45 protein-coding genes, 2 tRNA genes and 1 pseudogene are annotated in these 45,863 nt (G+C 63.3%); 16 read left to right on the plus strand and 32 right to left on the minus strand.

The window, feature by feature from the left end:
* The 13 genes from AUL38_RS13770 to AUL38_RS13830 all read right to left on the minus strand — a co-directional run.
* A partial coding sequence (locus AUL38_RS13770; RefSeq protein WP_059062956.1) for an electron transfer flavoprotein subunit beta/FixA family protein occupies positions 1–724 on the minus strand: 724 nt, incomplete at its 3' end.
* 184 nt (positions 725–908) lie between these two features.
* Positions 909–2,090, minus strand: coding sequence for a bifunctional 2-methylcitrate synthase/citrate synthase (locus AUL38_RS13775; protein ID WP_059062957.1), 1,182 nt, complete (start codon positions 2,088–2,090; stop codon positions 909–911).
* Positions 2,091–2,129: 39 nt separating this feature from the next.
* Positions 2,130–3,041: a methylisocitrate lyase gene (gene prpB, locus AUL38_RS13780; protein WP_059062958.1), complete on the minus strand. Its 912-nt coding sequence runs from the start codon at positions 3,039–3,041 to the stop codon at positions 2,130–2,132.
* Positions 3,041–4,564 carry an MmgE/PrpD family protein gene (locus AUL38_RS13785; protein WP_059062959.1) on the minus strand — a complete coding sequence of 508 codons (1,524 nt, stop codon included), beginning with the start codon at positions 4,562–4,564 and terminating at the stop codon, positions 3,041–3,043. Before AUL38_RS13785 ends, prpB begins: the two co-directional genes overlap by 1 nt.
* On the minus strand, positions 4,561–5,247 hold the full coding sequence (locus tag AUL38_RS13790; protein WP_059062960.1) for a GntR family transcriptional regulator: 687 nt from the start codon (positions 5,245–5,247) through the stop codon (positions 4,561–4,563). Before AUL38_RS13790 ends, AUL38_RS13785 begins: the two co-directional genes overlap by 4 nt.
* A 156-nt stretch (positions 5,248–5,403) precedes the next feature.
* Positions 5,404–6,324 (minus strand): ABC transporter substrate-binding protein, encoded by a 921-nt coding sequence (locus AUL38_RS13795; RefSeq protein WP_083506906.1) that lies wholly within the window; start codon positions 6,322–6,324, stop codon positions 5,404–5,406.
* 13 nt (positions 6,325–6,337) lie between these two features.
* A complete protein-coding gene (locus tag AUL38_RS13800) occupies positions 6,338–7,027 on the minus strand; it encodes an ABC transporter permease (RefSeq protein WP_235590735.1) in 690 nt (229 codons plus the stop codon).
* Positions 7,006–7,644: an ABC transporter permease gene (locus AUL38_RS13805; RefSeq protein WP_059062961.1), complete on the minus strand. Its 639-nt coding sequence runs from the start codon at positions 7,642–7,644 to the stop codon at positions 7,006–7,008. The genes AUL38_RS13800 and AUL38_RS13805 overlap by 22 nt, the downstream gene beginning before the upstream one ends.
* Positions 7,641–8,459: an ABC transporter ATP-binding protein gene (locus AUL38_RS13810; protein ID WP_059062962.1), complete on the minus strand. Its 819-nt coding sequence runs from the start codon at positions 8,457–8,459 to the stop codon at positions 7,641–7,643. Before AUL38_RS13810 ends, AUL38_RS13805 begins: the two co-directional genes overlap by 4 nt.
* 214 nt (positions 8,460–8,673) lie before the next feature.
* A complete protein-coding gene (locus tag AUL38_RS13815) occupies positions 8,674–9,435 on the minus strand; it encodes an SDR family NAD(P)-dependent oxidoreductase (protein ID WP_059062963.1) in 762 nt (253 codons plus the stop codon).
* Positions 9,436–9,578: 143 nt separating this feature from the next.
* Positions 9,579–10,919, minus strand: coding sequence for a dihydrolipoamide acetyltransferase family protein (locus tag AUL38_RS13820; protein WP_059062964.1), 1,341 nt, complete (start codon positions 10,917–10,919; stop codon positions 9,579–9,581).
* A gap of 76 nt (positions 10,920–10,995) precedes the next feature.
* Entirely contained in the window at positions 10,996–11,994 is a 999-nt protein-coding gene (locus AUL38_RS13825; RefSeq protein WP_059062965.1) for an alpha-ketoacid dehydrogenase subunit beta, read from the minus strand.
* Entirely contained in the window at positions 11,991–13,178 is a 1,188-nt protein-coding gene (locus AUL38_RS13830; protein ID WP_059062966.1) for a thiamine pyrophosphate-dependent enzyme, read from the minus strand. The genes AUL38_RS13825 and AUL38_RS13830 overlap by 4 nt, the downstream gene beginning before the upstream one ends.
* 149 nt (positions 13,179–13,327) lie before the next feature.
* Between AUL38_RS13830 and AUL38_RS13835 the strand changes: the two genes are divergently transcribed.
* From AUL38_RS13835 to AUL38_RS13845, 3 genes are all read left to right on the plus strand, one after another.
* On the plus strand, positions 13,328–13,735 hold the full coding sequence (locus tag AUL38_RS13835; protein ID WP_059062967.1) for a phage holin family protein: 408 nt from the start codon (positions 13,328–13,330) through the stop codon (positions 13,733–13,735).
* A 124-nt stretch (positions 13,736–13,859) separates the two neighbouring features.
* Positions 13,860–15,239 (plus strand): adenylosuccinate lyase, encoded by a 1,380-nt coding sequence (gene purB, locus AUL38_RS13840; RefSeq protein WP_059062968.1) that lies wholly within the window; start codon positions 13,860–13,862, stop codon positions 15,237–15,239.
* Between the two features lie 45 nt (positions 15,240–15,284).
* Entirely contained in the window at positions 15,285–16,130 is an 846-nt protein-coding gene (locus AUL38_RS13845; RefSeq protein WP_059062969.1) for a siderophore-interacting protein, read from the plus strand.
* Between the two features lie 69 nt (positions 16,131–16,199).
* On the opposite strand, the gene AUL38_RS13850 is transcribed toward AUL38_RS13845, so the two are convergent.
* From AUL38_RS13850 to rpsF, 7 genes are all read right to left on the minus strand, one after another.
* On the minus strand, positions 16,200–16,451 hold the full coding sequence (locus AUL38_RS13850) for a hypothetical protein (RefSeq protein WP_153006612.1): 252 nt from the start codon (positions 16,449–16,451) through the stop codon (positions 16,200–16,202).
* Positions 16,452–16,476: 25 nt separating this feature from the next.
* Positions 16,477–17,094, minus strand: a complete 618-nt coding sequence (locus AUL38_RS13855) for a hypothetical protein (protein WP_059062971.1) — start codon at positions 17,092–17,094, stop codon at positions 16,477–16,479.
* A gap of 70 nt (positions 17,095–17,164) precedes the next feature.
* The gene (gene dnaB / locus AUL38_RS13860; protein WP_059062972.1) at positions 17,165–18,541 is read right to left on the minus strand and encodes a replicative DNA helicase; all 1,377 of its coding nucleotides are present in this window, start codon (positions 18,539–18,541) and stop codon (positions 17,165–17,167) included.
* A 588-nt stretch (positions 18,542–19,129) separates the two neighbouring features.
* Positions 19,130–19,579, minus strand: a complete 450-nt coding sequence (gene rplI / locus AUL38_RS13865) for a 50S ribosomal protein L9 (RefSeq protein ID WP_059062973.1) — start codon at positions 19,577–19,579, stop codon at positions 19,130–19,132.
* A 12-nt stretch (positions 19,580–19,591) separates the two neighbouring features.
* Positions 19,592–19,852, minus strand: a complete 261-nt coding sequence (rpsR, locus tag AUL38_RS13870; RefSeq protein WP_042545452.1) for a 30S ribosomal protein S18 — start codon at positions 19,850–19,852, stop codon at positions 19,592–19,594.
* 53 nt (positions 19,853–19,905) lie between these two features.
* On the minus strand, positions 19,906–20,454 hold the full coding sequence (gene ssb, locus AUL38_RS13875; RefSeq protein ID WP_059062974.1) for a single-stranded DNA-binding protein: 549 nt from the start codon (positions 20,452–20,454) through the stop codon (positions 19,906–19,908).
* Between the two features lie 3 nt (positions 20,455–20,457).
* Positions 20,458–20,820, minus strand: a complete 363-nt coding sequence (rpsF, locus tag AUL38_RS13880; RefSeq protein WP_059062975.1) for a 30S ribosomal protein S6 — start codon at positions 20,818–20,820, stop codon at positions 20,458–20,460.
* 143 nt (positions 20,821–20,963) lie between these two features.
* On the opposite strand from rpsF, the gene AUL38_RS13885 reads away from it, so the two are divergent.
* Entirely contained in the window at positions 20,964–22,172 is a 1,209-nt protein-coding gene (locus tag AUL38_RS13885) for a glycosyltransferase (RefSeq protein WP_083506907.1), read from the plus strand.
* Between the two features lie 18 nt (positions 22,173–22,190).
* On the opposite strand, the gene AUL38_RS13890 is transcribed toward AUL38_RS13885, so the two are convergent.
* The 3 genes from AUL38_RS13890 to AUL38_RS13900 form a co-directional block, all read right to left on the minus strand.
* Positions 22,191–23,258, minus strand: coding sequence for an inositol-3-phosphate synthase (locus AUL38_RS13890; RefSeq protein ID WP_059062977.1), 1,068 nt, complete (start codon positions 23,256–23,258; stop codon positions 22,191–22,193).
* An 83-nt stretch (positions 23,259–23,341) separates the two neighbouring features.
* Positions 23,342–24,130, minus strand: coding sequence for a PIG-L family deacetylase (locus AUL38_RS13895; RefSeq protein WP_235590736.1), 789 nt, complete (start codon positions 24,128–24,130; stop codon positions 23,342–23,344).
* Between the two features lie 7 nt (positions 24,131–24,137).
* The gene (locus AUL38_RS13900) at positions 24,138–25,592 is read right to left on the minus strand and encodes a CCA tRNA nucleotidyltransferase (RefSeq protein WP_059062997.1); all 1,455 of its coding nucleotides are present in this window, start codon (positions 25,590–25,592) and stop codon (positions 24,138–24,140) included.
* Between the two features lie 43 nt (positions 25,593–25,635).
* Here AUL38_RS13900 and AUL38_RS13905 point away from each other — a divergent pair, with 43 nt between their 5' ends.
* Genes AUL38_RS13905 through trxA form a run of 3 tightly spaced genes read left to right on the plus strand, consistent with a single transcriptional unit; the run spans position 25,636 to position 29,197 of the window.
* Complete coding sequence (locus AUL38_RS13905) at positions 25,636–27,834, plus strand: DUF6049 family protein (RefSeq protein ID WP_153006613.1); 2,199 nt, start codon at positions 25,636–25,638, stop codon at positions 27,832–27,834.
* A 59-nt stretch (positions 27,835–27,893) separates the two neighbouring features.
* Positions 27,894–28,844: a thioredoxin-disulfide reductase gene (gene trxB / locus AUL38_RS13910; RefSeq protein ID WP_059062980.1), complete on the plus strand. Its 951-nt coding sequence runs from the start codon at positions 27,894–27,896 to the stop codon at positions 28,842–28,844.
* A 29-nt stretch (positions 28,845–28,873) separates the two neighbouring features.
* Entirely contained in the window at positions 28,874–29,197 is a 324-nt protein-coding gene (gene trxA / locus AUL38_RS13915) for a thioredoxin (RefSeq protein WP_059062981.1), read from the plus strand.
* A gap of 6 nt (positions 29,198–29,203) precedes the next feature.
* Here trxA and AUL38_RS13920 read toward each other — a convergent pair whose 3' ends face one another.
* The 9 genes from AUL38_RS13920 to rpmH all read right to left on the minus strand — a co-directional run bounded on the left by AUL38_RS13920 (position 29,204) and on the right by rpmH (position 35,404).
* A complete protein-coding gene (locus tag AUL38_RS13920; RefSeq protein WP_161937446.1) occupies positions 29,204–30,352 on the minus strand; it encodes an MFS transporter in 1,149 nt (382 codons plus the stop codon).
* Between the two features lie 232 nt (positions 30,353–30,584).
* Positions 30,585–31,568 (minus strand): ParB/RepB/Spo0J family partition protein, encoded by a 984-nt coding sequence (locus AUL38_RS13925; protein WP_059062983.1) that lies wholly within the window; start codon positions 31,566–31,568, stop codon positions 30,585–30,587.
* A 2-nt stretch (positions 31,569–31,570) separates the two neighbouring features.
* Positions 31,571–32,467 carry a ParA family protein gene (locus AUL38_RS13930; RefSeq protein ID WP_059062984.1) on the minus strand — a complete coding sequence of 299 codons (897 nt, stop codon included), beginning with the start codon at positions 32,465–32,467 and terminating at the stop codon, positions 31,571–31,573.
* Positions 32,460–33,128 carry a 16S rRNA (guanine(527)-N(7))-methyltransferase RsmG gene (gene rsmG, locus AUL38_RS13935; protein ID WP_059062985.1) on the minus strand — a complete coding sequence of 223 codons (669 nt, stop codon included), beginning with the start codon at positions 33,126–33,128 and terminating at the stop codon, positions 32,460–32,462. Before rsmG ends, AUL38_RS13930 begins: the two co-directional genes overlap by 8 nt.
* Before the next feature lie 11 nt (positions 33,129–33,139).
* Positions 33,140–33,637 carry a R3H domain-containing nucleic acid-binding protein gene (locus AUL38_RS13940; protein WP_153006614.1) on the minus strand — a complete coding sequence of 166 codons (498 nt, stop codon included), beginning with the start codon at positions 33,635–33,637 and terminating at the stop codon, positions 33,140–33,142.
* 8 nt (positions 33,638–33,645) lie between these two features.
* The gene (gene yidC, locus AUL38_RS13945; protein ID WP_059062987.1) at positions 33,646–34,584 is read right to left on the minus strand and encodes a membrane protein insertase YidC; all 939 of its coding nucleotides are present in this window, start codon (positions 34,582–34,584) and stop codon (positions 33,646–33,648) included.
* A gap of 4 nt (positions 34,585–34,588) precedes the next feature.
* Positions 34,589–34,897 carry a membrane protein insertion efficiency factor YidD gene (gene yidD, locus AUL38_RS13950; RefSeq protein ID WP_059062988.1) on the minus strand — a complete coding sequence of 103 codons (309 nt, stop codon included), beginning with the start codon at positions 34,895–34,897 and terminating at the stop codon, positions 34,589–34,591.
* Complete coding sequence (gene rnpA / locus AUL38_RS13955) at positions 34,894–35,247, minus strand: ribonuclease P protein component (RefSeq protein WP_083506908.1); 354 nt, start codon at positions 35,245–35,247, stop codon at positions 34,894–34,896. Before rnpA ends, yidD begins: the two co-directional genes overlap by 4 nt.
* Positions 35,248–35,266: 19 nt before the next feature.
* Complete coding sequence (gene rpmH / locus AUL38_RS16945) at positions 35,267–35,404, minus strand: 50S ribosomal protein L34 (protein WP_042545514.1); 138 nt, start codon at positions 35,402–35,404, stop codon at positions 35,267–35,269.
* 280 nt (positions 35,405–35,684) lie between these two features.
* Between rpmH and dnaA the strand changes: the two genes are divergently transcribed.
* The 9 genes and pseudogenes from dnaA (at position 35,685) to AUL38_RS14000 (ending at position 45,637) form a co-directional block, all read left to right on the plus strand.
* Positions 35,685–37,103, plus strand: coding sequence for a chromosomal replication initiator protein DnaA (dnaA, locus tag AUL38_RS13960; RefSeq protein WP_059062989.1), 1,419 nt, complete (start codon positions 35,685–35,687; stop codon positions 37,101–37,103).
* A gap of 346 nt (positions 37,104–37,449) precedes the next feature.
* Positions 37,450–38,592 (plus strand): DNA polymerase III subunit beta, encoded by a 1,143-nt coding sequence (gene dnaN / locus AUL38_RS13965; protein ID WP_059062990.1) that lies wholly within the window; start codon positions 37,450–37,452, stop codon positions 38,590–38,592.
* Positions 38,593–38,595: 3 nt separating this feature from the next.
* The gene (gene recF / locus AUL38_RS13970) at positions 38,596–39,771 is read left to right on the plus strand and encodes a DNA replication/repair protein RecF (RefSeq protein ID WP_059062991.1); all 1,176 of its coding nucleotides are present in this window, start codon (positions 38,596–38,598) and stop codon (positions 39,769–39,771) included.
* Positions 39,695–40,249: a DUF721 domain-containing protein gene (locus AUL38_RS17915; RefSeq protein WP_083506909.1), complete on the plus strand. Its 555-nt coding sequence runs from the start codon at positions 39,695–39,697 to the stop codon at positions 40,247–40,249. Before recF ends, AUL38_RS17915 begins: the two co-directional genes overlap by 77 nt.
* Positions 40,250–40,421: 172 nt before the next feature.
* Entirely contained in the window at positions 40,422–42,413 is a 1,992-nt protein-coding gene (gene gyrB, locus AUL38_RS13980) for a DNA topoisomerase (ATP-hydrolyzing) subunit B (protein ID WP_059062993.1), read from the plus strand.
* Positions 42,414–42,510: 97 nt separating this feature from the next.
* Positions 42,511–44,978, plus strand: a pseudogene (gene gyrA / locus AUL38_RS13985) (DNA gyrase subunit A).
* Positions 44,971–45,378, plus strand: a complete 408-nt coding sequence (locus AUL38_RS13990) for a DUF3566 domain-containing protein (RefSeq protein WP_059062994.1) — start codon at positions 44,971–44,973, stop codon at positions 45,376–45,378. Before gyrA ends, AUL38_RS13990 begins: the two are co-directional and overlap by 8 nt.
* A gap of 64 nt (positions 45,379–45,442) precedes the next feature.
* Positions 45,443–45,516 (plus strand) — tRNA-Ile (locus AUL38_RS13995).
* A 48-nt stretch (positions 45,517–45,564) separates the two neighbouring features.
* Positions 45,565–45,637: transfer RNA gene (locus tag AUL38_RS14000), tRNA-Ala, on the plus strand.
* Positions 45,638–45,863 lie beyond the last annotated feature (226 nt).

The raw sequence follows: 45,863 nt of genomic DNA on the forward strand, positions 1-45,863 counted from the left end.
CCTCGTCGACGATCTTCACGCCTGCGGAGCGCGCTGGCTTCTCCGCGACGGTGAGCATGATCGAGCGGGCCGATGCCGGATCCTCGGGGTCGACCCCGAGATCTGCGAGCGATACGACCTCGAGCGGCTTCTTCTTCGCGGCCATGATGCCCTTGAAGTTCGCGAAGCGCGCTTCGGGGAGCGCCTCCGTGATGGAGATCACGGCGGGGAGATCCGCGGAGACTCTCTGCACGCCGCCCTCGACGGGGCGAACGCCGGAGACGCCAGTAGCGGTGATCTCGACCTCACTCAGGCCGGTGAGACCCGGGACGCGCAGGTGTTCGGCGAGCATCGCGGGAACCGCGCCACCCGAGCCGTCTGTTGAGGCGTTCCCGGCGATGACAAGGTCGAATCCCGCACGCGTGAGCGCCTTCGCGAGCACCTCTGCGGTGAGCCCGAGGTCAGCTCCCAGCAGCCCCTCGTCGACGACGTGGATGGCGGAGTGCGCCCCCATGCCGAGTGCCTTGCGGATCGTGCCGCCGGCGCTCTCGGGAGCGACGGTGAGCACGACGACGTCGGTGCCCTCGTTCGCGTCGGCAAAGGAAAGAGCGGCTTCGAGCGCGCGCTCACCGATCTCATCAACGACAGTGTCGGAGGCAGCGCGATCCGCGAGCCCTGTCTCGAGATTCAGTTTTCGATCCCCGTACGTGTCGGGAACCTCCTTGACTAGCACGACAATCTTCATCGATTCTCCTTCACTCGGCCTGGCGGCCTGGAATCATCACGGGCCGCAGCACCGCTCAGCGCCCGGTGGGGCGCACTTTTTTCCTCGTAAACGCATCATACGTGAGGGAATGCCTCAAAGTGGAAATTGTTGCGCCACCCACCGGAAACTGCGACCCAACGGTGACCTGGGCTGTTGCTTTCGACTACGCCTGTTCCTCGGCGCGCTCAGCGGCGGCGAGGGTTTCAGCGTCGGGAACATAGCCGTCGATGTGCCGCTCGTCCACGCCGTTGTAGGCGGAGAGCGGGCGGATCAACGCGTTCGACGCGGTCTGCTCCATGACATGCGCGGTCCAGCCGGTCACGCGCGAGGCGATAAACAGCGGCGTGAACGTGAGCGTGTCAAAGCCGATGAGGTTGTACGCGGGCCCCGACGGGTAGTCGAGGTTCGGGTAGATCCCCTTCCGCGACACGAACTCGCCCTCGAGCGCGTCGTACAGCGCCGCGACGTCCGGCCGATCGTAGTGCTCGACGAGGGTGTCAAGCGCTGCCTTCATCGTCGGCACCCGGGAATCGCCGCGCTTGTACACGCGGTGCCCAAAGCCCATGATCTTGCGCTTCTCGGCGAGCGCGGCGTCGAGCCAGGGCACGACCTTGTCTGCGTCACCGATCTCGTCGAAGATGTGCATGACGGCCTCGTTCGCGCCGCCGTGCAGCGGGCCCTTCAGCGCACCAATAGCGCCAACGATCGCCGAGTACAGGTCGGACAGCGTCGAGGTGATGACGCGTGCCGTAAACGTCGACGCGTTGAACGAGTGCTCGGCGTACAGCGTCATCGAGCGGTTGAAGGCCTCGACAACGACCTCATCGGACTCCTCGCCGAACGTCATCCACAGGAAGTTCGCGGCGTAGTCGAGGTCGTCGCGCGGCTCGACGAGCGCCTCGCCGCGGCGGCGGCGCTGCCCGTAGGCAACGATCGCCGGGAGCGCCGCATACAGCCGAACGCTCCGCGCCAGGTTCTCTTCGGGGCTGCCGGCGGCGTCGAGCACCGATCCGCCACCCGAAACATCCGAAGCGCCGATGACGCTGACCGCCGTGCGCACCTCGTCCATCGGGTGCGCCTCAAGCGGCAGCAGGTCGATCGCTGCCTTCACGTTGTCCGCGAGCGCACGGTGGCGCCGCTCCTCCGACCGCAGCTCAGCGAGCTGCTCCTCGGTCGGCAGTTCGCCGTTCCACAGGAGGTACGCGACAACTTCAAACGGCTGGGTGGCCGCAAGTTCCTGCACGGGATAGCCGCGATACAGCAGGCTATTGCTCTCTGGGTTGACCTTCGAGATCGCCGTGAAGTCGGCGACGACCCCTGCGAGGCCCTTCTGAATTTCTGTCACGATAAGCTCCTTCGCTTGTGCTGCGGGCGGAGAGCGCGGTTAGCGCTCTACCTCGAAATTGAACACGCTCGTATCGAAGTGGTTGTACCCCTCGTAGTCAATCAGCTCGTAGAGGTCAGCGCGATGCTGCATCTCATCGAGCTTCGACGTGAGCGAGCCCTCGGCGCTGATGGTGTCGAGCGCGCGGCCCGTCGCCCCCATCGAAATGCGGAGCATCGACACCGGCCAGATGACGATGTTCATGCCGACATCGGCGAGCTGCTGGGTGGTGAACAGCTCACTCTTGCCGAACTCCGTCATGTTCGCGAGCAGCGGCACGTCGACCGCGCTGCGAATCGCCTCAAACTCCTCGAGCGTGCGCATCGCCTCGGGGAAGATCGCGTCGGCGCCCGCGTCAACGAGCGCCTTCGCGCGATCCTTTGCGAGGTCGAGGCCGTGCGGGCCGTCGGCCGTCGCGCGGATGTCGGTGCGCGCCATGATGAGGAAGTTGTCATCGCGCCGTGCGTCAGCCGCCGCGCGGATCCGCTTGGTCGCGGTGGACTCATCCACCACGGCCTTGCCGTCGAGGTGGCCGCAGCGCTTCGGGTTGATCTGATCCTCGATGTGCGCGCCGGCGAGGCCAGCGTTCTCGAGTTCCTGGATCGTGCGCGCCACGTTCATCGGCTCGCCGAAACCGGTGTCGGCGTCGATGATCGCCGGCAGATCGGTCATGCGCGCGATCTGCTCACCGCGGCCCGCGACCTCGCTGAGCGTGGTGAGGCCGATGTCGGGCAGGCCGAGATCTGCCGAGAGCACGGCGCCGGAGATGTAGACACCCTCGAAGCCCTTCTGCTCGATCATGCGGGCGGAGAGCGGGTTGAACGCGCCGGGGAAGCGCAGCAGCTCCCCCGTCGCGAGCCGCTCGCGGAACAGCCGGCGCTTGTCGGCCGGTGTGACCTTCGAGTACAGCATTAGAAGAGTCCCTTCGGAGCAGACGCGAGGTCGATCACGCCGGCCTTCGCAACGATGTTCAGCTCGCGCACCTCGTCGGCCGAGAGCTCGGGCAGGCGCTGCACGAGGTCGAGGAAACGCTCGATCTCGGCGGCCTCGAGCACGGGCTCGGCGAGCAGGCGGAACTTCGCGATGTAGTTGTCGCGCGCGAACGGCCGGGCGCCGAGCGGGTGCGCGTCTGCGACGGCGATCTCGTCGACGATCTTGGTGCCGTCGGCGAGCTCGATCTCAACGCGGCCGCCGAAGGCCTTCTCGTCGGGATCCTCGGAGTGGTAGCGGCGCGTCCACTCGGCGTCCTCGGCCGTGGTGATCTTGTTCCACAGCTCGACGGTGTCCGCGCGGTTTGCGCGCTCCGGGGTGTACGAATCGACGTGGTGCCAGCCGCCATCCTGCAGCGCGACCGCAAAGATGTACGGGATCGAGTGGTCGAGTGTTTCACGTGAAGCATTCGGGTCGTACTTCTGCGGGTCGTTCGCGCCGGAGCCGATGACGTAGTGCGTGTGGTGGCTCGTGTGCAGCACGACGCTCTTCACGTTCGCGACATCGAGCAGCTCGGGGTGCTCGCCGTGGAGCTTGCGTGCGAGGTCGATCCAGGCCTGCGCCTGGTACTCGGCCGAGTGCTCCTTCGTGTAGCTGTCGAGGATCGCGCGCTTCGACTCGCCCTTCGCGGGCAGCGGCACGGCGTACTTGGCATCGGGACCGTCGAGCATCCAGGCGATGACACCGTCTTCGCCTTCGTAGATCGGGCTCGGCGAGGTCTGACCGCGCATCGCGCGATCCACTGCTTCGACGGCCATCTTGCCGGCGAACGCGGGAGCGTGCGCCTTCCAGGTCGAGATTTCGCCCTTGCGCGACTGTCGGGTCGCGGTGGTGGTGTGCAGGCCCTGGCTCACTGCCTGGTAGATGATCTCGGTGTCGAGGCCGAGCAGCGTGCCGATGCCGGCAGCTGCCGACGGGCCGATGTGCGCGACGTGATCGATCTTGTGCTTGTGCAGGCAGATCGCGCGGACGAGGTCCATCTGGATCTCGTAGCCGGTCGCGATTGCGCGAACGAGGGCGCGGCCGTCCTTGCCGACGTGCTGCGCGACCGCGAGGATCGGCGGGATGTTATCGCCGGGGTGCGAGTACTCGGCGGCGAGGAAGGTGTCGTGGTAGTCGAGCTCGCGCACGGCAACGCCGTTCGTCCAGGCTGCCCACTCGGGGCTCGTGCGCTCAGCGTCGAGGCCGAAGATCGAGGCACCCTTGCCACCGGTCGAGACCGGGTGGGTGAGGGCCTGCGCACGTGAGGCGATGATCGGGCCGCGGGTGAGCGACGCCGCGGCAACCGACGCGTTGTCGATGATGCGGTTGATGATCATGTCGAGCACGTCGGCGTCGACCTCGACGGGGTCAGTTGCGACCTCCGCGATCTTCCATGCGAGCTGGTCTTCGCGCGCGAGCGTCTCTTCGCTCTTGTAGACACGAACATTGTGAATGATGGTCATGGTGTTCCTTCCGACAGTGGATCTTGTGTGAGTGGTTCAGAGCCCGCGGGCGCTGCGGCGAGCGACGTCAGGATTGCGGCGAGCGCGTTGTGCAGGTGTACGTGGGTGGCGTGCGCGGCGAGCTCGCCGTCGCCGGCCGCGATCGCTTCGGCAATGAGCCGATGCTCCGCGACCGAGGCGCGGAGCCTGGCGCGGTTGTCACGGGCGAGCCGCCTCGCGCGGGCGAGGTGCGTGCGGATCGTCCGCAGCGCGTTCGTGAAGTACGGGTTGGCGACTGCCTCATCGAGCGCCGCGTCGAACCGGGCGATGAGCTCGTAATAGGCATCAGCCTCGACTTCGCCGTTCTCGGGGTGCGCGGCGGCGAACGCTGCGGCGAGCTCCGAGAACACCGCTGGGTTGCTCTTGGCAGCCGCGAGCCGCGCCGAGTTCTCCTCGAGCGCTCGGCGCACCTCGAACAACGAGCGGACATCGTCCGCGCTGAATGCAGAGACGACGGTAACGCGGGGCGAGAGCTGGTGTGCGAGGCCGGCTGCGGTGAGCCTCCCGATGGCCTCACGGGCCGGGGTGCGGCTCACGCCGAGCCTGGCTGCCTGCTCGACCTCACCGAGCACGGTGCCGGGAGCGAGCACGCCGCGCTGGATCTCGTCGAGCAGCCGTGCGTATGCTCTGTCGCTTGCGCGCATGATCCACCTCCCGGTTCAGGCCCTACCTCGTCACCTACCTCTTAGCGTATACACTAACTCGCCAAATTGCCAGCGTTCACGCACCATTCACCAAATAGTGCATACATTCTGCGTGCATGTGTGGCGGTATTCACTCCCCTGCCACGCCGGCCCGATCTAGAGCCCCTGCGTCTGCAACCACTCGGCCGCAATCTTCGCGGCGGGCGCCTCATCAGTCACTGACCTCGCCCCCAGTTCGACAAGCGCTTCGGGGGTGAGCGCCCGAGACACAGCGTTGATGACCTCGGCGGCGTCGGCGTCGACGCGGTCAGACACGACCGGCACGACCTGCGAGGCGAGGAACAACCCCGCTGGGTCTTCGAGCGCGACGAGGTCGCCCTCGGCAAACACAGGATCGGCGGAATAGAGGTCCACGAGCTGCACCTGCCCATCACGGAGCGCCTTGACTGTCAGCGGGCCTCCCGAATCCTCGATCGGGGTGAAGCTCACATTGACTCCGTAGGTCTCCTGCAGACCCTTCGGGCCGTAGGGGCGCTCTGCCAGCTCGGAATTCCCGCCCAGCACCAGCCCATCAAGCGACGCAAGATCACCAATCGACGTGAGGTTATGCTCCGCTGCGAACTCCCGTGTCACAACGTACGAGTCTTGGTCGCTCGCCGCTGACTGGTCGAGTACCCGCAGCCCCTCGGGGAGGGCCGCCTCGAGCGCCGTAAAGACGTCCTCGCTCGCGGTGACCGAGGTCTTCGGATCGAGGTACTGCAGCAGGTTGCCGGTGTATTCGGGGAAAACGTCGATTGCGCCGGCTTCGATCTCGGGCATGTACACCTCACGCTGTCCGATCCGCAGTTGCCGGTCGACCGTGAAGCCCTCAGCCTCGAGTGCCTGCGCGTAGAGTTCGGCGATGATCTCGTTCGAGTAGTAATCCTGTGAGCCGACGACGAGCGTATCGGCGGCTGCTCCCCCGCTGTCCGCCGCGAGTGGGTCGCTCGACCCGCAAGCCGTCAGCAGCAGAGTTCCAGCGAGGGTGAGCGCGGCGAGCGCACCGATCCGCCTCGAGGCGCGTGGTGATGTGTGCATGTTCGTCTCCTGTTCAGGTAGTTTCTGCGTGTGTGAGGCGCCTCGCGATGGCGCGTTGCAGCGCGGCGAGGACGACCTCGAGGATGACAGCGAGCAGTATCACGAGCAGCGCCGCGGCGAGCATCTGCCCGTAGTCACGCGTCTTCAGCCCGGTAAAGAGGTAGCGGCCGAGACCGATGTCCGCGGTGTACGCAGCGAGGGTCGCGGTCGCGACGACCTGCAGCACCGCGGCCCGCACGCCGCCGACAACCACGGGCAGCGCGAGGGGCAGCTCAACCTGCCAGACGACCTGCGCGGGGCGCATTCCGATCGCCCGCGCCGCCGCGGCTGTCTGCGCGGGCACGGACTGCACCCCAGAATAGGCGCCAGCGAGCAGCGACGGGATCGCAAGCACAGTGAGCGCGACGAGCGGCGCACCGACGCCGATCCCGAGCCAGAGCGCACACACCGTCAGCAGGCCGAGGGTGGGCAACGCGCGTGCAGCGCCCGTGATGGCACCGATCACGCCGACGCCTCGACGGGTGTGTCCCATCACAACGCCAGCGGGGACAGCAAGGATCGCCGCGAGCGCGACGGCCGCCGCGGTCACCCAGAGGTGCTCAGCGATCCGCGTCGGGATACCGCCTGGCCCAGCCCAGTTGGCGCCGTCGGAAAGCCACGCGAGCGCGTCGACGAATAGGTTCACGAGCGCACCCTTCGCCACGGGGTGAGCGCACGACCGAGGAACAGCAGTGCCCCGTCGACGATGAGCGCGAGCGCGATCGTCGCGAGGATCCCGGTCAGGACCTCGCCAAAAATACCGCGCTGGAACCCGTCGGTGAGCAACGTGCCGAGGCTCGAGACGCCGATGAGGGCGCCGACAGTGACGAGGCTGATTGTCGACACCGCGACCACGCGGACGCCCGCGAGGATCACGGGGAGCGCAAGCGGCAGATCGACCCGCCAGAACACCGCCATCGGCGAGTGCCCAATCGCGATCGCAGAGTCTCGCACCGTGCGATCAACGGAGGCGAAGCCATCTGCTGCGCTCCGAACGAGCAGCGCGATGCCGTAGAGCGTGAGCATGATGATCATGTTTGCTGGCGAGCGCAGCGGCACCCCGACGAGCGCCGGAACGATGATGAGCATGGGGAGCGCCGGGACCGCGTACAGGAGCGTCGCGGCACTCGTGAGCGCACCACCCAGCCGGCCGTAGCGGAACGACAACCGCCCGATCGGGATCGCGACCAGCACCGACAGCGCGATCGCGGGCAGGCTCAGGCGCAGGTGCGCCCAGGCGAGCTCGCCCACCTGGGTCCAGTTCTGGGCGAGCCAGTTCACTCCTCGATCACTCCGAGCGGCCGACCGGCCCGGTCGAATACGATGCGTTGGCCGTCAACGTTCCTGGTCGTGAGCGTGCGAGCCTCATCGCCGAGGTCGAGCCCGATAAAGTGGCGCACGAAATCGTCTGCCGGGCTTGCGAGGATATCCGCCGGTGCGCCGCACTGCGCGATCTCGCCGCCCTCCCGGAGCACGACGACCTCATCGCCGAGCCTGAACGCCTCGTCGATGTCGTGCGTGACGAAAAGGATCGTCTTGCCGAGCTCCCGCTGCAGCCGGAGCAGTTCGGTCTGCAGCTCGCGCCGCACAATCGGGTCGACAGCCCCGAACGGCTCGTCCATGAGCAGGATGTTCGGGTTCGGCGCGAGCGCCCGCGCAACACCAACGCGCTGCTGCTGGCCGCCTGAGAGCTGTGCCGGGTAGCGGTTGCCGAGCGCGGGATCGAGCCCGACGCGCTCGAGCATCTCTGCGGCGAGCGCACGCGCTTTCGGCTTCGGGGTGCCGCCGAGGACTGCGACGGTCGCGACGTTGTCGAGAACGGTGCGATGCGGGAGCAAACCGCCCTGCTGCAGTACGTACCCAATCGAGCGCCGGAGCGCCACGGGATCGACATCGGCGACGTTATCCTCGTCAATGAACACGCTGCCGCTCGTCGGGTCGACCATTCGGTTGACCATGCGCAGCAGCGTCGTCTTGCCGCTCCCCGAGGAGCCGACAAGCGCCACCGTCCTGTGCGATGGGATTGTGAGCGAGAACTCCCCCACCGCTCGAGTCCCGTCGTCGTAGGTCTTTGTAACGGCATCGAATCGGATCATCTGTCGTCACCCCGCTCGCTGGCGAGCTCGGCTTCCCCGGGCCCTAACTGCGCCCTAACCTAGCACCCGCATCAGACAGCGAGGTTGGTGCGGGCGGTTCGATAACCGTGTAGTGCGCGCGGAGACCGTGCTGTGCAAAGCGCCTGGGCGCGGCCCGACCTCTACTCGTTCGAGACGACGCTCGTCTCCCGCTAAGCCTGAAGCGGTTGGGCGGTTACTTCGGACCCATCCGCAGCGCGCCGTCCATGCGGATCGTCTCGCCGTTGAGGTAGTCGTGCTCGGCGATCATCGCGACGAGCTGTGCGAACTCGTCGGGGCGCGCAAGACGGGCCGGGAACGGCACCGAGGCTGAGAGTGAGGCGTTCACCTCGGGGCCGAGGGCCTCGAGGAGCGGGGTCGCCACGATGCCGGGGGCGATCGTGTTCACACGGATCCCGCTGCGTGCGAGGTCACGTGCTGCGGTGATGCCCATGCCAACGACGGCGCCCTTCGAAGCGGCGTATGCGATCTGGCCGATCTGGCCCTCGTACGCAGCGACCGACGCAGTGTTCACGATGAGGCCGCGCTGGCCCGACTCGTCAACCGGCTCCTGCGCTGCCATGATCTCGGCGGCGAGCCGCATCACGTTGAAGGTGCCGGTGACGTTGATGTTCAGCGTGCGCTGGAAGGTTTCGAGGTCGTGCACGCCCTTCGATGACAGGATGCGCTTCGCCGGCGCAATGCCTGCGCAGTTCACCACGAGTCGAATCGGCGGCTCCCCCGCAGTGAGCTGCAGCGCGGCAGCTACGTCATCCTCGCTCGTCACGTCGGCGGCGACATAGCGGATCCCAGCAGCTGGTGCACCAGCCTTTTCGATCGACATCGCCAGGTCGAGGCCGACGACGTTCGCGCCGCGGCCGGCGAGGAGTGCAGCCGTTGCCGCTCCCAGGCCGGATGCTGCGCCGGTGATGACTGCGGTGGTTCCTTCAAGCTGCATAGTGGTTCCTCGTCTCTCGGCCGCCTTGGCCGTCACGGTCGGCTCGCTCCACGAATCGTTGGGGAGCGGCTCAGATGGTCACGCTGTACTGCCGATCCTACGGGCATTCGGGTGGGAACGTCCGCCGGAATTCCGGGGTGGCGTTAGTCGAGCAGCAGCGCGGGCTCTTCGAGCACCGACGCGACATCTGCGACAAAGCGGGAGATCACGTCGCCGTCGACGACGCGGTGGTCGAAGGATCCACCGACGGTCGTCACCATGCGCGGACGCACCTGGCCATCGACGACCCACGGCTTCTCCTTGATGGTGCCCATCGCCATGATCGCGACCTCGCCGGGATTCAGGATCGGGGTGCCGAAGTCCATCCCGAAGACGCCGATGTTCGTCAGCGTGATCGTGCCGTGCTGCATCTCCGCGGGCGTCGTACGCCCTTCACGCGCGGTCATCGTGAGCTGCTCAATCGCCTGCGCGAGTTCGCGGAGGCTGAGCTCCTGGGCGTCCTTGATGTTCGGAACGACGAGGCCGCGGGGCGTTGCCGCTGCGATGCCGAGGTTCACAAAGTGGTGTCGAATGATCTCGGTTTCGGTGAACGTCGAGTTAATCTCGGGGTTGCGGCGGATCGCCCAGAGCATCGCCTTCGCGAAGATGAGCAACGGCGACACCTTGATGCCAGCGAAGTCGGTCGAGGTTTTCAGCCGCTTCACGAACTCCATCGTGCGGGTCGCGTCAACGTCGGTGAAGACGCCAACGTGCGGCGCTTCAAAGGCGCTCGTGACCATCGCCTTCGCGATCTGCTTGCGCATCCCCTTCAGCGGGATGCGCTCCTCGCGCACCGCGGGCGCCTCAGGCGTTGTGATGTTTCGGAACAGGCTCGCCTGCGAGCCGTGGCGCACGACGTCGTCGCGGAGCACCTCGCCGGCGATACCGGTACCCGTGACCTGCGTAAGGTCCACGCCGAGATCCTTCGCGAGCTTCCGGATCGGGGGCTTCGCGATGACCGGCGAAGCCGCAGCGACGGGAATCGGCGGGCCGGACAGGAGCGGCTCGCCACCGCTGCGGCGTCGTGAGCGGACCGTGCCAGCTGCGCCGTAGCCGACGAGCACCGCGCCGCCAGCTTCGTCTGCCTCGGCGGCTACTGCCGGAGCCTCAGCGGACGCAACTGAAGCTGCTGGCGCCTCGGCGGGGGCTGTCGCGGCTGCGGTGGCGGGGTCTTCCGCGGGAGCGTGATCCTGATCCTGCTCCCCCGCAGCGCGCACCCGCATAATCGGCGAACCGACAGGCACGGTGTCGCCGACCTCGGCCAACAACTCCGTCACGACGCCAGCGAATGGCGAGGGGAGCTCAACGAGCGACTTCGCGGTCTCGATCTCACAGATCACCTGATTGAGGGTGACCTCGTCGCCAGGCGCGACCTGCCAGCTGACGATCTCGGCCTCGGTCAGCCCCTCGCCGACATCGGGAAGGGGAAACGTCATGTCGCTCATCGAAGGCTCCTTTGGGTTGCTTCGTTCAAGTGTAGGTTTTCGCGGCGCGCTCGGCGGCCGGTGAGGCGGTTCGGCCTCAGTAGTGCATGGTTCGGTCGACCGCTTCGAGAATGCGGTCAGCGTCTGGCAAGAACATGCCCTCCAGGCGAGCGGGCGGGAACGGCACGTCGTAGGCCGAGACGCGGAGCACCGGCGCCTGCAGCGAATAGAACGCATGCTCGGCGGCGTGTGCTGCGAGCTCGCTGCCGAGACTGACGTTGCCTGATGCCTCCTGCGCGATGACGAGTCGGCCCGTCTTGCGAACGGACTCGAGCATGGGGCCGTAATCGACGGGTGAGACGCTCCGGAGATCGACGACCTCGACGCTGGTGCCCTCCTGCTGCGCAACCTCGGCGGCCTGCAGCGCGGTGGTCACCATGGCCCCGAATGCGACAATGGTGCAATCGGTTCCGGTGCGTGCGACGCGACTGCCGTGCAGCGAAGTCGCGGGTGCCGCCGGATCAACCTCGCCCTTCATCCAGTACTTGGCCTTCGGCTCAAAAAACAGCACGGGATCCTGTGACTGGATCGCCTGCTGGATCATCCAATACGCGTCGTTCGGTGTTGACGGCGCGACCACCCTGAGACCCGGAGTGTGCGCAAAGTACGCCTCCGGGCTCTCCTGATGGTGCTCGATTGCTCCGACGTTGCCGCCGTATGGCACGCGGATCACGACCGGCATCGGCATCTTGCCGTCGTGCCGGTTCGTGATCTTCGCGAGCTGCGTGACGATCTGGTTGAAGGCGGGAAAGATGAAGCCGTCGAACTGGATCTCGACGACGGGCCGATAGCCGCGCATCGCGAGCCCGATCGCACTGCCGACGATGCCGGCCTCGGCCAGTGGGGTGTCGAGGACGCGCGCGGTACCGAAATCTGCCTGGAGTTTGTCCGTGACGCGGAAGACGCCGCCGAGCGGGCCAATATCCTCCCCCATGAGCAGGACCTTGTCGTCGGCGGCCATCGCGGTGCGGAGCCCCTCATTGATCGCGCGGGCCATGGGCAGTACGGTGCGCTCGCTGAGCGTAGTGACGGTCATCCCTGCATCTCCTGATTCGTCTCGAATGAGGACTCGTAGCGTTCGAGCCACACCCGCTGCTCCTCGATGCGGGGGTGCGCCTCCGAGTAGACGTTCGCGAACATCGCGTCGGCGTCGGGTGGTGGCAGCTGCAAGATTTCGTCGCGCACCAGCTTGGCTTTGCGATCCGCCTCGGCGGCGACCTCGGCAAAGAAGGCATCGTCGACGCCCTGCTCGCGCAGGTACGCGGCCATCCGCTCGACAGGGTCTCGTTCGCGCCAAGCCTCGAGCTCCGCGTTCTCGCGGTAGCGTGTGGGATCGTCGCTCGTGGTGTGCGCGCCGATTCGGTACGTGAGCGCCTCAATGTACCCGGGGCCCTGGCCGTCCCGGGCGAGCCGCAGGAAGCGGCGGCCGACCGCGAACGCAGCGAGCGGATCGTTACCGTCGATCTGCACGGCCCTGATGCCGAAGCCCAGCGCGCGCCGATACAACGGCGTGCGGCTCTGCCGCTCGACGGGAACCGAGATCGCCCAGCCGTTGTTCTGCACCACGAATACCGCCGGCGTCTGGTAGCTCGCGGCAAAAATCATCGACTCGTTTGCGTCGCCCTGACTCGAGGTGCCATCGCCGTAAAAGGCCATCGTTGCCTCGCCGGTCGCGATGCCGGCCTCCCCCGCGTCGAGTGTCCCTGCGGCGGCACGCGCCTTCGCATCGAGCAGCTGCCCGAGCGCGTATCCGCTGGCGTGCTGCGTCTGTGCGGCGAGCACGAGCGTGTACAGATGGAAGTTGCCATTCTTCGGGTCGGTAACGTCCCAGCCGCCGTGACTGAAGCCGCGGAACAGCTTCAGCATGTCGATAAAATCAACGCCACGAACCTTCGCGACCGTGTGCTCGCGGTAGGCGGGGAACACGTGATCCTGGGGCTCAGCAGCGTGCGCGAGGCCGACCTGGCAGCCCTCCTGGCCGATGCTCGGCACCCACAGCGCCAACTGGCCCTGCCGTTGCAAATGGGTAGCCTCGGTGTCGAACGCGCGGGTCTCCACCATGTCGCGATACCACTGCTTGTACTCTTCGATACCAACGCCATCAAGCTCCGCTGCATAGTCTGCTGCGGAGCTTGATGGGGAGTACCGACCTTCGGCGTTGAGGAAGCGAATCGGCTCTGGATCCACCATGTCAACGGCGAGCTGCTGGGTCTGGCTCATAGTGGTCAAGTGTATCGACGGGGTTCATACGAACCCGGATATATAGCCCTGTCTGAGGCGCTGCTCAGCCGCGCCCGCGCGCGCCGCTCGCCCCGCAGGTTCCCCTGATCCGCTCGCGCAAATTGCGCCCTCCTGCAAGAATTGACGGCATGCGACTCATCATGCGTGTCCTCGTCTCCACCTTCGCGCTCTGGCTGACGACCCTCATCGTCGGCGGCTCAGGGCCGCGCGGCTTCTGGATCGAGCCCATCAACGATGACCCGTACTCGCCGCTCATCACGATGCTCATCGTCGCGCTCGTCTTCGGGCTCGTCAATGGGACGCTGGGCAGGATCGTCAGGATCGTATCGATTCCCCTCTACATCCTCACGCTCGGCCTCTTCGGGCTCATCGTGAACGGAATCCTCATCTCCGTTATCGCCTGGCTCTCAGGAGCCGCAGGATTCGGGCTATACGTCGATGGCTTCTGGTGGGGCGTGCTCGGCGCCATCGTGATGTCCGTGCTTGCGAGCATCATGAACGGCCTGCTCGGCACGAACAAGAAGCGCCGGCGGTAACGCACCCCTCACAACAGGGTCGCAGCGGGCTGGCTGACCCCGTGGGAGAATGGGATAGGACTGCGCTCGCACCCCTGTGCGGCGCCCATCAACTTGTTGCACGCCCCGACACAACGGAGATCACATGACGAGCCTGCCCCCGCAGCCCATCAGCCCCCTCGACGGCCGCTACCGGAAGGCCGTCGAAGGCCTGGGCGACACGCTCTCGGAGGCAGGCCTGAACAAGGCGCGCGTGCACGTCGAGGTTGAGTGGCTCGCCTACCTCACCTCGCACTCGCTGCTCGGTGGAACGCCGATGGACGATGCGCAGCTGGCGTCACTCCGCGAGTGGGCTGCAAACTTCGGCCAGGCCGAGATCGACGAGCTCGCCGAGACCGAGAAGACCACGCAGCACGATGTGAAGGCTGTCGAGTACCTCGTGCGCGCGCGACTCGAGGCGCAGGGGCTCGGTCAGTTCGCGGAGCTGACGCACGTCTGCTGCACGAGCGAGGACATCAACAACCTGTCGTACGCGCTCACCGTGAAGCAGGCCATCACCGATGTTTGGCGCCCGAAGTTCGTCGCCGTCATCGATGAGCTGGAGCGCCAGGCTGGTGTCTACCGCGACCTCGCCATGATGAGCCGCACCCACGGCCAGCCCGCGACGCCCACGACGCTCGGCAAGGAGCTCGGGGTGTTCGTCTACCGTCTGCGCCGCCAGCTGCGACAGATCGACGCCGTCGAATACCTCGGCAAGTTCTCTGGCGCGACCGGCACCTTCGCCGCTCACCTCGCCGCCGATCCCGCAGCCGATTGGGAGACCATCTCGCGCGAGTTCGTCGAGGGCCTCGGACTCGACTGGAACCCGGTCACGACACAGATCGAGTCGCACGACTGGCAGGCGGAGCTGTACACGCGCGTCGCACACGCGAACCGGATCCTGCACAACCTCGCGACCGACATCTGGAGCTACATCTCCATCGGCTACTTCCGGCAGACCCCCGTCGCGGGCGCCACCGGTTCTTCGACGATGCCGCACAAGGTGAACCCAATCCGATTCGAGAACGCCGAGGCGAACCTCGAAATCTCGAACGCTCTGCTCGATTCGCTTGCCGCAACGCTCGTCACGAGCCGGTGGCAGCGCGACCTCACCGACTCCTCCGCACAGCGCAACATCGGCGTCGCCCTCGGCCACTCGGTGCTCGCGCTCGACAACACGCTCAAGGGCCTCGGGCAGATTGACGCAGCTCCCGAGGTACTCGCCGCCGATCTCGACAGCAACTGGGAGGTGCTCGGCGAGGCGATCCAGACGGTGATTCGCGCGGAGGTCACCGCCGGCCGCTCGACGATCAGCGATCCGTATGCCGCGCTCAAGGAACTCACGCGCGGTCGCCGCATCGGCCAGGCAGAGCTCGTCGAGTTCGTGCAGGGGCTCGAGATCGGTGACGAGGCGAAGCAGCGCCTGCTGCAGCTCACGCCCGCGACCTATATCGGCAACGCGCCGGAGCTGCTTAAGTACCTGTGAGCGAGCGGGTTGCCGGGCTCCGGTAGCTGCGCCAGGCTTGAGTGTATGACTCAGGCACCACGTTTTCAGCGCGAACGCACCAGACACCGCTTCACCGCACGCACAGTGACGGTGATCGCTGTCTCGCGGCCAGTCGAAACGTTCGCCCGCGTGACCGTCGCCGGGCCGGATCTGCACGATTTCGTGTCGACCGGGCCCGGCGACCACGCCAAGATTTTCTTCCCGCACCCGTTCACCGGCGTACTCGTCGCGCCAACGCCTGCCGCGGACGGTGCGGATGGCATCGACCGCCCCGACGGGCAGACCTTCGCCCGCGACTTCACTCCCCTGAATGTGCGGGAGGAAGACGGCGGGCGCGTCTTCGACCTCGACTTCTTCCTGCACGAGGATCCGGGCCCGGCATCGGCCTGGGCGGAGAAGGCCGCTGTCGGTGACACGCTCGTTGTCGTCGGCCCGCGCGGCTCACAAAGCATCCCCGCGGGGGTCACGTCGCTGCTCTGCCTCGTTGACCCGACCGCGTTCCCGGCGACGGCCCGCTTCATCACCGGGCTGCCTGAGACAACAGAGGTCGAGGTTGTCGCCGACGTCGATTACGAGGCGCTCGACTGGGTCGAGGAGTATTTCCGCGACGCCACCGGGCGCGAGGTGCTCGTGCGCGAGCCACTCGGCGGCCTCGACCAGGCGCTGCTCGACAGCGAGGTCGGAGACTCCACGTTTGTCTTCGCCGCGGGCGACGCAAATCGGCTCATCCCGCTGCGCCGCGTGATTCGCGATGAGCTTGGGCTCCCCCGAGATCAGTACCAGATCAGTGGGTACTGGCGTCGCGGCGAGGCGAACTTCGACCATCACGGGCCGATCGATCCAAGCGACCCGGAGTCGGTCGAGGACTAGGCCACGACGAAGCTCGGGCCGGCCCATGAGGCCGACCCGAGCTTCGCATTCAGCTGCTTGTGTGCAGCGTTAGAGTGATTCGTCGGCGTCCGTGTTCTTCTTCCCACTGACGTTGATCACTCCGATGAAGGCCAGGGAAACGACGAACGCAATCGCAGCGAAGATGAGCGTGAGCATTATCGAGCGCGAGCTCATAAGTACAATGAGCGCTGCGAAGATGGCGAGCACACCAGAGAAGCCGAAGATCTCTGCGGGCTTCATCCCGAGACCCTTCGAAGTCTTGGAATGGATCTGAGCTGAGCTGTCTGTCGGGTTCGTCATCGGTCGCTTTCTACGGTTCGGCAAGCTAAATACGTCGGGGCTGTGGGCCCGCTGAGGCGTTCGCTGCCGTTCCCAGAGTGGCGTCTTCCGCCTCAGTGGTTCGGCGAGTATCGAATGCGGCGATTCCAAGGAACACGCCAGCAATAACGGCGTAGGCCCCAAAGAAGCCGATGACCGCGACGAGATCGGCGCGGGCGAGCAAGACGGCGAGGGCGAGCAGCACTCCGGTGGCGCCAACGAGCGGCGCATCCTGACGACTTCCCGGTGTGATCACCATGCCCATAAATTCAAGCAGCGCAGAACCGAGTGCCCATGCGGCGATAGTCACCGCAAATGCAATTTCTGTGCCGAGCACCGCGAGTGCGACAGCCGCGATGATCGACACGGCTCCAAGGGCGAGGGCGATAGCCGATCCGCCGCGGCCGCGCCGGTGCCAGCTCTCAAGGATGTGGACGCCTCCCAGGGCGACAAGCGCTCCGACGACGACCGCGAGGTCGAAACCGAACTGCTCGTGGAACGTCGCCGTGAAGGTAATCAGTAATCCGACGGCGACGAGCACAATACTGCGCACTCCCTGCACCCAGCGAGGGGGAAGGAGAGCGGGGTCGACTGATCGCCGAGCGCTCCCTGCGGTCTGTGACATCAATGAACCCCTTCTCTGCCTCCAGGATTCTAGCTGGTCTCGCTGCGAAACACCGGGGCGAGCTTCGTCATCACATTCCCTGCGGCATGTCTTGGAAGCGGGAGTAGTGACCCTGGAACGCCACTGTGACCGTGCCCGTTGGTCCGTTACGCTGCTTCGCGAGGATGAAGTCTGCTTCTCCCGCACGCGGGTGGTCACGATCGCTTGCCGCTTCGCGGTGCAGCAGGATGACCATATCTGCGTCCTGCTCGAGCGAGCCTGACTCACGGAGGTCGCTAATCGCGGGCATTTTGTCGGAGCGCTGCTCGGATGCACGGTTCAGCTGGGACAGCGCAATCACGGGAACATCAAGCTCTTTCGAGAGGAGCTTGAGCGCTCGCGAGAACTCGCTGACCTCCTGCTGTCGGCTCTCCACACGCTTACCGCTCGAGAGGAGCTGGAGGTAGTCGATCACGACCATCTTCAGACCGTGCTGCTGCTTGAGCCGGCGGCACTTCGCGCGGATCTCGACGAGCGTGAGGTTCGGGCTGTCGTCGATGTAGAGCGGTGAATCTGCGATGCGGGCTTGCGTCGCGGCGAGCTTCTGGAAGTCGCGGCTGTCGAGGGCTCCCTTTCGGAGCGTCTGCATCGGGATCGACGCCTCGGCGGCCAGGAGTCGCATCGCGATCTCGGCGCGCCCCATCTCCAACGAGAAAAAGACTGTCGGCGCGAGGGCGTGAACCGAGGCGTGACGTGCCACATCCATCGCGAGCGTTGACTTACCCATTGCCGGTCGTGCCGCAATGATGATCATTTGGCCGCCAGCGAAGCCATTGGTCATCGCGTCGAGTTCGCTAAAGCCCGTCGGGACGCCGAGCATGCCCTCAGGCATCGAGTTGGCGCGGTGAATCTCTTCAATGGCGGCGTCCACCGCTAGGTTCAGCGGGACGTAGTCTTCGCTCTGCGCTTCGCCGGTGACCCCGTAGATCTCCGACTGCGCAGTGTTGACAAGGTCAAGCGCCTCGCCCTCGCCTGCGTAGCCCATTTGCACGATCCGGGTGCCGGCCTCAACGAGGCGTCGCAAGAGTGCCTTCTCGCCAACGATATCGGCGTAGAAGCCCGCATTCGCCGCCGTCGGGACGATGCTTGTGAGGGTGTGCAGGTACTCAGCGCCACCGGCACGCTGCAGGTCGCCAGACTTCGAGAGTGCATCCGTGACCGTGATGACATCGGTTGGCTCGCCCTGCGAGTAGAGCGAGAGCACCGCTTCATAGATGACCTCGTGCTTGGGAACGTAGAAGTCGTGCCCTTTGAGCACTCCGGTCACATCGGCAACGGCATCCTTCGAGAGCAGCATGCCGCCGAGCGCGCTCTGCTCCGCGAGCAGATCGTACGGAGGGGTGCGTTCGTAGTCTGGGCCCCGTCGTTCTTCGTCGGGAGACGCGATGCCTAGGTGCGCGATGGACACGGTGTGTACTCCTTCAGTGGGGCCTGGCGGCGTTACCTTCTGATGACATACCAGACCTCAGACATTCACCGTAGGTGCACCCACTCCCGTCCCCAAATATCAACTCCCCACACCTGTGGATAACTTTGTGGATATCTACCACAGACACGCCAAACCTTGTCCACATGAGTGGGGATAACTTGTGGATAGATTTGCGCGAACACCACATACATGCCGTCCGATCAGGCTTTTTTAGTTTCCACAGATACAAAGTTATTCAACCTTAAAGTACACGTTGAAGGTTGCCTGTGCCCCGGGCGTGTGGACAAATCGTCGCTACTGTTGCCGGCGCTGACCCCCGTCACGAGCGCGCGGTCGACCATGCCGTTCACCCGTTGTTCAGGGCCCCAGGAACACCCGCCTGCCGCCCGAAGCAAGGCGAGCGGTGGGGGAAGTCGCCGCCCTGGAGATCACCGCTCACCGGGGCGCACAGGGCCTCGCGTCCGCTCGACAGGAGCGGCCGATAGTCGAGCGCCAGATAACGCAAACGAGGCGGGTAGGTTCCAATTGGAACCTACCCGCCTCGTAAGAGAGCGGTTATCGCGGAGCTTAGCGCTGCGTGATGACCTGCAGCGTTACCTGAGCGTCGACACCCTCGTGAAGGTGGATCGTCGCCTGGTACTCACCGGTCGTCTTGATCGACGGGAGCGAGATCTTGCGCTTGTCGACCTCGCCGAGGCCTGCCTCCGAGACGGCTGCAGCAACTGCGGCCGGCTTGATCGAACCGAAGAGGCGTCCGCCAACTCCAGCCTTCGAGTGGAGACGGACCTTGTTCGACTCGAGAGTCGCCTTGAGTGCCTGTGCGTCCTCGACCGATGCGAGTGCGCGAGCGTCGCGTGCCTTCTGAAGCTGCGCAACCTGGGCCGCGCCACCGCGGGTCCAGTTCACTGCGTAGCCCTTGGGTACGAGGAAGTTACGTGCATAGCCGTTCTTGACCTCGACTACGTCACCTGCGGAACCGAGGCCACGGACCTCGTGCGTGAGAATTACTTTCGCCATGATGGTCTCTCCTTAGCGGCCGGAGCCGGCGTAGGGGAGGAGGGCCATCTCGCGGGCATTCTTCACTGCCTTCGCGATCAAACGCTGCTCCTGAACGGATACGCCGGTAATACGGCGGGCGCGGATCTTTCCACGCTCTGAAATAAACTTGCGAAGCGTCTGGACGTCCTTGTAATCAATGACGCCAACGGTCTGCTTCTTCGCTGGTGCTGCCGCCTTCGCGTTCTTTCCGCGAGCCGGCTTGCGGCTTGCACCGCTTGACTTGCCTGCCATGATGGTCTCTTTTCGTGATGCGTCCCGGTGCGACCCGGAACAAAATTGCTGTCTTAGAAGGGCTGCTCGTCGTCGAAACCGCCACCGAAATCGGAGGAGGTCGTCGACGGCGCGGATCCGCCCTGGCCCGAATTGGTCCAGGGGTTATCCTGCTGCGGCTGCTGTGGCTGCGCCCAGCCCGACTGGCCCTGGGGCTGTCCGCCACCAGCGCCACCGAAGCCGCCAACCTGACCACGTGCTGCGCCTCGCGTCACCTGTGCGGTAGCGAAACGGAGCGACGGCCCAACCTCTTCAACCTCAAGGTCGAGAGAGGTGCGCTGCTGGCCCTGGTTATCGGTGTAGCTGCGCTGGGTCAGACGACCCTGCACAATAACTCGCATGCCCTTCGTGAGCGACGCCGCGATGTTATCGGCGTACTCACCGTAAGCGCGGCAGCCGAGCCACAGCGCTTCGCCGTCCGACCAGTCTCCGGACTGACGATCGCGCACGCGCGGAGTCGAGGCGATACGGAACGTCACCCACGACTTACCGGCCTGGCTCACGCGAGGCTCAGGGTCGGCAACAAGGTTACCGACGACAGTGATCAGCGGCTCGCCGGCCATGGGCTATGCGCTCGCCTTGGCGGCAGCGCGAGCTGCCTTGGCTGCGTCGCGCTTCGACTGTGCGGCGCGCTGAGCGATGAGCTCGTCTGCACGGAGCACCTTCGTGCGGATGACAGCCTCGGACAGGCCCAGCTGGCGATCAAGCTCAGCGGTGGCCTCGGGGGTCGCGGTGAAGTTCACCACAACGTAGATCCCCTCGGTCTGCTTGTTGATCTCGTAGGCAAAACGACGCTTGCCCCAGATGTCGATGTTCTCGATCTCGCCGTTCGCGTTGCGAATAACAGAGAGGAACTTCTCCATGCTGGGAGCCACGGTGCGCTCGTCGATACCGGGATCGAGGATCACCATGAGTTCGTAAGGATGCATTACTGACCCACCTCCTTCGGACTTCACGGCCACAGGATTTCTGTGGCAGGAGGGTGTTTTTGCATCGTGTCTGAGCGTTCAGCAGAGTGCTTTACGCACAGACAACCTCAGTAGCCTACCACCCTCAGCCCTAGAGTGGTGCCATGCGGATCGCTTTAGTTTCGATGCACACCTCGCCGACGGAGGTTGCCGGTTCCGGGGATGCCGGTGGAATGAACGTCGTCATTGCCGAGGCTGCGGCCGCGCTCGCGGCCCGCAACCACGACGTGGTGGTGGTGACACGCGCTTCACAGAGCGTGCCAGCTGGGGAACGGCCGCTGGGGGAGATGCACGGCGAACAGCCACAGCGGTGCCCTCAGCTCGTCGCCCTGAATGCGGGCGCCCCAGTGCTGGCGAAGGCCGAACTGCCGCGCGTCGTATCGGCATTCGCGGACGGCCTGCGGCGGCTCGGCCCCTTCGATGCCGTCCACGCGCACTACTGGTTGAGTGGCCTCGCAGCTCGCCGCGCATATGGTGCGCAAGGCCCCCGGCTCGCCATGACGTTTCACACCCTTGCCGCGCACAAGAACGCCCTCCTCGCCCCAGGCGCCCGCCCGGAACCTGAGGAACGCGTCGCCGCTGAGCGTGAACTCACCTCGGCAAGCTTCGTCGTCGCTGGCAGCCGCAGCGAGCTCGGGGGAGTCACGGAGTTCTCGGGGACCCCGGGCCTGGGGAGCGCAGTCGTGCACCCCGGAGTGGATACCGCGCTGTTCCGGCCAGAGACACGGCGGCCCGAGGGCGACGCGCCGCTGCGCATCACTGTGCTCGGTCGCGTGCAGCCACTCAAGGGGCAGGACCTCGCGATCCGGGCCGCAGCGGCGCTCGCCATCACTGATCCGAGACTGTTTGCGCGCACCGAGTGGCTCATCGCGGGGGAGCCGACCCCCGACGCAATCGCATACGCCGCAGGCCTGCGCACGTTGGCGGTCGAGCTCGGTGTGTCCGAACGAGTACGGTTCTTGCCAGCCCAATCACGCGCTTCGGCCGCGGCCCTTCTCGCATCGAGCGCCGTGGTGCTCGTCCCCTCGCATTCCGAGACGTTTGGGCTCACCGCGCTTGAGGCGGCGTCGTGCGGCGTTCCCGTGATCGCGGCGGGGCACACCGGGTTGCTGGAGGCAGTGCCCGCGGGCGCCGGGGGAATTCACATGGTCGGCCGGGATCCGCACGCCTGGGCGCTGGAGATCGCGGATCTTCTCCGGGATCCCCAGCGACGCGCATCGCTCGGCGCCGCTGGGAGACAGCACGCGCGTGCGCACGACTGGCGTGCGCACGCGGCGGCGCTGGAGGGCATCTACGAGCAGCTCGCGAAGTAGCGCCGCAGAGCGGCGTGGTTACGCGCCGGCGATGAACGCTTCGAGTTCCGCGCGCGCCTCGTCGTCCGGCTTCTGCACCGGAGGCGACTTCATGAAGTACGCGGAAGCCGCCTCGACCGGGCCACCGTGGCCACGATCGAGTGCGACCTTTGCGGTGCGGATCGCGTCGATCATTGTGCCTGCCGAGTTCGGCGAATCCCACACCTCAAGCTTGTACTCGAGCATCATCGGCACGTCACCGAAGCCGCGGCCCTCAAGTCGCACAAAGGCGAACTTGCGGTCCTCAAGCCACGGCACGTGGTCGCTCGGCCCGACGTGCACGTCCTCGGCCGGCAGGTCTGCAACGATGTTTGACGTGACGGCCTGGGTCTTCGAGATCTTCTTCGAGTGCAGACGGCTCCGCTCCAGCATGTTCTTGAAGTCCATGTTGCCGCCGACGTTCAACTGGTACGTGTGATCGAGTGCGATGCCGCGGCTTTCAAGCAGCCGCGCAAGCACACGGTGCGTGATCGTCGCGCCGACCTGGCTCTTGATGTCGTCCCCGACGATCGGCAGCCCCGCCTCGGTGAACTTTGCAGCCCACTCCGGATCACTCGCAATAAATACGGGGATCGCGTTGACAAAGGCGACGCCGGCCTCAAGCGCGGCCTGCGCGTAGAACTTCACGGCCTCCTCGCTCCCGACGGGGAGGTAACAGGCAAGCACTTCAGCACCTGAATCGCGGAGGGCCTGTGCCACGTCGACGGGGGTCACCGGCGACTCCACGACCTCATCGCGGTAGTACTCGCCGAGACCGTCGTAGGTCGGAGCACGGAGTACTTCAAGACCGATGTGCGGAACCTCGGAGAACTTGATGGTGTTGTTCCGGCCGGCCCAGATCGCTTCCGACAGGTCCTTTCCGACCTTTTCAACGTCGACGTCGAACGCGGCGACGAACTCGAGATCCGAGACGTGGTGGCCCCCGAGTCGTACGTGCATCAGCCCGGGAACCTCCGCGTCGTCAGCTGCGTCACGGTAATACTCGACACCTTGCACGAGTGAGCTCACGCAGTTTCCAATTCCCGCGAGGGCGACCTTCACACTCATCGATACCCCAATTTCTTTCTGTGCGGGCAACAAGCCCAACTGTCTACCTTAATCGCCGTTGCACGGCTTGAACATTTTGGTGCTTACGGCGCGGGCGTGAACCGGAACGCTTCGACGGCTGCAATCGCCTGTCGCTGTCCTCCGACGTGCACGATCTCGTCGCCGTCGACCGTGAGTTGCGTCGCATACGCGCGGAGCGCAACGACTTTGCGGTCGAGCCACGGCGTCACGTCGTGCACCTCGAGCAGCGCGGGGGAGTCGCCCGAGTCCTGCCCCTGCTCCGCAGGGTCATCGCTCACGATTTCCCAGAACGGCAGTTCCAGGGCAGCTGCCACCGCGCGTGCAATGCGGTGTGCGTGGACGTGATCCGGGTGCCCGTAGCCACCGCCGTCGTCGTAGCTCACGATTGCCCCGGCGCCGGCGCCGTGCGCCGCCGCGAGAAGGTCGTTGAGTGACTCGACAGCGGGAACGCTCGTGAGCGCGTCAGCAGTTGCGTCGGTTCCGGGACCGGCGAGGCCGTCGGCCTGCCAAGCCATACCGGAATCCTCGTAGATCGTCGGCGGAAGGCCCTCGGCTCTCGCGGGCGGCACCCCGAGGAATGCGTGGCGTTCGACGCCGAGCATCGCGAGCGCCGCGGCGAGCTCAGCCTGCCGGTGGGGTGCGAGCCCGTCCGTCCCCGCGAGATGAGCGAGGGGACCGTCAACGACCTCACCACGCTCGCCACGCGTGAGCGTCACGACGAGCGGCTCCAACCCGGCCTCAGCGAGCGCTGCGAGCGTTCCACCGGTCGCGATCGTCTCGTCGTCGGGGTGCGCGTGCACGAACATCACACGCTTCGCGCCCGAGAACCACTTCGAGATTTCTGTGTCCACACCAGCCCTAACCATTCGCGTCCTCAGTCTGTTCCCGATACCACTCGAACAGGCGCTCAGCCGCCGCTGCCTCACCGATGAGCCCCTCATCGAGACGCACCTCGAGCAGGTGCGCGTATGCGCGACCGACGAGGGGTCCGGGCGGGATCTCCAACAGCCGCATAATCGCGGCGCCGTCAAGCTCCGGGCGTACTGCAGCGAGTTCTTCCTGCTCGGCAAGCTCCCCGATCCGCCGCTCGATGTCGTCGTATGCGTGCTCGAGCCGCTCCGCCTTCCGGCGATTGCGTGTGGTCACGTCTGCGCGGGTGAGGATGTGCAGTTGTTCGAGCTCGCCCCCGGCATCGCGCACGTATCGTCGCACCGCCGAATCCGTCCACTGCTGATCGCTGTATCCGAAAAATCTCAGGTGCAATTCAACGAGTCGCGCGACCCGCTTCACCGTGGTGTTGTCGAATCGCAGTTCTCGGAGCCGCTTCTTCGTGAGCTTCGCCCCGACGATGTCATGGTGGTGGAACGTCACTCCGCCACCTTCGAAGCGCCGCGTCGCCGGCTTGCCGATGTCATGGAGAAGCGCTGCGAGCCGGAGCACCAGGTCCGGCTCAAATGGCTCACCCGAGGCAACATCGTGCCGTGCGGTCTCCAGCTCAATGGCCTGCCGGAGCACAGTGAGGCTGTGCTGATACACATCCTTGTGGCGCCCGTGATCGTCCTGCGTGGTGAGCAGCGCGACGAGTTCTGGCAGGAATCGCTCGGCAAGCCCCGTCTCCACGAGCAGTTCCAGCCCGGGAACGGGATCAGCGGTCAGCAGGAGCTTCGTGAGTTCGTCGCGCACCCGTTCCGCGGAAATGATGTCGAGCCGGTCCGCAAACAGCACCATCGCGGCCTCGGTCTCGGGCGCCACCTCGAATCCGAGCTGGGACACGAATCGCGCGGCTCGCAGCATCCGCAGTGGATCGTCGGTGAAGGATGCTTCCGGCGAGGCCGGCGTGACGATGCGCTGCGCGAGCAAGTCTTCGACGCCGTTCGACACATCGACGAGCTTGAGCTCGGGCAGCAGAAGAGCGAGCGCGTTCATGGTGAAGTCTCGCCGGACAAGATCACCCTCGATCGTGTCCCCGAAGCTCACCTCGGGCTTTCGGGAGTCGTCGCGATACGTATCAGCCCGGTACGTGGTGATCTCGACCTGCTCGCCGTGCACCTGCGCGGCAATCGTGCCGAAGTCGCGGCCGACGTCCCAAATGTTTTTCGTGAGCGTCTCGAGCACCGCGCGAGTTTCATCGGGGCGTGCCGAGGTCGTGAAGTCAAGGTCGGTCACTGGGCGGCCGAGCATCGCGTCACGCACCGGCCCGCCGACGAGCGCAAACTCGTATCCGGCGTCAGCAAATGCCTGCGCAAGGGTCGCCACTGGGCGGGACTCGGCGATCTGCCGGAGCGCGGTCATAGATTCTGCAAGAGAAAGCACCCACTCAGGGTACCGGGGCTGAGACATCTCTACACTTACTCACATGCGACTTCTTCGGCGACCGAGGGCTTGGACAGCCGCCGCCATAGCGAGCGCGCTCCTCACCGGCGGTGCTTCACTGTCGTTACAGCCCGCGGATACAACACTTCCTGAGGCCCCGGAGCAGGCATCGGATGAGTACGCTCCGAACCTCGAACTCGTGGTCGCCCCGGAGTCTCCGGTGTTTACCGAGAAGGATACCGAGGTGAGTTTCACCGTGTTGCTGCGGAACGACGGCGATCTCAGTGTTCCCGAGGGATCCGTTGAGCTCGCACTCGGTGAGCAGTTTTCCGGCGGCAGCGCGCTCCCCAGGCCGGAAGAACTCGCTGCCCCTGATCCCGCAGAGGCCATGCCGAGCGACGATGCTGGCGCCCCCGTACGCACCGTCATTGCAACCGCGCCCATCGATGCCGTCGCCGGCGGCAAGCAGCAGCGCACCACCATTACCGTGCCGGTCGCACAGGTGGCCGCATTCTCGGCTACCGGTCACGGGGTCTATCCCCTGTATGCGACGTATCAGCCCAGCGACTCCGCGTCAGCCTCGAGCCTGTCAGCGTTCAGCCCAGTGATCTGGGAGGGGCCGGGCGACGCTGAGGACTCGGTCGATCTTACGAGCATTGTTCCGCTCACGCTGCCCGCAGTGGTGCATTCGATGCCCACCCGTTCACAGCTCAACGCGGCCGTGCCTCGCTTCGAAGCGCTCGTGGATTACGCGGCGCGTTCACATTCCATTCTTGCCATCGATCCGCGCATTATCACCGCGATCCGAGCCTATGGAACCGAAGCACCGCAGGCTTCCCGGGAGCTCCTTGAACGGCTGGAAAGCGGCCAGATCGCGAGCTTCCTGCTGCAGTACGGCGATGCGGATCCCGCCGCCCAGGCAGACCTCGGGTTGACCGAGCTCCTCCAACCGGACGGCTTTGAGTTCATCACGCGCTTCGGCACGTGGGAGCCGCAACCGTCAAGCACCGAGGATCGCAGCGCTCCGACTGGCTCACCCGACGAAGGGGTCCCTGACGACGCCGATTCAGCTGCGGCGGCGCAGACGGGGGAGTCGCCCGAGACCGAGGCTGCAGAGCCCCAACCCGAAGCGGACGAAACGGCGCTTCCTCCCGCTGACGACGCGCTGGCGCTGTGGCCCAACGGCCTCGCAGCTGCCTGGCCGGCCGAGGGCCAAGTGGGCGCCTCCACCATGGCACTGCTGCGTGGCGCCGGGCTCGACCTCGCGGTGCTGCGCTCAGACAACGTCACCCTCACTGGCGGCCCGCGCGCGAAGCTTGGGGAGAGCGGCGCGCTGGTGACTGATGCCGAGCTTGACGCTGGCGTACGGCTCGCACTCACTGGCGACACTGAGACGGAGCGAGCCCTGGGCAAAGCGCAAGCCTCTGCCCGCCTCGCGCTGGCAGCCAGCTCCGGAGTGAAGGGGCTCATGCTCGGTGTGGATCGCGGCGCAAGCGCCGAGGTAGAACGACCGGAAGAGCTGCTCAGTGAACTCACCACGCAGCGATGGGTTCGCTCAGTCGCCCACTCCGCTCAGGCTGAGGGCGCTGCACAGCTCACCGCAGTCCGCCCTGAGGAAGAGCGGACCGAGCTGCTCCGCACGGCCCTCGCGAACGAACCGGTCGTCCTCGAGGCACGCGCCGCACTCGTCAACCCCGAGTATCTGGATAGCTACCAGCGCATGCGTGTCCTCTCGCTGTTCGCGACGAAGCACGCCGCACCCGACGCCAACTTCGCCGCAACAGCACGACAGTTCGGCGAGCGCGACAACGAGTTACACGACGGCGTGCGAATCGTGGGAACCAAGCGCGCACAGCTTGTCGGCGGATCGACCCGTATCCCTATCCAGTTGCGCAACTCACTGCCGTTCGACGCGGTGGTGAATCTCGAGGTATCCCCAACGTCCGCCGCGTTGAGCCTGCCCGAGCGAACCTTCCACGACATTCAATTGCCAGAAGATTCCACCGATCGCGTGCTCGTGCCTGCAAAGAGCCGAGTCTCCTCCGGGGACTCGGCGCTCCTGCTCTCGGTCACCAGCGTCGACGGCGAATACACTGCGTCGACAGGCCGTCTTGAGATCACTATTAGCAGCGCTGTGGAGACCGTCGCCGTCGCTCTACTCGCCGCCTCAGCAGCGCTCTTGTTCGGCTTCGGCATTTGGCGGAGCGTCCGTCGCCGCAGGTCGCCCAGCCCCCGGGAATAGCACGGCTTTAGGATGGGTTGTACCGCCTATCAGCCATACGGCAAAGCATAAGGAGAATCATGCGCGAGGTCATCATCATCGGCTCAGGCCCTGCTGGGTTTACGGCAGCAATTTACGCTGCACGAGCTGAACTGTCACCGCTCATGTTTGCGAGCCAGGTGAGCATGGGCGGGGAGCTCATGAACACGACTGACGTCGAGAACTTCCCCGGGTTTCCCGAGGGTATCCAGGGCCCCGATCTCATGCAGAAGATGCAGGAGCAGGCGGAGCGATTCGGCACCGAGGTCGTCTATGACGACATCACCGAGGTCGACTTCTCCGGCGAGATCAAGCGGCTCACCGACACCAACGGCAACGTTCACGAAGGACGCTCCGTGATCTTCGCCACCGGCTCCGCATACCGCAAGCTCGGCGTTGCAGGCGAAGAGCGCCTCTCAGGCCATGGCGTGTCCTGGTGCGCCACCTGCGATGGCTTCTTCTTCCGTGACAAGACCATCGCGGTCGTTGGCGGCGGCGATTCCGCCATGGAGGAGGCAACGTTCCTCACACGCTTCGCAAAGAAGGTCTATGTGATTCACCGCCGTGACTCGCTCAAGGCGTCGAAGATCATGCAGCAGCGTGCCTTCGACAACGACAAGATCGAGTTCATTTGGAACTCGGAGGTCGCTGAGATCCACGGTGCGGACTCGGCGGAGCGGCTGACCCTGCGGAACACTGTCGATGGCTCGGAGAGCGAGCTCCCCATCGAGGGGCTCTTCATCGCAGTTGGCAACGATCCGCGCACCCACCTCGTGCACGACATCCTTGAGATCTCGGACGAGGGCACGATCGTCGTCGAGGGCCGCTCATCCGTGACCTCCGTTCCGGGTGTCTTCGCCGCCGGTGACGTCATCGACCCGAGTTACCGCCAGGCCGTCACCGCTGCCGCGTCGGGCACGGTCGCGGCGCTCGACGCCGAACGCTACCTCGCAGCGATCGCCGCCGACCAGCCAGCCGCTGTCGCCGGTTAATCAGCAGACTGAACACTAGGAGATTCACCATGAATGAGCCAATTAACGTTGACGAGCAGACCTTCGACAAGGTCGTACTCCAGAGCGAGATCCCCGTTCTCGTCGATTTCTGGGCTGCCTGGTGCGGCCCCTGCCGTGCGATCGCGCCAGTACTCGAGGAGATCGCGAAGGAGCAGGAGGGGAAGATCCTCATTGCGAAGCTCAACGTCGACGAGAACCCGACCCTCGCTGCGCAGTACCGCATCACGTCCATCCCCGCGATGAAGGTGTTCCAGGGCGGCAAAGAGGTTCACGAGATCATCGGCGCAATGCCGAAGCAGATGATCGAGAACGAGCTCACCGGAATTATCTAACGCGCGCTACCGAATTCGTGTGTTGAGCATCGCGAACACTGCGATCCCCAGGATCAGCGCGAGGCTCACAATGAGCGGCAGCACGGGTGAGAATCCGTACAGCACCGTCGCGAGGAGCGGGGTCGCCATCCAGGTGATGCCGTTGGTTGAACTCAGCGTCCCCGCAAGCCCACCCTGCTCCTCACGAGAGACGAGCAGGGTGGGCGCGGAGAGCGCGCCAGGGATCGCGAGCCCCGTGCCCATGCCGACAAAAAACACCCCGATGAGAAATACCGGGATCGGTAGGGAAGCAATCGTCGCCGCAAAGCCGCACGCCGCGGTGAGCGCACCAACACGCATGAGTACTGCGGGCCGCCACCCCGTCGCAGGCACGACAATCCCCTGAGCGAGCAGCATGCCGATGCCGGCGGCGAGCAGAGCGCCTCCGATCACGAACGGCACCGTCCGCGCTTCGAAGGCGAAGCGGTCATGGATGATAAAGCCGATGGTGACCTGCAGCATACTGAAAACCGTGAAGACGCCGAGGCTCACCACGAGAAACGGCCACACTCGCGGATCAGTCGCGCGCACCCGCACCGGGCGCGCAACGAGCTCACTGGGCCGTTCACTCTTGAGGAAGATCAGCCCGACGAGCATCGCGGCCAGCGGCGCAAAGGGAAGCACCGTCAGCGACGTGACGAGGCTAATGCCCGCGAGTAGCCCGCCGACCACCGAGCCGGCCACCATTGCGAGTCCCTGAACTGACCCCAGCCCGGCCATGCCACGCACCCGATCCGCCTCGGTGACAGTCACCTCTGCGACGAAGGCCTGTGCTGTGGGGAACACTGCAGAAAGTGCCGTACCGAAGAGCGGGCCCCGGCTCAGAATGAGCAGCGCAAACAGGAGCGGCCCGCCAATCGCCCCAGCCATTCCGAGCTGCGCGACTCCGGCAAACGCGAAAAGTGACACTGCCGCAAGGAGTGCTGCCCCCACCAAGACCGGTTTCCGTCCGAGCTGTTGCGATTTCCGCCCCCAAAGGCGGCTCGTCAGCACCACCATGAGCGCCGACGCGCTCACGATGAGTCCGGCCTGCCACTCTCGCATCCCCAGGGACCGAGTCAGGGGAGCAAGCACCGGATGCAGGGTGAACTGACCGAGAAACACGAGAAACGTCATGGTCAGCACAGACCGCACTTGGATGCGGGCAGCTCGAGCGTCGCCTGACGCCGCCCCTGGCACTGCAGCTACCATCGCGCGGAGCTCAGCTCAGAACACATACGTCGCCCGTCATTGGGCGCTCCACGAGTGCACACTCCTCGACCATACCCATTTTGAGCGGAGCGTGGGGGCTCAGGCGGTATCCGGAGATACTTCGGCGCAACAAACGGGAACCGAACCGGTTGCGGGACTAGTGGAAGCCGGGGTCTCCAAGCTCGCCCAAAATACGCTTCAGGTCGGCGATTGTCGCAAAGTCAATCGAGATTTGGCCCTTTTTCGCGCCAAGCTTCACTGACACCCGAGTATTAAAGCGATCCCCGAGACGATCGGCGATTTCGCTGAGCTGGGCCTGCACCGCGCCCGGACGAGCCTTCGGCGCCTTTCGCTTCGGAGTCTCGCCAGCAACGGCCTCCGCAGTACGCACGGACATTCCCTCATTCACGATCCGGTCAGACAGTGACTGCATCGCCTGTACATCGCCGTCGAGCGAGAGAATCGCACGCGCGTGGCCGGCCGTCAGTACCCCAGCGGCTACGCGAGCCTGTACCTGTTCAGGGAGCTTCAGCAGGCGGATAGTGTTCGAAATCTGCGGTCGGGATCGTCCGATTCGCTCCGCAAGCTGCTCCTGCGTGATCCCAAAATCTGCGAGGAGCTGCTGATACGCGGAGGCTTCTTCCAGCGGGTTCAGCTGCGCGCGGTGGAGGTTCTCGAGAAGAGCATCGCGGAGCATGTGCTCATCGGCAGTTGACCGCACGATAGCTGGAATCGTGTCTAGGCCGGCGCGCTTGGATGCTCGCAGGCGCCGCTCGCCCATGATCAGCTCGTAGGTCGCCCCGGACTTCGGCTTTGGGGAAATCTCGCGAACGACAATCGGCTGGAAGACACCGAACTCCTTCACGGAGTGCGTGAGCTCTTCAAGAGCCTCTTCGTCGAACTCGGTGCGCGGCTGGAGCTGGTTGGGAACGATGTCCTGAACGCTCAGCGAGCGCAATTCCGCACCGGGAACGGCGACAAGGGAATCATCGGCCTGAGGAGACCCGGCGGCGGTGTCGTTCAACGCTGCAGCTGCAGCTGAGGGGAAGAACACGTCTACTGGTCGCTCTCCTTCGGCTGGGGACTGAGGAATGAGCGCGCCGATCCCACGGCCAAGACCACTCCGCTTCTTCGTTGCCATCCCTAAACTCCCTCATCCTCAGTCTTCATGGGCGCACCACGATCCGCCATCTCAGCGGCGGCCTCAAGATAGGCCAGCGCGCCAATGGAGCTGCTGTCGTACTCGTGCACCGTTTGTCCGTAGCTGGGGGCCTCGGAGATACGGACCGACCGCGGGATCACCGCGTCGAGTACCTCATTCGGGAAGTGATCTCTGACCTCGTTCGCGACCTCTTGGGCAAGGTTGGTGCGCGCGTCATACATGGTGAGCAGGATCGTCGACACCTGGAGCTCCGGGTTGAGGTGTTTCTGGATCAGCTGGATGTTTCCGAGCAGCTGACTCAGCCCCTCAAGCGCGTAATACTCACATTGGATCGGGATCAACACTTCTCCGCCCGCTACAAAGGCATTGATCGTGAGGAGCCCGAGGGACGGTGGGCAATCGATGAAGACGTAGTGATAGGTGCGTTCTGAGGTCTTCAGGAACGCATCGAGCGCAGTTCGCAAACGCTGTTCCCGCGCCACCATGGAGACGAGCTCGATCTCTGCCCCGGCAAGGTTAATCGTCGAGGGTACGCACGCAAGATTCTCGTGGTCGCTCGAGATCTGGAGCGCTTCCTCGATCGTTGCTTCACCCAACAGCACTTCGTAGACGCTCGTAATCTCAGGGCGATGCGGAACACCGAGAGCGGTCGACGCGTTGCCCTGCGGATCGAGATCGATAACCAGCACGTTGGCACCTCGGCGCGCAAGCGCAGATGCGAGGTTCACCGTCGTGGTCGTCTTGCCGACGCCGCCCTTTTGGTTCGACACTGTGACAACCCGGGTTTGCTCCGGCAGGGGAGACGGGATCGTCGCGAGACGTTTGCGCCGCTTGATTTTGTCCTCGAGGTGATCGGCAACGAGTGGTTTCTCAGCCATGGATACCTACTTTAGCCCGGAACACGCGGGTGCTCTCAGTAAGAAGATCTGCGCCGAGTTCTGTGACCTCAACGTCGCGAACCTTGTACTTCCGAAGCACCTTCTGTGCGGCTTCGATTTCGTCGTGGATCGCTGCTCCCTTCAGGAACAACAACTCTCCGTCCTCACGCAACAGCGGAACAGTGAGTGGCACGAGCTTTCGGAGCGCCGTTACGGCACGCGCGGTCACCTGATCAACTTCGAAGGCGCCGTGAAATTCCTCGGCGCGTCCACGCTTCACGTGGGTGTTCGTGAGCCCAAGCCGCTCGATTTGTTCCGTGAGCCAGGCGCAACGGCGCTCCATCGGCTCGATCAGGTACATCTCGACGTCGGGACGAATAATCCCGAGCACCAGCCCGGGCATGCCGCCGCCAGTTCCGATATCGGCGACGCGGCCGCCCTCGCGCAACAGCGGAGCAAGCACTGCACTGTTGAGCAGGTGCCTGGTCCACAGGCGGGGGAGTTCGAGTGGGCCGATCAGTCCGAGTTCTTCACCGCGCGCAGCAAGATCCGCAGCGAATTCACGGAGCACTTCAATCCGATCGCCTGCCAGTACCGCGGCAGCCGCTGGTTCCGCTTCGAGCGCTACTGCGAGCGACTCGCCCTGATCCTCGTGTTTCACGTGAAACCTATCTAGGCCGCGCGGATGACAAGTCGGCGACCCTTGCCTTCACCCTGCGACTCGGAGAAGTAGCCTCGCTCAGCAACCTGATCGTGGACAAGCTTCCGCTCGTACGACGACATGGGCTCGAGCCGCACTTCGTCCCGGCCCGCAGCAATCTGAGCGATTGCCGCGTCAACCATGCCGACGAGCTGCTCTTCGCGGGCAACGCGTGAGCCAGCAACGTCAATGATGAGGCGTGAGAATCGGCCAGTCTTGGCCTGGACCGCGAGCCTCGTGAGGTCTTGCAGCGCCTGAACAGTGTCGGGCGTAGCGATGCGATCGATGCTCTGCCCGCCGCCCGTCACCGAGACATACGCACGGCCATTCTCGACGGTGATGTCGAGATCCCCGTCGAGATCTGCGATGTCGAGCAGACCTTCAAGGTAGTCAGCGGCAAGGTCGCCGTCAGCCTCGAGCGTCTCGAGCGAGACTTCCTCGGCCTCAGAGAATTCACGCTCTTCAGTCACGGACGACCTCACTTCTTCTTCTTGGCGCGCTTGGCGCTGACGGGCTGCTGCCGCTGTCCCTGCGGCTGGGTTGCCTGGCTGGACTCCTCGGGAGCGTCATCAGTCAGCTTACCCTTTGCCTTCAGGCGGGCCTGGCGCGCGCGCCACGCCTCAGATCCGGGGTTCGGCATGGTGTTGATAACGATGCCCTGCTGCGCCATGGTCCAGATGTTCGAGGTCATCCAGTAGATGTTGAGCGCGAGCGGGAAGGTGACGCCCGAGAAGAGGAATGCGAACGGGATGATGTAGAGCAGAATCTTCTGCTGGCGGTACATCGGCGAGCTCTTCGTCTCGTCGGAGACGTTCTTGGACATGATCTGCAGCTGGGTAAAGAACTGCGAGGAGATCATGAGGATGACAATGGCGCCGAGCAAGCCGACGACTACCCAGTTCTGGGATTCCCAACCCTGGGTGAAGTTCATCTTCAGGGGAGCGCCGAAGATCGATGCCGCGTTGAAGCTATCCGTGAGCTCTCGATCCATGAGGCCGATGCCCTCGGTGTTCTCCGAGGCCTTCCGCAACACGTAGAACAGCGAGAAGAAGACAGGCATTTGGATAAGGATCGGGAGGCATGACGAGAAGGGGTTGGTGCCGTGCTTCTTGTACAGCGCCATGGTCTCGCGACTCATGGCCTCACGGGAGAACTGGTCGTTCTTCCCCTTGTACTTCGTCTGGATCTTCTTCATCTCAGGCTGGATGTCCATCATCCGGCGCTGAGACTTGATCTGCCGGACAGTCACTGGGATCAGAGCTGAACGAACCACGATCACGAGACCAATGATTGAGAGCACCCAGGTGAGGCCACTCTCTGCGCTCATCCCCAGAGCGGTAAAGAGTTGATGCCAGAGGACGAGGACTACCTCAACCAGCCACCGAAGTGGCCAGAGTATGGTCTCGAAGAAGTTCACTGGATCAGGCCTTTCGGATGCGGGGGCGGACAAATCCGCTGGAGTTTATGTCAAAGAATGTGACCTTGCGCGACGGTACGTCATCGATACCGCCTCCGCTAAACGGATTGCAACGGAGCAACCGCCAGATCGTGAGCGCGATCCCCATGAGAAATCCTCGCTGCTGATACGCCTCCATAGAGTATCGGGAACAGGTTGGATAATACCTGCAGACGTCCCCGTACAGCGGCGAGATGATGCGGCGATATGCCTTCATGAGGAGTATCGCAAGATTCCGTGGCGCGAGCCACAGTTCCCATAGGATTCGCTTCATGCCTGTGCTCGCACTTTTTCGTGTGCGCGATGCAACTCCCGCCGCAGTTCGGCGAATGTCGCGTCGGCTGCTCTGGGAAGCGCGCGAAACACGATGTCACTGCCCTCAGCGCCATCTCGAATGAGTTCATCTGAGATGGCCTTCATGCGGCGACGCACGAGATTCCTCGTGACGGCGTTTCCGACGGCCTTCGAGATGATGTACCCGAAGCGGGGAGTAGCATCCGACGTTTCTGCTGCGGAACGACGAACCGCGTAGGTAATGCAATATGCACCACCTACGCGGTTCCCGGTTCTCACGGCTCGGCGATAATCCTCGCCACGAGTCACACGATGATGCCTAGCCGGCATGATGACTCGTAGACCAGAACTACGCGGAAAGCTTGGTGCGGCCCTTGCCGCGGCGTGCCGTGATGATTGCACGGCCAGCACGGGTGCGCATGCGGGAACGGAAACCGTGCACCTTAGCGCGGCGGCGGTTGTTGGGCTGGAAGGTACGCTTGCTCATAGTTCAGACTCCGTGACTTTATGGTATGAATCCCCAGGGTTCACGACCCAGGGAAAGTCGGCTTTTGGGCAAGCGAGAAAGGAGCTGCTGCCCATACAAGGTACTTACTTTACGCCGATATTCATCACCCGTCAAAGCCGCCCTTTCTTGGAGTTACATACAGGCCAGCGTCAGCCTGTGGATAATGTGCGTGTGACCGCACCGAATTCCTGGCAGTGGTTACACTTAGCTGTGGATAACCTCGCCCGAATTGCACCCGTGAACGACCAAGAAGAAGTAGATGTCTGACGAAGAACTCAACGAACTCTGGGAAGAGATCAAGCGCCATGTGAACGCTGATCTCTCCGTTGGACCCGTCTACGGGGCACAACTTTTGCTCGCTACCCCGCGAGGCGTCGCCGCTGGAACGCTGTACCTGGCGGTGCAAACCGATTTCACTCTGAAGCTGCTTGACGGCCGACTGCGACCACCGATTATGGCCGCACTTGCCGGCATTACTACGGCGGAAAGCATCAACAACTTCGTCGTGATTGTCGATGAGGATGCGGTGCCGACACCCGAGCCGGAAGCCGGGGAGCGCCATGACTTCGTGACCCCCGCAGCGGTGCGGCCCGAGCGACCAATCCAGGAACCGCGGAGCCGCCACGCCGCTGCCGTTCCATTCGAAGATCCTCATTTGAATGAGAAGTACGACTTTGACTCATTCGTCATCGGGCAATCGAACCGGCTCGCGCACGCCGCGGCGCTTGCGGTGTCGGAATCACCTGCGCAGTCGTACAACCCACTCTTCATTTACGGTGACTCCGGTCTCGGAAAAACCCACTTGCTTCATGCGATCGGGCACTATTCCCGCGAGCTCTTCCCGGAAATCCGAGTTCGCTATGTGAGCTCCGAAGACTTCACGAACGACTTCATTAACTCGATCGCGAACAACCAGGGCGCACAGTTCCAGGATCGATATCGCAATGTCGATGTCCTGCTAGTCGACGATATTCAGTTCCTCGAGGGCAAGGCCGAGACTCAGGAAGCCTTCTTCCACACGTTCAACACGCTGCACAGTCACAACAAACAGGTGGTCATCACCAGCGACGTACAGCCGAAGCAACTTCGTGGGTTTGAGGAGCGCATTACCTCTCGCTTCGAGTGGGGCCTGCTCACCGATATCCAGGCACCCGACCTCGAAACGCGTATTGCCATTCTCCGCAAGAAGGCGCAGCGTGAACACCTTGACGTCGATGACGCAATCTTGGAGTTCATTGCGTCCAAATTCTCCTCGAACATCCGTGAGCTCGAGGGCACACTTATCCGCGTGACCGCCTATGCGAACCTCAATCGGCAACGCATCGACATGCCGCTGGTCAAAACGGTGCTCAAGGATCTCATCTCGATCGACAGCGACAACGAGGTGCAGCCTACGGACATCATCAGCCGTACCGCTGAGTACTTCGACCTGTCGGTTGATGAGTTGTACGGGCCTTCACGGGCGCAGCAGATCGCACTTGCCCGCCAGATCGCTATGTATCTCTGCCGAGAACTCACACAGTTGTCGCTTCCGAAGATTGGCCAGCTCTTCGGCGGCCGTGACCACACGACCGTGATGTACGCCCACAAGAAGATTGCGCAGCTCATTACCGAGCGCCGTTCCGTGTACAACCAGGTCACCGAACTCACCACGAGAGTAAGGCAGAACGGCCGTTAACCATCCACAACCCACAGGCTCCTGTGGATAACTGGGGATAACTTCTGAAAAATGTGGACGAGTGAGGGGGTGCCTGTGGAATCGAAGGTTTTTGTCACTTCGCCGTCATCATGCGGATCTACAGCTATCCACGGCTTACGAACAAGTCACACCGGTGTAGTTTGCATATGCCGCATGGAAAGCCAGGAGTTATCCACAGTTTCCACAGCCCTTATTACTATTACAAGTTTTCTCATTCTTGTAAGCCACTCAATCACGCTCCGCTCCGCGCCTCCGGTTTCACCAAACTCGAAGGTGTGCAAAGATTGTGGGGCTGGCGCCAGGAGCGCCTACGAAGGGAAAACACATGCGATTCACCGTCAACCGGGACGTGTTCAGCGACGCAGTGTCGTTCGCGGTGAAGTTGCTTCCTCAGCGCCCGACACAGCCGCTGCTGAGTGGAGTGCTACTTCACGCTGAGGATGCCGAACTCACAATTTCGTCATTCGACTACGAGGTATCTGCTCGTACGGGTGTAGTCGCAGACGTCAGCGACGCCGGGCGAGCTCTCGTTTCGGGTCGTTTGCTTGGGGAAATTGCGCAACGTCTTCCGCATGCCGACGTGCAGGTCTCCCTGCTCGAAAGTCGCGTCGAGGTGCGTTGCGGTAGTGCCTCCTTCAGCCTCCCGGCAATGCCTGTTGAGGAATACCCGCAGGTTCCCGTCGTCGATTCCGTTTCTGGGGCTGTCCCGGCGCAAGATTTCGCCGACGCTGTTGCACAGGTTTCTCTCGCTGCATCGAAGGACGATGTCACGCCCGTCATCACCGGCGTTCAGTTCGAGGTTTCTGAGAACACGTTGACCCTGACTGCCACCGACCGTTACCGTGTTGCCACACGGGGACTCGATTGGGAAGATCGCGGTGCCGGCGAGCACGTCAACGCCCTTGTCCCGTCGAAGATTGTCACCGAGGTAGGCAAGACCTTCGCGAATGACGGTGAGGTTCGAATCACCATTGTGAAGGACGGCGAGCGTGAGCTCATTGCCTTTACCGGTGGTACCAAAACAGTCACGTCGCTGCTGATCAAGGGCAACTATCCTCCGGTCGGGCGCCTGTTCCCGGAGAACGTTGATAACTACGCCGTCGTGAACACTGCCGAACTGATCGAAGCTGTGGGCCGTGTTGGCCTCGTGCTCGAGCGCGAGGCTGCTCTTCGGTTCTCGTTTGCCGAGGGTGCGGTGATGCTTGAGGCTGCAGGAACTGAATCTGCACAGGCCGTTGAGAGTGTTGATGTACACCTCATGGGTGACGAGATGATCGTTTCTCTCAAGCCCCAGTTCTTGCTCGACGGACTTCGCTCGACTCACTCCGAGTTCGCGCGTATTGCGTTTACCCGCACTGATAACCCCGGAAAGCCTGGCCCGGTACTCATCACGAGCCAGCGGAGCAAGGACGAAGCTGACGACGCAAGCTTCCGGTACCTGCTCCAGCCCAACTTGCTGCTGCGGTAGCCAATGAAGGTCGCTCATCTTTCGCTTGGCGACTTTCGCAACTACACGGCAGCCGAACTCTCGTTGCGGGCCGGGGCCAACCTTATTGTGGGGCGAAATGGCCAGGGGAAAACGAACCTGGTTGAGGCCATCTCGTATTTCGCCACGCTGAGATCACACCGCGTGTCGAGTGATGCAGCGATGATTCGGGCCGGTGCACCCGCAGCAATTGTGCGCATGCGGGTTGCAGCGGGGGATCGCGATGTCGTTCTCGAGACCCAGTTGAATCGGAGCGGAGCAAACCGGGCGCAGGTGAATGGCAATCCTGTGCGGTCGCGTGAGCTGACTCGGTGGTTTACATCGGTCATGTTTGCACCGGAGGACTTGAGCATCGTCCGCGGAGAGCCCGCCGGCCGGCGCCGATTCCTTGATGACGCGCTAACAGCCCGCCTTCCAGTCGCCGGAGGAGTGATTGCGGATTATGAGCGAGTTGTTCGTCAGCGCACGTCCTTACTGAAGTCCGCTCGTGGGGCAGCGAGGGGGAGTTCAGCAGTTGAGTCCACGCTTGAGGTCTGGAATGATCAACTCGTCGAACACGGAGTCCGAATCATGCTCGCGCGCCGCGAGTTGGTTCGGGACCTTTGCGCACCACTCGCCGAGGCATACACTGCGCTCGTTGGTGAGGATCACACTCCACGACTTCACCTGAACGAGTCGGTTCACGACGTGTCGGGCAATGTTTCACGTGAAACCCGAGATGGCAATCTCGGGATCGACGTTTCACGTGAAACGCTCACGGCAGAGTTTCGCAGGGCGCTCAGTGAAGCCAGGGGGCGGGAGCTCGAGCGGGGGGTCACCCTCGTCGGCCCGCACCGCGATGACCTGGAGCTGACGCTGAACAATCTTCCAGTTCGGGGGTACGCCAGCCATGGTGAATCATGGTCCTTCGCACTCGCTCTCAAAATTGCGCTAGCCACCGTCATACGTGGGGAATCACCGGCTGGAGATCCGGTGATCATCCTTGATGACGTGTTTGCCGAGCTCGACCGGGGGAGGCGTGAACGATTGATGGCGGTGGTGAGTGACTTTGAGCAGGTGATCGTAACCGCCGCAGTCGAAGGTGATGTGCCCGAAGGGCTTCCGTGGCATCGGATTCAAGTCCACGCGGGGGAACTCACGGAAGCTGAAGACAGTGAGTGACACGGGAGATAGCTTCCCCACCAGTGCCTATTTGCGTGCAAAGAGTGTATGGCGCGGGCGCATTCAGCGCAGAAAGCGTCGCCGCGATGGGGAAGATGGTCTTTCGAAGCCGTTCAGTAGCGGGAGGGACCCCAAGGCGCTCGGTTTCGTTCTCGAATCCGTTGTGGTGGATATGGGGTGGTCCAGTGAGCTTGAACAGGCACGAATTATTGAGGAATGGCCAGCATTTGTTGGCGAAGCGACTGCGGAGCACACCCAGATCATCGGGATTCGGGACGGCGTGCTCGAGGTCCAGTGCGACTCGACAACCTGGGCGACTGAGCTTCGGAGGCTCCGGGCAGAGATGTTGACGCGCTTGCTCAGCGAGTATCCTGATTCAGAAATTCGTGACATGCGCTTCCGGGCTCCCGGCGCACCGAGTTGGCGTCACGGCCCGCGAGTCGTGCCAGGACGCGGTCCAAGAGACACGTATGGCTAATCTCCCCGGGGTTGCGAGTCCTGCGGAAAATCCTTAGGGACGATCCATCGAAAAAATCGCCCACCAGCGGCCACAAAAGCCGTTCTGCGGGCCGATTCTTGATAGACTTGGGTAGAAGTGTGCCTTAGGCTAAAAATGGCCCGTGGTTAACCGGGAGAGTGTGCATCACAATATGACTTTAGAACAGACTGCGGCTGAAGAATATGGCGCCGGAGAGATCCAGGTCCTCGAAGGGCTCGACGCCGTTCGCAAGCGTCCCGGTATGTACATCGGTTCGACGGGACCGCGTGGTCTTCACCACCTCGTGTACGAGATCGTGGACAACTCGGTCGACGAAGCGCTCGCCGGACACTGCGACACCATCAATATCACGATCCTGCAGGACGGCGCGGTCCGAGTAGTTGACAACGGTCGTGGCATCCCTGTCGATATGCACCCGACTGAGGGGCGTTCGACCGTTGAGGTAGTTCTCACGGTGCTGCACGCAGGCGGCAAGTTCGGCGGCGGCGGCTACGCAGTCTCTGGCGGTTTGCACGGCGTGGGTTCTTCAGTCGTAAACGCGCTGTCGAGCAAGTTCGATGTCTCCGTGAAGCGTCAAGGTTTCACGTGGAACATGTCGTTTACAAACTCTGTCCCTGATGCCCCACTGGCACAGGGGGAGCCGACAGACGAGACCGGAACGACAATCACGTTTAGGCCGAGCGCGGATATCTTCGAGACTGTTGAGTTTGATTACACGACGCTTCGGACGCGCTTCCAGCAGATGGCCTTTCTCAACAAGGGGCTGCGGATCACGCTCGCTGACGAGCGCCCCCAGGAGCCCGTCGAGAACGAGAGTGGAGAGCTCGTCCAGCCCAAGCCACTCTCTGACGAGTTCATGTACGAACGCGGCATCCAGGACTACGTTGAGCACCTGAATAAGGCAAAGCGCGCTGAGCTCGTGAACGAGGAGATCATTTCCTTCGAACTCGAGGACACCGAGCGCAAGATTTCTGCCGAAATCGCAATGCAGTGGACGACATCGTACTCAGAGAGCGTCCACACCTACGCGAACACGATCAACACGCACGAGGGCGGCACCCACGAAGAGGGATTCCGAGCGGCACTGACGACGCTGGTGAATCGTTACGCTCGTGAAAAGAACATCATTCGCGAGAAGGACGACAACCTGTCGGGCGAGGATGTGCGCGAGGGACTCACCGCAGTGGTCTCCGTGAAGCTCGGTGAGCCACAGTTCGAGGGGCAGACGAAGACCAAACTCGGTAACACCGAGGCGAAGGCGTTTGTTCAGAAGGTCGTTGGCGATCAACTGGGGGACTGGTTTGAACGCAATCCCGGGCCGGCGAAGGATATTATCCGGAAGTCGATTCAGGCAGCGACTGCGAGACTCGCCGCCAGGAAGGCGCGGGAGACGGCTCGTCGTAAGGGACTCCTTGAGTCAGGCGGAATGCCTGGCAAGCTCTCCGACTGCACGAGCAAAGATCCGACTGTCTCTGAAATCTTCATTGTGGAGGGTGACTCCGCAGGCGGTTCCGCGAAGACCGGACGCAACCCAGAGACGCAGGCAATTCTCCCGCTCCGAGGCAAGATTCTGAACGTCGAAAAGGCACGGCTTGACCGCGCCCTCGGTAATGCTGAGGTCCAGGCGATGATCACCGCGTTCGGAGCCGGCATCGGCGAGGACTTTGATCCAGCGAAGGTCAGGTACCACAAAATTGTGCTCATGGCCGATGCTGATGTCGACGGCCAGCACATTACAACGCTGCTCCTGACGCTGCTCTTCCGCTATATGCGACCGCTTATCGATCTCGGCTATGTCTACCTCGCGCAGCCGCCGCTGTACCGCATCAAGTGGACGAACGCGGAGCACGAATATGTGTACAGCGACGCCGAGCGTGATGACCGTCTCCAAGCTGGCGCTGCTGCCGGCCGGCGTCTCCAGAAGGAGAGCGGCGTACAGCGCTACAAGGGTCTCGGTGAGATGAACCACGAGGAACTTTGGGATACCACCATGAACCCGGACACCCGCACCCTGCTGCAGGTGACCATGGACGATGCGGCGATCGCCGATGAGGTCTTCTCCACGCTGATGGGTGAAGACGTAGAGGCACGCCGCAGCTTTATTCAGCAGAACGCGAAGGACGTGCGCTTCCTTGACATCTGAAAACAACACCCCGGACGACGCAAACGAGAACGTAGAGTTTGTGCCGGAAACGGAAGCAAACCACGGTCGGATCGACCAGGTCGAACTGAATGTAGAAATGCAGCGTTCGTACCTCGATTACGCAATGAGCGTGATCGTTGGGCGTGCGCTGCCTGACGTCCGTGACGGATTGAAGCCCGTTCACCGACGTGTGATTTACACCATGTACGACGGGGGATACCGCCCAGACAAGGCGTTCTCCAAGTGCACCCGTGTCATCGGTGACGTCATGGGACAGTTCCACCCCCACGGCGACACCGCCGTGTACGACTCTCTGGTTCGACTCGTGCAGCCGTGGTCGTTGCGTTACCCGCTCGCACTCGGGCAGGGCAACTTCGGTTCTCCGGGTAATGACGGCGCTGCTGCGCACCGTTACACCGAGACAAAGATGTCGCCACTCGCCATGGAAATGGTGCGTGACATTGACGAGGACACCGTCAATTTCCAGGACAACTACGACGGCCGCACGCAGGAACCGACGGTGCTCACCTCGCGCTTCCCGAACCTGCTGGTCAACGGCTCGGTGGGTATTGCTGTCGGTATGGCGACGAACATCCCGCCGCATAACCTCCGCGAGGTTGCTGCCGGAGCTAAGTGGCACCTGGAGAACCCGGACGCGAGCCGCGAGGAGCTGTTCGAAGCGCTCATGGAGCGAATTTCGGGGCCTGACTTCCCGACCGGAGCCCAAATCCTCGGCACGAGTGGAATTCGTGACGCGTATCGCACCGGTCGTGGATCGATCAAGATGCGCGCAGTTGTGACGATCGAAGAGATCCAGGGTCGGACCTGCCTCGTCGTCACCGAGCTGCCGTATCAGGTCAACCCCGACAATCTCGCGGTGAAAATTGCTGACCTTGTCAAGGATGGCAAGGTGCAGGGCATCGCAGATATCCGCGATGAGACAAGTGGCCGCACCGGGCAGCGTCTCGTCATCGTGCTCAAGCGTGACGCAATTCCCAAGGTCGTGCTGAACAACCTCTACAAGCACACGCAGCTCCAGGAGAACTTCGGCGCGAACATGCTCGCCATCGTCGACGGGGTGCCACGCACGCTCGCGATCGATGGGTTCATCACGTACTGGGTGAAGCACCAGGTCGAGGTCATCGTTCGCCGGACGCAGTTCCGGTTGCAGAAGGCTGAAGCCGAGGCTCACATTCAGCGCGGCTACCTCAAGGCGCTCGACGCGCTCGACGAGGTTATAGCGCTGATCAGGCGTTCTTCGACAGTGGATGATGCTCGTGAGGGGCTCATGACGCTGCTTGACGTCGACCAGATCCAGGCTGATGCCATTCTGGCGATGCAGCTCCGCAGGCTTGCAGCACTTGAGCGCCAGAAGATCTTGGATCTTGCCGCAAAGCTCGAAGCCCAGATCAAGGAGTACGAGGGGATCCTCGCATCACCCGAGCTCCAGCGTGGAATCATTATCGACGAACTCGATGAGATCGTCGGTCGCTATGGCGATGATCGGCGCACCACGATTATGCACGGCTACGACGGCGACATGTCGATGGAAGACCTTATTCCGGAAGAGGAAATGGTCATTACTGTCACTCGCGGCGGCTACGTGAAGCGGACGCGCATCGACAACTACCGTTCGCAGCACCGGGGCGGCAAGGGTGTTCGCGGTGCGCAGCTGCGTGCTGACGATATTGTCGAGCACTTCTTTGTGACGACGACGCACCACTGGCTGCTGTTCTTCACCAACACCGGGCGCGTATACCGCGCGAAGGCATACGAGGTTGCTGAGGGTGGTCGCGACGCAAAGGGCCAGCACCTCGCGAACCTCCTTGCACTTGCTCCGGATGAGCAGGTCACGCAGATCCTTGATCTGAAGCAGTACGACGACGCGAGCTACCTGCTCCTTGCTACGCGTGACGGTCTGGTGAAGAAGACGCCACTCACGGAGTACGACACCAACCGCACCGGCGGCATCATCGCAATTAAGCTCCGTGACGGAGACGAACTGGTGCAGGCGCTCATAGCGAGTGCTGAAGACGACATCTTGCTCATTTCACGGCAGGGAATGTCGATCCGATTTACCGCAACTGATCAGGCACTTCGCCCAATGGGTCGCTCGACGAGTGGTGTCCGTGGCATGAACTTCCGTGAGGGGGATGCACTACTCGCAGCCTCACCCTGAGTGATGATGAAGGCTATGTCTTTGTGGTCACCGAGGGCGGCTACGCGAAGCGAACCGCGGTGAACGAGTACCGTGTGCAGCAGCGTGGTGGATACGGCATCAAGGTCGCCAAGCTTGACGAAACTCGCGGGGATCTCGCAGGTGGCTTCATTGTTGATGAGGGTGACGAGGTTCTTGTCGTGCTTGCGAGCGGTAAGGTGGTTCGATCCGGTGTCGCTGAGGTGCCGGCCAAGGGCAGAAATACTATGGGAGTAGTGTTTGCCCGGTTCCCAGAAGGGGATCGTATTATTGGGATCGCCCGAAACGCCGAACGCGGTATCGACGATGGGGACTCGGAGGAGTCCGACACGGAGAACTCCGTAGACAAGGAAGACGTGAATGAGTAACACAGTCGCAGACCGACTCGCGAAGAAGACTCGTAAGAAAGCCCCGGCGAAGCAGGTCCGCCTGAAGCTCGTGTACGTTGACTTCTGGTCGGCAGTGAAGTTCTCCTTTATGGTCTCGATCTGTCTTGCAGTCGTTGGAGTCGTCGCCGCAATCCTCGTATATGTCGTGCTGCAGACGACGGGTGTGTTCGGCCGCATTGACGAACTGTTCATGGACATTGTCGGTGAAGAAAACAGCTTGATGAACTACATCGGCTTCCCCCAGGTAGCCTTCTTCTCGGTCATCGTCGGCGTGTTGAATACAATTGTCGGCACGGCTCTCGGGGCCATCGCATCCCTCGTATACAACCTGCTGGTGCGGGTTCTCGGCGGATTCCAGCTCGGTTTTTCGAGCAATTAGACCAAAAAGCAGCAACTCGATTTCGTTTTCTCTCTCGGAACCGGTAATGTTGTTGCTTGGTCAAGGGGCTATAGCTCAGGTGGTTAGAGCGCTTCACTGATAATGAAGAGGTCCCAGGTTCAAGTCCTGGTAGCCCCACTGAATTTCACGAAAATCGCGGAAAGCGATAGAGTGATTTTCACCCAAGGGTCCTTAACTCAGTTGGTAGAGTGCCTGCTTTGCAAGCAGGATGTCGGGAGTTCGATTCTCCCAGGATCCACAACGTAGAACATTCAGAACAGCCCCGCCGATGAGCGGGGCTGTTCTCATTCCGGGAGCATCCCCGGCTCCCGCCCCTACTGTCTTGTCTGGTGGTGACCAGGACCGGTGTGGTTGGCGATGAGCCGGGCACGCTGCGCGCAGGAGGGGGCTTATAGGACAAAACGTGTGGATGGTTCCGGGAGTGTCAGTCCCTCCCCACCCATCCAGCACGTAGCCAGAGCCCC

It is taken from the genome of Leucobacter sp. G161 (genome assembly GCF_001482305.1).
In the GTDB taxonomy this organism is placed as follows: Bacteria; Actinomycetota; Actinomycetes; order Actinomycetales; family Microbacteriaceae; genus Leucobacter.

What these genes read in the sequence shown, in the direction of transcription:
- prpB (WP_059062958.1), bottom strand. Translation starts at nt 3,041, where the DNA reads ATGCTGTACTCGAAGGTCACACCGGCCGACAAGCGCCGGCTGTTCCGC.
- AUL38_RS13785 (WP_059062959.1), bottom strand. Translation starts at nt 4,564, where the DNA reads ATGACCATCATTCACAATGTTCGTGTCTACAAGAGCGAAGAGACGCTC.
- AUL38_RS13790 (WP_059062960.1), bottom strand. Translation starts at nt 5,247, where the DNA reads ATGCGCGCAAGCGACAGAGCATACGCACGGCTGCTCGACGAGATCCAG.
- AUL38_RS13795 (WP_083506906.1), bottom strand. Translation starts at nt 6,324, where the DNA reads ATGCACACATCACCACGCGCCTCGAGGCGGATCGGTGCGCTCGCCGCG.
- AUL38_RS13810 (WP_059062962.1), bottom strand. Translation starts at nt 8,459, where the DNA reads ATGATCCGATTCGATGCCGTTACAAAGACCTACGACGACGGGACTCGA.
- AUL38_RS13815 (WP_059062963.1), bottom strand. Translation starts at nt 9,435, where the DNA reads ATGCAGCTTGAAGGAACCACCGCAGTCATCACCGGCGCAGCATCCGGC.
- AUL38_RS13820 (WP_059062964.1), bottom strand. Translation starts at nt 10,919, where the DNA reads ATGAGCGACATGACGTTTCCCCTTCCCGATGTCGGCGAGGGGCTGACC.
- AUL38_RS13825 (WP_059062965.1), bottom strand. Translation starts at nt 11,994, where the DNA reads ATGACCGTCACTACGCTCAGCGAGCGCACCGTACTGCCCATGGCCCGC.
- AUL38_RS13830 (WP_059062966.1), bottom strand. Translation starts at nt 13,178, where the DNA reads ATGAGCCAGACCCAGCAGCTCGCCGTTGACATGGTGGATCCAGAGCCG.
- AUL38_RS13835 (WP_059062967.1), top strand. Translation starts at nt 13,328, where the DNA reads ATGCGACTCATCATGCGTGTCCTCGTCTCCACCTTCGCGCTCTGGCTG.
- purB (WP_059062968.1), top strand. Translation starts at nt 13,860, where the DNA reads ATGACGAGCCTGCCCCCGCAGCCCATCAGCCCCCTCGACGGCCGCTAC.
- AUL38_RS13845 (WP_059062969.1), top strand. Translation starts at nt 15,285, where the DNA reads ATGACTCAGGCACCACGTTTTCAGCGCGAACGCACCAGACACCGCTTC.
- AUL38_RS13850 (WP_153006612.1), bottom strand. Translation starts at nt 16,451, where the DNA reads ATGACGAACCCGACAGACAGCTCAGCTCAGATCCATTCCAAGACTTCG.
- AUL38_RS13855 (WP_059062971.1), bottom strand. Translation starts at nt 17,094, where the DNA reads ATGTCACAGACCGCAGGGAGCGCTCGGCGATCAGTCGACCCCGCTCTC.
- rplI (WP_059062973.1), bottom strand. Translation starts at nt 19,579, where the DNA reads ATGGCGAAAGTAATTCTCACGCACGAGGTCCGTGGCCTCGGTTCCGCA.
- rpsR (WP_042545452.1), bottom strand. Translation starts at nt 19,852, where the DNA reads ATGGCAGGCAAGTCAAGCGGTGCAAGCCGCAAGCCGGCTCGCGGAAAG.
- ssb (WP_059062974.1), bottom strand. Translation starts at nt 20,454, where the DNA reads ATGGCCGGCGAGCCGCTGATCACTGTCGTCGGTAACCTTGTTGCCGAC.
- rpsF (WP_059062975.1), bottom strand. Translation starts at nt 20,820, where the DNA reads ATGCATCCTTACGAACTCATGGTGATCCTCGATCCCGGTATCGACGAG.
- AUL38_RS13885 (WP_083506907.1), top strand. Translation starts at nt 20,964, where the DNA reads ATGCGGATCGCTTTAGTTTCGATGCACACCTCGCCGACGGAGGTTGCC.
- AUL38_RS13890 (WP_059062977.1), bottom strand. Translation starts at nt 23,258, where the DNA reads ATGAGTGTGAAGGTCGCCCTCGCGGGAATTGGAAACTGCGTGAGCTCA.
- AUL38_RS13905 (WP_153006613.1), top strand. Translation starts at nt 25,636, where the DNA reads ATGCGACTTCTTCGGCGACCGAGGGCTTGGACAGCCGCCGCCATAGCG.
- trxB (WP_059062980.1), top strand. Translation starts at nt 27,894, where the DNA reads ATGCGCGAGGTCATCATCATCGGCTCAGGCCCTGCTGGGTTTACGGCA.
- trxA (WP_059062981.1), top strand. Translation starts at nt 28,874, where the DNA reads ATGAATGAGCCAATTAACGTTGACGAGCAGACCTTCGACAAGGTCGTA.
- AUL38_RS13920 (WP_161937446.1), bottom strand. Translation starts at nt 30,352, where the DNA reads ATGACGTTTCTCGTGTTTCTCGGTCAGTTCACCCTGCATCCGGTGCTT.
- AUL38_RS13925 (WP_059062983.1), bottom strand. Translation starts at nt 31,568, where the DNA reads ATGGCAACGAAGAAGCGGAGTGGTCTTGGCCGTGGGATCGGCGCGCTC.
- AUL38_RS13930 (WP_059062984.1), bottom strand. Translation starts at nt 32,467, where the DNA reads ATGGCTGAGAAACCACTCGTTGCCGATCACCTCGAGGACAAAATCAAG.
- yidD (WP_059062988.1), bottom strand. Translation starts at nt 34,897, where the DNA reads ATGAAGCGAATCCTATGGGAACTGTGGCTCGCGCCACGGAATCTTGCG.
- rnpA (WP_083506908.1), bottom strand. Translation starts at nt 35,247, where the DNA reads ATGCCGGCTAGGCATCATCGTGTGACTCGTGGCGAGGATTATCGCCGA.
- rpmH (WP_042545514.1), bottom strand. Translation starts at nt 35,404, where the DNA reads ATGAGCAAGCGTACCTTCCAGCCCAACAACCGCCGCCGCGCTAAGGTG.
- dnaA (WP_059062989.1), top strand. Translation starts at nt 35,685, where the DNA reads ATGTCTGACGAAGAACTCAACGAACTCTGGGAAGAGATCAAGCGCCAT.
- dnaN (WP_059062990.1), top strand. Translation starts at nt 37,450, where the DNA reads ATGCGATTCACCGTCAACCGGGACGTGTTCAGCGACGCAGTGTCGTTC.
- recF (WP_059062991.1), top strand. Translation starts at nt 38,596, where the DNA reads ATGAAGGTCGCTCATCTTTCGCTTGGCGACTTTCGCAACTACACGGCA.
- AUL38_RS17915 (WP_083506909.1), top strand. Translation starts at nt 39,695, where the DNA reads ATGTGCCCGAAGGGCTTCCGTGGCATCGGATTCAAGTCCACGCGGGGG.
- gyrB (WP_059062993.1), top strand. Translation starts at nt 40,422, where the DNA reads ATGACTTTAGAACAGACTGCGGCTGAAGAATATGGCGCCGGAGAGATC.
- AUL38_RS13990 (WP_059062994.1), top strand. Translation starts at nt 44,971, where the DNA reads ATGAGTAACACAGTCGCAGACCGACTCGCGAAGAAGACTCGTAAGAAA.